The 54426-nt window shown below is 71.4% G+C and carries 58 protein-coding genes (2 of these 58 only partly in view); 25 read left to right on the forward strand and 33 right to left on the reverse strand.

All coding sequences use genetic code 11. The features are described 5' to 3' along the window. The 3 genes in view from ACIQU4_RS37810 to ACIQU4_RS37820 are tightly spaced (at most 39 nt apart) and all read left to right on the forward strand, a layout consistent with a single transcriptional unit that may run on beyond the window. Positions 1-1662, forward strand: partial view of a molybdopterin oxidoreductase family protein gene (locus tag ACIQU4_RS37810; protein WP_403740968.1) — the 3' portion only. Its footprint begins 594 nt before the window's first position; 1662 of the gene's 2256 nt are visible here — the last part of the coding sequence; its start codon lies beyond the left edge, outside the window; its stop codon occupies positions 1660-1662. Further along, entirely contained in the window at positions 1659-3107 is a 1449-nt protein-coding gene (locus tag ACIQU4_RS37815) for an FAD-dependent oxidoreductase (RefSeq protein WP_403740970.1), read from the forward strand. The genes ACIQU4_RS37810 and ACIQU4_RS37815 overlap by 4 nt, the downstream gene beginning before the upstream one ends. Before the next feature lie 39 nt (positions 3108-3146). Then, positions 3147-4358, forward strand: coding sequence for an NAD(P)/FAD-dependent oxidoreductase (locus ACIQU4_RS37820; RefSeq protein ID WP_403740973.1), 1212 nt, complete (start codon positions 3147-3149; stop codon positions 4356-4358). A gap of 159 nt (positions 4359-4517) precedes the next feature. Here the strand turns inward: ACIQU4_RS37820 and ACIQU4_RS37825 are convergent, their stop codons facing one another. The 10 genes from ACIQU4_RS37825 to ACIQU4_RS37870 form a co-directional block, all read right to left on the reverse strand. Then, positions 4518-5978 carry an MFS transporter gene (locus ACIQU4_RS37825; RefSeq protein WP_403740976.1) on the reverse strand — a complete coding sequence of 487 codons (1461 nt, stop codon included), beginning with the start codon at positions 5976-5978 and terminating at the stop codon, positions 4518-4520. A gap of 79 nt (positions 5979-6057) precedes the next feature. Beyond that, positions 6058-7638, reverse strand: a complete 1581-nt coding sequence (locus tag ACIQU4_RS37830) for an AMP-binding protein (protein WP_403740981.1) — start codon at positions 7636-7638, stop codon at positions 6058-6060. A gap of 193 nt (positions 7639-7831) precedes the next feature. Next, the gene (locus ACIQU4_RS37835; protein WP_385585667.1) at positions 7832-8476 is read right to left on the reverse strand and encodes an NAD(P)H-dependent oxidoreductase; all 645 of its coding nucleotides are present in this window, start codon (positions 8474-8476) and stop codon (positions 7832-7834) included. A gap of 31 nt (positions 8477-8507) precedes the next feature. Next, positions 8508-8903 (reverse strand): YybH family protein, encoded by a 396-nt coding sequence (locus ACIQU4_RS37840; RefSeq protein ID WP_399481987.1) that lies wholly within the window; start codon positions 8901-8903, stop codon positions 8508-8510. A 136-nt stretch (positions 8904-9039) separates the two neighbouring features. Then, positions 9040-9843, reverse strand: a complete 804-nt coding sequence (locus ACIQU4_RS37845) for an arylamine N-acetyltransferase (RefSeq protein ID WP_403740984.1) — start codon at positions 9841-9843, stop codon at positions 9040-9042. Continuing rightward, positions 9843-10454: an NAD(P)H-dependent oxidoreductase gene (locus ACIQU4_RS37850; RefSeq protein WP_403740986.1), complete on the reverse strand. Its 612-nt coding sequence runs from the start codon at positions 10452-10454 to the stop codon at positions 9843-9845. The genes ACIQU4_RS37845 and ACIQU4_RS37850 overlap by 1 nt, the downstream gene beginning before the upstream one ends. Before the next feature lie 179 nt (positions 10455-10633). Further along, positions 10634-11917, reverse strand: a complete 1284-nt coding sequence (locus ACIQU4_RS37855; RefSeq protein WP_403740988.1) for an MFS transporter — start codon at positions 11915-11917, stop codon at positions 10634-10636. Between the two features lie 67 nt (positions 11918-11984). Next, positions 11985-12566, reverse strand: coding sequence for an NADPH-dependent FMN reductase (locus tag ACIQU4_RS37860; RefSeq protein WP_053691892.1), 582 nt, complete (start codon positions 12564-12566; stop codon positions 11985-11987). Between the two features lie 87 nt (positions 12567-12653). Next, the gene (locus tag ACIQU4_RS37865; RefSeq protein WP_403740992.1) at positions 12654-13127 is read right to left on the reverse strand and encodes a deaminase; all 474 of its coding nucleotides are present in this window, start codon (positions 13125-13127) and stop codon (positions 12654-12656) included. After that, complete coding sequence (locus tag ACIQU4_RS37870; RefSeq protein WP_403740995.1) at positions 13124-13813, reverse strand: RibD family protein; 690 nt, start codon at positions 13811-13813, stop codon at positions 13124-13126. The genes ACIQU4_RS37865 and ACIQU4_RS37870 overlap by 4 nt, the downstream gene beginning before the upstream one ends. Positions 13814-14048: 235 nt before the next feature. Here ACIQU4_RS37870 and ACIQU4_RS37875 point away from each other — a divergent pair, with 235 nt between their 5' ends. Further along, positions 14049-15578 (forward strand): FAD-dependent oxidoreductase, encoded by a 1530-nt coding sequence (locus ACIQU4_RS37875; protein WP_403740998.1) that lies wholly within the window; start codon positions 14049-14051, stop codon positions 15576-15578. A gap of 173 nt (positions 15579-15751) precedes the next feature. On the opposite strand, the gene ACIQU4_RS37880 is transcribed toward ACIQU4_RS37875, so the two are convergent. Further along, complete coding sequence (locus tag ACIQU4_RS37880; protein ID WP_403741000.1) at positions 15752-16495, reverse strand: hypothetical protein; 744 nt, start codon at positions 16493-16495, stop codon at positions 15752-15754. Between the two features lie 86 nt (positions 16496-16581). Continuing rightward, positions 16582-16929: a hypothetical protein gene (locus ACIQU4_RS37885; RefSeq protein ID WP_403741003.1), complete on the reverse strand. Its 348-nt coding sequence runs from the start codon at positions 16927-16929 to the stop codon at positions 16582-16584. Between the two features lie 1254 nt (positions 16930-18183). Here ACIQU4_RS37885 and ACIQU4_RS37890 point away from each other — a divergent pair. Continuing rightward, positions 18184-18453, forward strand: coding sequence for a DUF1876 domain-containing protein (locus ACIQU4_RS37890; RefSeq protein ID WP_403741006.1), 270 nt, complete (start codon positions 18184-18186; stop codon positions 18451-18453). Here the strand turns inward: ACIQU4_RS37890 and ACIQU4_RS37895 are convergent. Continuing rightward, a complete protein-coding gene (locus tag ACIQU4_RS37895) occupies positions 18446-18685 on the reverse strand; it encodes a DUF397 domain-containing protein (RefSeq protein ID WP_403741009.1) in 240 nt (79 codons plus the stop codon). The two genes, ACIQU4_RS37890 and ACIQU4_RS37895, sit on opposite strands and share 8 nt — an antisense overlap. After that, entirely contained in the window at positions 18682-19467 is a 786-nt protein-coding gene (locus ACIQU4_RS37900; RefSeq protein ID WP_403741012.1) for a Scr1 family TA system antitoxin-like transcriptional regulator, read from the reverse strand. The genes ACIQU4_RS37895 and ACIQU4_RS37900 overlap by 4 nt, the downstream gene beginning before the upstream one ends. A 151-nt stretch (positions 19468-19618) precedes the next feature. Between ACIQU4_RS37900 and ACIQU4_RS37905 the strand changes: the two genes are divergently transcribed. From ACIQU4_RS37905 to ACIQU4_RS37915, 3 genes are read left to right on the forward strand one after another with little or no spacing between them, the layout of a single operon-like run. Next, positions 19619-20122, forward strand: coding sequence for an ATP-binding protein (locus tag ACIQU4_RS37905; protein ID WP_403741014.1), 504 nt, complete (start codon positions 19619-19621; stop codon positions 20120-20122). Next, a complete protein-coding gene (locus ACIQU4_RS37910) occupies positions 20061-21215 on the forward strand; it encodes a polymorphic toxin type 44 domain-containing protein (RefSeq protein WP_403741016.1) in 1155 nt (384 codons plus the stop codon). The genes ACIQU4_RS37905 and ACIQU4_RS37910 overlap by 62 nt, the downstream gene beginning before the upstream one ends. Continuing rightward, positions 21212-21523: a hypothetical protein gene (locus tag ACIQU4_RS37915; protein WP_403741019.1), complete on the forward strand. Its 312-nt coding sequence runs from the start codon at positions 21212-21214 to the stop codon at positions 21521-21523. Before ACIQU4_RS37910 ends, ACIQU4_RS37915 begins: the two co-directional genes overlap by 4 nt. On the opposite strand, the gene ACIQU4_RS37920 is transcribed toward ACIQU4_RS37915, so the two are convergent. The 5 genes from ACIQU4_RS37920 to argS form a co-directional block, all read right to left on the reverse strand. After that, positions 21520-23676 (reverse strand): DUF4157 domain-containing protein, encoded by a 2157-nt coding sequence (locus ACIQU4_RS37920; protein WP_403741022.1) that lies wholly within the window; start codon positions 23674-23676, stop codon positions 21520-21522. The genes ACIQU4_RS37915 and ACIQU4_RS37920 overlap by 4 nt on opposite strands. 174 nt (positions 23677-23850) lie before the next feature. Next, a complete protein-coding gene (locus ACIQU4_RS37925; RefSeq protein ID WP_403741025.1) occupies positions 23851-24318 on the reverse strand; it encodes a hypothetical protein in 468 nt (155 codons plus the stop codon). Continuing rightward, entirely contained in the window at positions 24315-24824 is a 510-nt protein-coding gene (locus tag ACIQU4_RS37930) for an RNA polymerase sigma factor (protein ID WP_403741028.1), read from the reverse strand. Before ACIQU4_RS37930 ends, ACIQU4_RS37925 begins: the two co-directional genes overlap by 4 nt. Beyond that, positions 24821-25249 (reverse strand): DUF3995 domain-containing protein, encoded by a 429-nt coding sequence (locus ACIQU4_RS37935; protein WP_403741031.1) that lies wholly within the window; start codon positions 25247-25249, stop codon positions 24821-24823. The genes ACIQU4_RS37930 and ACIQU4_RS37935 overlap by 4 nt, the downstream gene beginning before the upstream one ends. Before the next feature lie 148 nt (positions 25250-25397). Then, positions 25398-27176, reverse strand: a complete 1779-nt coding sequence (gene argS / locus ACIQU4_RS37940; protein ID WP_403741034.1) for an arginine--tRNA ligase — start codon at positions 27174-27176, stop codon at positions 25398-25400. 181 nt (positions 27177-27357) lie between these two features. Here argS and lysS point away from each other — a divergent pair, with 181 nt between their 5' ends. Next, on the forward strand, positions 27358-29094 hold the full coding sequence (gene lysS, locus ACIQU4_RS37945) for a lysine--tRNA ligase (RefSeq protein ID WP_403741036.1): 1737 nt from the start codon (positions 27358-27360) through the stop codon (positions 29092-29094). 77 nt (positions 29095-29171) lie between these two features. Here lysS and ACIQU4_RS37950 read toward each other — a convergent pair whose 3' ends face one another. The 3 genes from ACIQU4_RS37950 to ACIQU4_RS37960 form a co-directional block, all read right to left on the reverse strand. After that, the gene (locus tag ACIQU4_RS37950) at positions 29172-30827 is read right to left on the reverse strand and encodes a DUF2637 domain-containing protein (RefSeq protein WP_403741037.1); all 1656 of its coding nucleotides are present in this window, start codon (positions 30825-30827) and stop codon (positions 29172-29174) included. Between the two features lie 116 nt (positions 30828-30943). Then, complete coding sequence (locus ACIQU4_RS37955) at positions 30944-31735, reverse strand: DUF3558 family protein (protein WP_403741039.1); 792 nt, start codon at positions 31733-31735, stop codon at positions 30944-30946. 166 nt (positions 31736-31901) lie between these two features. Beyond that, on the reverse strand, positions 31902-32753 hold the full coding sequence (locus ACIQU4_RS37960; protein WP_403741041.1) for a DUF3558 domain-containing protein: 852 nt from the start codon (positions 32751-32753) through the stop codon (positions 31902-31904). 172 nt (positions 32754-32925) lie between these two features. Between ACIQU4_RS37960 and ACIQU4_RS37965 the strand changes: the two genes are divergently transcribed. Continuing rightward, the gene (locus tag ACIQU4_RS37965; RefSeq protein ID WP_403741043.1) at positions 32926-34119 is read left to right on the forward strand and encodes an RtcB family protein; all 1194 of its coding nucleotides are present in this window, start codon (positions 32926-32928) and stop codon (positions 34117-34119) included. 138 nt (positions 34120-34257) lie between these two features. Beyond that, positions 34258-34470: a hypothetical protein gene (locus ACIQU4_RS37970; RefSeq protein ID WP_403741046.1), complete on the forward strand. Its 213-nt coding sequence runs from the start codon at positions 34258-34260 to the stop codon at positions 34468-34470. Between the two features lie 27 nt (positions 34471-34497). On the opposite strand, the gene ACIQU4_RS37975 is transcribed toward ACIQU4_RS37970, so the two are convergent. Continuing rightward, the gene (locus tag ACIQU4_RS37975; RefSeq protein WP_403741049.1) at positions 34498-35262 is read right to left on the reverse strand and encodes an SDR family NAD(P)-dependent oxidoreductase; all 765 of its coding nucleotides are present in this window, start codon (positions 35260-35262) and stop codon (positions 34498-34500) included. A gap of 62 nt (positions 35263-35324) precedes the next feature. Beyond that, positions 35325-35660 carry a YnfA family protein gene (locus ACIQU4_RS37980; RefSeq protein ID WP_403741052.1) on the reverse strand — a complete coding sequence of 112 codons (336 nt, stop codon included), beginning with the start codon at positions 35658-35660 and terminating at the stop codon, positions 35325-35327. A gap of 122 nt (positions 35661-35782) precedes the next feature. Here ACIQU4_RS37980 and ACIQU4_RS37985 point away from each other — a divergent pair, with 122 nt between their 5' ends. Continuing rightward, positions 35783-36301 carry a hypothetical protein gene (locus ACIQU4_RS37985; RefSeq protein WP_403741055.1) on the forward strand — a complete coding sequence of 173 codons (519 nt, stop codon included), beginning with the start codon at positions 35783-35785 and terminating at the stop codon, positions 36299-36301. Between the two features lie 54 nt (positions 36302-36355). Here the strand turns inward: ACIQU4_RS37985 and ACIQU4_RS37990 are convergent, their stop codons facing one another. Together ACIQU4_RS37990 and ACIQU4_RS37995 are read right to left on the reverse strand one after the other, a co-directional pair. Then, positions 36356-37105, reverse strand: coding sequence for a Mut7-C RNAse domain-containing protein (locus ACIQU4_RS37990; RefSeq protein ID WP_403741059.1), 750 nt, complete (start codon positions 37103-37105; stop codon positions 36356-36358). A gap of 40 nt (positions 37106-37145) precedes the next feature. Beyond that, positions 37146-37565 (reverse strand): winged helix-turn-helix transcriptional regulator, encoded by a 420-nt coding sequence (locus ACIQU4_RS37995; RefSeq protein WP_403741062.1) that lies wholly within the window; start codon positions 37563-37565, stop codon positions 37146-37148. A gap of 184 nt (positions 37566-37749) precedes the next feature. Here ACIQU4_RS37995 and ACIQU4_RS38000 point away from each other — a divergent pair, with 184 nt between their 5' ends. Beyond that, a complete protein-coding gene (locus ACIQU4_RS38000) occupies positions 37750-38649 on the forward strand; it encodes an NADP-dependent oxidoreductase (protein ID WP_403741186.1) in 900 nt (299 codons plus the stop codon). A gap of 54 nt (positions 38650-38703) precedes the next feature. Here ACIQU4_RS38000 and ACIQU4_RS38005 read toward each other — a convergent pair whose 3' ends face one another. From ACIQU4_RS38005 to ACIQU4_RS38015, 3 genes are all read right to left on the reverse strand, one after another. Further along, a complete protein-coding gene (locus ACIQU4_RS38005) occupies positions 38704-39297 on the reverse strand; it encodes a disulfide bond formation protein B (protein WP_403741065.1) in 594 nt (197 codons plus the stop codon). 14 nt (positions 39298-39311) lie between these two features. Further along, complete coding sequence (locus ACIQU4_RS38010; RefSeq protein WP_234435518.1) at positions 39312-39473, reverse strand: hypothetical protein; 162 nt, start codon at positions 39471-39473, stop codon at positions 39312-39314. 105 nt (positions 39474-39578) lie between these two features. Further along, positions 39579-40733: a TDT family transporter gene (locus ACIQU4_RS38015; protein WP_403741068.1), complete on the reverse strand. Its 1155-nt coding sequence runs from the start codon at positions 40731-40733 to the stop codon at positions 39579-39581. A gap of 129 nt (positions 40734-40862) precedes the next feature. Here ACIQU4_RS38015 and ACIQU4_RS38020 point away from each other — a divergent pair, with 129 nt between their 5' ends. Both ACIQU4_RS38020 and ACIQU4_RS38025 read left to right on the forward strand, forming a co-directional pair. Then, positions 40863-42302 carry an FAD-binding oxidoreductase gene (locus ACIQU4_RS38020; RefSeq protein ID WP_403741071.1) on the forward strand — a complete coding sequence of 480 codons (1440 nt, stop codon included), beginning with the start codon at positions 40863-40865 and terminating at the stop codon, positions 42300-42302. A 151-nt stretch (positions 42303-42453) separates the two neighbouring features. Then, positions 42454-43515, forward strand: coding sequence for a serine hydrolase domain-containing protein (locus ACIQU4_RS38025; RefSeq protein WP_403741073.1), 1062 nt, complete (start codon positions 42454-42456; stop codon positions 43513-43515). A 13-nt stretch (positions 43516-43528) separates the two neighbouring features. On the opposite strand, the gene ACIQU4_RS38030 is transcribed toward ACIQU4_RS38025, so the two are convergent. Next, positions 43529-43966 carry a hypothetical protein gene (locus ACIQU4_RS38030; RefSeq protein WP_030161262.1) on the reverse strand — a complete coding sequence of 146 codons (438 nt, stop codon included), beginning with the start codon at positions 43964-43966 and terminating at the stop codon, positions 43529-43531. Between the two features lie 305 nt (positions 43967-44271). Here ACIQU4_RS38030 and hemL point away from each other — a divergent pair, with 305 nt between their 5' ends. The 8 genes from hemL to ACIQU4_RS38070 all read left to right on the forward strand — a co-directional run bounded on the left by hemL (position 44272) and on the right by ACIQU4_RS38070 (position 52426). Next, entirely contained in the window at positions 44272-45606 is a 1335-nt protein-coding gene (gene hemL, locus ACIQU4_RS38035) for a glutamate-1-semialdehyde 2,1-aminomutase (protein ID WP_403741076.1), read from the forward strand. Beyond that, positions 45603-46277: a histidine phosphatase family protein gene (locus ACIQU4_RS38040; protein WP_403741078.1), complete on the forward strand. Its 675-nt coding sequence runs from the start codon at positions 45603-45605 to the stop codon at positions 46275-46277. The genes hemL and ACIQU4_RS38040 overlap by 4 nt, the downstream gene beginning before the upstream one ends. A 75-nt stretch (positions 46278-46352) precedes the next feature. Next, positions 46353-47594, forward strand: coding sequence for a hypothetical protein (locus tag ACIQU4_RS38045; RefSeq protein ID WP_403741080.1), 1242 nt, complete (start codon positions 46353-46355; stop codon positions 47592-47594). A gap of 75 nt (positions 47595-47669) precedes the next feature. After that, positions 47670-48266, forward strand: a complete 597-nt coding sequence (locus tag ACIQU4_RS38050; protein WP_403741083.1) for a TlpA family protein disulfide reductase — start codon at positions 47670-47672, stop codon at positions 48264-48266. Positions 48267-48342: 76 nt separating this feature from the next. Next, on the forward strand, positions 48343-49050 hold the full coding sequence (locus tag ACIQU4_RS38055) for a cytochrome c biogenesis CcdA family protein (RefSeq protein WP_385580661.1): 708 nt from the start codon (positions 48343-48345) through the stop codon (positions 49048-49050). Between the two features lie 13 nt (positions 49051-49063). After that, complete coding sequence (locus ACIQU4_RS38060; RefSeq protein ID WP_403741085.1) at positions 49064-50770, forward strand: cytochrome c biogenesis protein ResB; 1707 nt, start codon at positions 49064-49066, stop codon at positions 50768-50770. After that, on the forward strand, positions 50767-51861 hold the full coding sequence (ccsB, locus tag ACIQU4_RS38065) for a c-type cytochrome biogenesis protein CcsB (RefSeq protein ID WP_403741088.1): 1095 nt from the start codon (positions 50767-50769) through the stop codon (positions 51859-51861). The genes ACIQU4_RS38060 and ccsB overlap by 4 nt, the downstream gene beginning before the upstream one ends. A 55-nt stretch (positions 51862-51916) precedes the next feature. Continuing rightward, positions 51917-52426: an SRPBCC domain-containing protein gene (locus ACIQU4_RS38070; RefSeq protein WP_403741091.1), complete on the forward strand. Its 510-nt coding sequence runs from the start codon at positions 51917-51919 to the stop codon at positions 52424-52426. Here ACIQU4_RS38070 and ACIQU4_RS38075 read toward each other — a convergent pair. Then, complete coding sequence (locus ACIQU4_RS38075; protein WP_403741094.1) at positions 52402-52872, reverse strand: hypothetical protein; 471 nt, start codon at positions 52870-52872, stop codon at positions 52402-52404. The two genes, ACIQU4_RS38070 and ACIQU4_RS38075, sit on opposite strands and share 25 nt — an antisense overlap. A gap of 31 nt (positions 52873-52903) precedes the next feature. After that, positions 52904-53371, reverse strand: a complete 468-nt coding sequence (locus tag ACIQU4_RS38080) for a MarR family winged helix-turn-helix transcriptional regulator (RefSeq protein ID WP_403741096.1) — start codon at positions 53369-53371, stop codon at positions 52904-52906. Positions 53372-53457: 86 nt separating this feature from the next. Here ACIQU4_RS38080 and ACIQU4_RS38085 point away from each other — a divergent pair, with 86 nt between their 5' ends. After that, complete coding sequence (locus tag ACIQU4_RS38085) at positions 53458-53829, forward strand: cupin domain-containing protein (protein WP_403741099.1); 372 nt, start codon at positions 53458-53460, stop codon at positions 53827-53829. 40 nt (positions 53830-53869) lie between these two features. Here the strand turns inward: ACIQU4_RS38085 and ACIQU4_RS38090 are convergent, their stop codons facing one another. Further along, on the reverse strand, positions 53870-54154 hold the full coding sequence (locus ACIQU4_RS38090; RefSeq protein WP_403741103.1) for a PLD nuclease N-terminal domain-containing protein: 285 nt from the start codon (positions 54152-54154) through the stop codon (positions 53870-53872). A 90-nt stretch (positions 54155-54244) separates the two neighbouring features. On the opposite strand from ACIQU4_RS38090, the gene ACIQU4_RS38095 reads away from it, so the two are divergent. Then, positions 54245-54426, forward strand: partial view of a menaquinone biosynthesis decarboxylase gene (locus ACIQU4_RS38095; RefSeq protein WP_403741106.1) — the start only. The gene runs 1276 nt beyond the window's last position; the window shows 182 of its 1458 coding nt (coding positions 1-182); it begins with the start codon at positions 54245-54247; its stop codon lies off the right edge, out of view.

Raw genomic sequence — 54426 nt, forward strand, 5'->3', positions numbered from 1 at the left:
ATGCGCCACCTCACCGCCGCCCGGCTGATCGTCATCGACCCCCGCCGCACCCCCACCGCCGCCCGCGCGGCCCTGCACCTCCAGCCGCGCCCCGGCACCGACCTGGCCCTCGCCCTCGGCCTGATGCACATCCTCGTCGTCGACGGCCGCACCGACCGGGCCTACGTCGACCACCGCACCACCGGCTTCGAAGCCGCGTGGAAGCGCGCCGCCTCGTGGTGGCCCGAGCGGGTGGAGAAGGTCACCGGCGTACCCGTCAGCGACCAGCGCGAGGCCGTGCGGATGCTCGCCGCCGCCGACCGCGCGTACGTCCTCACCGGACGCGGCGCCGAACAGCACAGCAAGGGCACCGACACCGTCGCCGCATTCATCAACATCGCGCTCGCCCTGGGCCTGCCCGGCCGCGAAGGCGGCGGCTACGGCTGCCTCACCGGCCAGGGCAACGGCCAGGGCGGCCGCGAGCACGGCCAGAAGGCCGACCAGCTGCCCGGCTACCGGATGATCACCGACCCGGCGGCCCGCGCGCACGTGGCGGAGGTCTGGGGCGTCGACCCCGAGGTCCTCCCGGGCCCGGGCCGCAGCGCCTACGAACTCCTCAGCGCCCTCGGCACCGACACCGGCCCGCGCGCCCTGCTCGTCTTCGGCGCCAACCCGGTGGTCTCCGCCCCGCGCGCCGACCGCGTCGCCGAGCGCCTGGCCTCCCTGGACCTGCTCGTCGTCGCCGACTTCGTACCCTCCGAGACCGCGCGCATGGCCGACGTGGTGCTGCCCGTCACCCAGTGGGCCGAGGAGGAAGGCACCCTGACCAACCTCGAAGGCCGCATCCTGCGCCGGCGCCGGCTGCTCGACCCGCCGCCCGGGGCCCGCTCCGACCTCGCGGTACTGCGCGCGCTCGCCACCCGGCTGGGCGACCTCCCCGAGCGCTACCCGGCCGAACCCCGGGCCGTCTTCGATGAGTTGGGGCGCGCCTCCCGGGGCGGGCCCGCCGACTACTCGGGAATCGACTACGAACGCCTCGACGCGGGCGAGACCCTGCACTGGCCCTGCCCGCGCACCGCCGACGGCGAAGCCGCCCACCCCGGCACCCCCCGGCTCTTCCTCGACCGGTTCGCCCACCCCGACGGCCGCGCCCGCTTCGCCGAGGTGGAACACCGCCCGCCCGCCGAGGAGGCGCACGCCGAGCACCCGCTGTACGCCACCACGGGCCGGGTCCTGGCCCAGTACCAGTCCGGTGCGCAGACCCGCCGGGTGCCGCAGCTGACCGCCGCCGCCCCCGAGGTGCACGTCGAGGTGCATCCCGACACGGCCGCCCGGGCCGGCCTGACCGAAGGCGGCCACGCCCGGGTCAGCTCCGCGCGCGGCACCACGCTCGCCCGGGTGCGCCTGGACCCCACCCTGCGCGCCGACACCGTCTTCCTGCCGTTCCACTTCCCGGGCGCCGGGCGGGCCAACCTGCTCACCAACGACGCCCTCGACCCGCGCAGCCGCATGCCCGAGTTCAAGGTGTGCGCGGTCCGGATCGAACCGGCGGACCTCGAATTCCCCGAGACGGACGCCGAGAGGGGCTTCGAGGACGACGGCATCGAGGACGACGGCGACGGCATCGTGCTCGCCCCCGCCCCCGGCCCCGGCACCGCACTCCTCCAGGACGCGCGCCCATGACCACGCACCCCACCGCGCCGCTCCTCGTCATCGGCAACGGCCCGGCCGCCCACCAGATCCTCGACCGGCTGCGCCACTTCGGCTGCGAGGACCCCGTCACCGTGCTCGGCGCCGAGGACACCCCGGCCTACCACCGGGCCCTGCTCACCTCCGCCCTCGACGGCAGCCTGCCGACCGAGGCGATGGAACTGCCCCCGCCGCCCGGCGACACCACGATCCGGACCGGCGTCTGCGCCGTCCGCATCGACCGGGTCCGCCGCCGCGTGCACACCGCGGCCGGGGACGTCTTCCCGTACGCCCGGCTGGTCCTGGCCACCGGCGCCTCCCCGCGCCTCCCCGACCTGCCCGGCCTGCGCACCCCCGACGGGAGCCCGGCCGCCGGGGTCGCCGTCCTGCGCACCCTCGCCGACTGCGCCCGGCTCACCGCCCCGGCCGTGGTGGCCGCCCGGGCCCCCGTGACCATCCTGGGCGCCGGATCCCTGGGCGTCGAAGCCGCGTTCGCGCTGGCCCTCAAGAACCGTCCCGTCACCCTCGTCCACCCCGGCCCCTGGCCGATGGACCACCTCCTGGACGCGGCCGCGGGTGCCCTCGTACGCGACCGGCTCACCGCCGCCGGCGTCGATCTCGTCGCGGGCAGCCCCGCCACCGCCTACACCCCCGTCACCGCCCACGCCCCCGGCTCCCTCACCCTCGCCGACGGCGCCGCCCTGCCCGCCGACACCCTGCTGCTGTGCACCGGCGTCCTGCCCGAGACCGGCCTGGCCCGCACCGCCGGACTGGCCGTCCGCACCGGAGTCCTCGTCGACGACTGCATGCGCACCGACGACCCGCTGATCCACGCCGTCGGCGACTGCGCCGAACACCGCGGCAGCCGCGGCGGATCCCTGGCCTCCGGCTGGGCCCAGGCCGAGGCCCTGGCCCGCCACCTCGCCGCCGGCGCCCGCGGTGTGGCCCCAGCCCGCCGCGTCCTGCGGCCCCGTATCGCAGGCCCCGGCCTCGTGGTCCTCGGCATCCCCGGCAGCGCCCCCTCCGACGAGACGATCACCCTCAACGACCCGGCGAACGGCCGCTACGCGCGCCTGGAGCTGACCGGCGAACGCATCACCGCCGGGGTCCTCCTCGGCTTCGACCGGGCCATCGCCACCACGACCGAGCTGTACGTCCACGACGCGCCCGTCCCGCGCGACCGGCTCAGCCTGCTCCTGGGCCGCGCACCCCGCCTGGCCAGGGCCGGCTCCGCCGAGATCACGCCCGAAACCGTCGTCTGCCTGTGCAACAACGTCACCCATCAGGACCTCACCCAGGCCTGGCACGCCGGAGCGCGCGAGCTCGCCGAGCTCGCGGACGCCACCCGCGCGACCACCGGCTGCGGCGGCTGCACCCGCCAGGTGGAGTCCATCTGCACCGCCCTGGCCTCCACCAGCGCTGCCGCGACCGGCAGTTGACCCGGCGCGGCGGCCCCCACCCCGCGAAGGACACCACGCATGACCACCCGCACCCTCGTCGTCATCGGACACGGAATGACCGGCCACCGCCTCGTCGAGGAGCTCCGCTCCCGCGACCGGCACGGAACCTGGCGGGTGGTGGTCCTCGGAGAGGACGGACACCCCGCCTACGACCGGGTCAGGCTCTCGTCCGCCCTCGACGACAAGACCCCGGCCGAGCTGAGCCTGGTGAAGCCGGCCCTGTTCGACGACGCCCTGGTGGAGTTCCACACCTCCACCAGGGCCGTCGGCATTGACCGTGAGCTGCGCACCGTCACCCTCGTAGGCGGCGGCCGCGTCCCCTACGACGCACTCGTCCTGGCCACCGGATCGGTGCCCTTCGTCCCGCCCGTCCCCGGCCGCGAACTGCCCGGCGTTTGCGTCTACCGCACCCTCGACGACCTCGACGCCATCCGTGAGGCCGCCGCCCGCACCACCACCGGCGTGGTGATCGGCGGCGGCCTCCTCGGCCTGGAGGCCGCCAACGGCCTGCGCCTGCTGGGACTCGCCCCGCACGTCGTGGAGATGGCGCCGCGGCTGATGCCCGTCCAGGTCGACGAGGGCGGCGGCCGTGTCCTGGACCGGCTCGTCACCGGGCTCGGCGTCACCACCCACCTGGGCGTGGCGACCAGCCGCATCGAGGCGGGCGCCGACGGACGGGTGGCCCGCCTGGTCTTCGCGGACGGTACGTCGATCGAGACCGGCCTCGTCGTCTTCTCCGCCGGGGTGCGGCCCCAGGACTCCCTGGCCGGCCCCGCGGACCTGCCGCGCGGCGAGCGCGGCGGCTTCCTCGTCGACGACCACTGCCGCACCCCGGACCCGTACGTCTGGGCCGTCGGCGAGTGCGCGGCCGTCGAGGGCCGCTGCTACGGCCTGGTGGCCCCGGGCTACCGGATGGCGGAGGCCGTCGCCGCGCAGCTGCTCGGCGAGGGCCCGGCCCGCTTCCCGGGCGCGGACATGTCCACCAAGCTCAAGCTGATGGGCGTGGACGTGGCCTCCTTCGGCGACGCCCACGCGCTGACCCCGGGCGCGCTGGAATTCGTACGGGAATCCGCGGGCGGCCAGGTGTACGCCAAGCTCGTCCTCGACTCGGCGGGGGAGAGCCTGCTCGGCGGGATCCTCGCCGGCGACGCGGCCGCCTACCCGCGGCTGCGGTCCCTGCTGGGCCGCGAACTCCCCGACTCCGCCGAGGCCTTGCTGGCCTCCGTATAGCCCCCGCCCCACCCCGTGCCGCTGGGGGGTGTCCCGGATCCGGGACACCCCCCAGCGGCCGTTTCCGCTGCCGGACCGGGCGCGGCGCAACGGCGCACGGCGAGAGCCCCCACCCGGCCGGGTAGGGGCTTTCGCCGTGCGGTGCGTCAGGCTGCCGGATCAGACACCGGCGGTCTGTGACTCGCGCTCGGCGGCGGGCGCGGTCTGCGCCTGCTGCTGGGGCTTCTTCAGGCCCAGGGCGATCAGACCGGTGATCACGATGCCGGCCGCGGCGATGAAGACCGCCTTCTGGATGCCGTCGGTGGTGGCGGCGCGGAGCGCCTCACCCGTCCGGTCCTCCAGGCCGGAGTTGGCGATGGCGACCAGGACGGCGAGGCCGACGGCGCCACCGATCTGCTGGGTGGTGGAGGCGACACCGGAGGCGATGCCCTGCTCCTCGGGGGCGACGCCGATCGCGGCGGCACCGAACATCAGGGTGTAGCCGGCGCCCTGGCCGAGGCCCATGACGATCAGGCCGGGGACGAGGGCCCAGTACGAGGCGTCGGTGGCCATGGTGATGCCGACGATCGCGGTGCCGATGACACCGATGACCATGGCGCCGACCATGATGGCGCGGATGCCGTGCTTGGTGGCGAGGCCACCGGCCGTCTGGGCGCCGATGGCGATGGCGACCATCGGGACGAGGAAGGCGACGCCGGTCTCCAGCGGGCTGTAGCCGTGGACGCCCTGGAAGTAGACGGTGAGGAAGTACAGCAGGGTGCCGAAGGTGGCCATGTAGAAGAAGGTCACGCCGACGGCGGTGGTGAGGTTGCGGTTCTTGAAGAGCGACAGCGGCAGCAGCGGGTCGGAGGACTTCTTCTCGATGACGAAGAAGGCGATGAGCAGGACCACGCCGACGGCGAGGGCGCTGAGGACGACCGAGGAGGCCCAGCCGGACTCGGGGCCCTGGACCAGGGCGAAGACGATCGCGGTGATGCCGACGGTGGAGGTCAGGGCGCCCAGCAGGTCGAAGCTGCGGCCGGTGTTGCGGGCGGCGTCCGGCTTGATCAGCGGGAAGGCGAGCAGCGCGGCGATGCCGGCCAGCGGCACGTTGACGTAGAAGACCGACTCCCAGCCGAGGGACTGGGTGAGCACGCCGCCGAGCAGCGAGCCGACGATCATGCCGCTGCCACCGGCGGTGCCCCAGACGGCGAAGGCGCGGTTGCGCTCCTTGCCCTCGGCGAAGCTGGTGGAGACCAGGGTCAGGGTCGCCGGGAAGAGGAAGGCGCCGCCGATGCCCTGGATCGCGCGGGCGGCGATCAGCACCTCGGGGCTGCCGGCGAGGCCGCCGAGCAGGGAGGAGCCGGCGTAGAGGGCGAGGCCGAGGACGAACATGCGGCGCGGGCCGAACAGGTCGCAGGCGCGGCCGCCGAGGAGCAGGAATCCGCCGAAGGCGACGGCGTAGGCGCTGACGACCCACTGGAGGGTCTGGGCGGAGAAGCCGAGTCCGCTGCCGATGTCGGGCAGGGCCACGTAAACGATGTTGTAGTCGATGGAGATGATCAGCTGGGCGAAGGCGAGCAGCGCCAGGGTGAGGCCGAGGTGCTTGCGCCGGCCTTCCTGGTTCTGGGTGGTTGACATGGTGAAACAGCTCCCGGGGTAGCGGGTCGGGGGTTGGTGGGCCGTGCTCGGTGTGCGGTGGTGTGCGGTGCGCGTCTGCTCAGGAGGCCAGGTCGTGGGTCACCTGGTCGGCGAGCCGACGGGCCAGTTCGAGGCGCTTGATCTTGGCGGTGGCCGTGCGCGGCAGCTCGCCGAGCTTCATCTGGATGGGGTCGGCCATCGTGGACTGGTCGGCGATGGCGCGCTTCCAGCGGGCCAGGTCCAGCGGGGCGTCGTCCTTGGTGCAGACGACCGGCACCGGCTCCTGCTCGGGGCCCGGCACGATGATGAGCTCGGTCAGCTCGGGCAGCCGGTGCAGGACGGTGTCCTCGACCTCCAGGGTCGAGTGGATCGTCGGGATCTGGTCGACCTCGCGGTCCAGCAGGTGCAGGCAGCCCCACTTGGTGCGGTAGCCGATGTCGCCGCCGCGCCACCACTCGCCGTCGAGCTGCTTCTCGAAGCGCTCGGCCTCGCCGTAGTAGGTCAGGGCGCGGCCGGCGGTCTGGACGTCGATGTAGCCGGGGTTGTCGTGGGTGACGGGCTTGCCGTTGCGGGACACCAGGCGGTACTTGGTGATGCCCGGCGTGGAGTAGCCCTGGCAGCGGCCGTCGGCCTGCATGACGGTCTTGCGGGTGTACGGGCGGGCGACCAGCGGGCCGCACTCGCTCTGGCCGTACACCTGGAGGAAGACGGGGCTCTTGCGCTCCGAGGCCCGCAGGAACTTGTCCATCGTGCCCGGGTGGATGGCGTCGAAGGTGGAGTTGTAGAAGCGGACCGTCTTGAACGGCTTGCGCGGGTCGTCGAGGATCGACTCGCACTCCAGGAAGGAGTTCGGGTGCGTCTCGAAGACGCCCGGACGGTACTTGACCATCGCGTCCGCGACCTTCGCCGGCTCGGCGTCGTCCAGGAAGACCATCGGCTTGTTGGCCAGCATCATGGCCGCGATGCCCGGGTACATCCGCGAGTGGACGTAGGAGACGTGCATCAGGATGGGCTCGCGCTGGCGCAGCAGGCTGACGGGGATGTTCTGCCAGCGGTAGCGGGCACCGATCGAACGGGCGGAGTGCACGACCAGCTTGGGGATGCCGGTGGTGCCCGAGGTGTGGGTCATGATCGCGTGCGAGTCGGGGTGGAGCGTCACCGGCGTGCGCTCGGGGGCGCCGGCCAGGTCGGAGAGCGAGATCGCGCCCTCGACCGGCTCGGTGACCGAGATGACCCGCGCGGTGAGCTCGGCGAGCGGCGAGGCGGCCAGCGAGCCCGTGAGCTTCGCGGCGTCCGTCAGCAGCGTCGGTGCGGGCAGCCGCTGCAGCAGCGCGTTGATGGTCTCTCCGTCGAGGTGCGCGGAGAGCATCACCGGGACGGCGCCGATACGGGCCGTGGCGCACGCGAAGAGGGTGATGTCGAAGTTGTTGGTCTTGTGGATGACGACGTGTTCGCTGGGCCGGATACCACTGGCCCACAGGCGGTTTGCCATCTCGGCGATCAGGTCGGCGAATTGGGCGACCGTCAGGACCTGGCCGACCTCGGGGAGGGCGTCCATGGTGCGGTCGAGCGTGATGGTGTTGGCGCCGAACTGGGCGGCAGCCTCCTCGGCCACCAGGCCGAGGTAGAGCGGCGTCTTGTTCTTGGGAATCCGGAGCATGTGTTCAAGTTCTCACCAAGAATGCCCGGGCCCAATGGCGGTTGTTTGACTGTGTCAGCTCGACGGAATCGAGCCATCGGAATGGCGGGAATCAACAGCGGTGTGCACGAGAAAAGGCCCGTAGCGGATGCTCCCGCTACGGGCCTTTCCGGTGCCGGTGCGTTGCTGTTCTTGCTGGTTGTCGGGGGTGTTACTACTTGAGCCCCTGCTTGAGCGCCTCGGCGACCTGGAGGGTGCGGACGGTCTGGTAGCCGACCGCCTTGAGGTTGTCCTCGGTCACGTTCTGGGCGAGCAGTCCCGGGACGGCCTGGAGCCCGGACGTGGCGCTCACGCCGTACGGGTTGCCGTTGCTCGGCGCCACCATGATCGGGTCGGTGACGCCCGGGGGCACGATGATCGCGCCCCAGTGGTAGAAGACGTTCGACAGGGACAGGACGGTCGACTCCTGGCCACCGTGCTGGGTGCCCGTGGACGTGAACGAGGACATGGCCTTGTTCTTCAGCCCGCCGCGGGCGTGCAGTTCGAAGGTCTGGTCGATGAAGTGCTTGAGCGGGCCGGCCATGGCGCCGTAGCGGCCCGGGGTGCCCCAGATGACCGCGTCGGCCCAGTCGAGGTCGTCCTGCGTGGCGATCTCGACCTCGCGGCTGCTGCCGCCGACGTGCTCCTGGAACGCCTCGGTCCACTCGGAGAAGTTGGGCGCGATGGTGGCTTCCTGGATCTCGGCGACGCGGCGCAGGCGCACCTGGGCGCCGGCCTTCTCCGCTGCCTCGGCGGCGGCCACCGCGAGCTTGTGGATGTTTCCGGTCGCCGAGTAGTAGACGATCGCGACGTTGGTCATCGGCTCTTCAATCTCTCTTGTCTTGTGGGATTCAGGGCTTCGCGCTTTCGCGGTCGGTTCCCGGCGGGTTGTCAATGGCATAACGCCAGGAGCCGTCCGCGCCGCGGCGCACCACATCCGTGGCCGTGCCTTCGTGGAGTACGGAAGTTCCGTCCGGCTTGACGCCCTTGATCAGATAGTCACACAGCAGCAGCGCCAGGTCGTCGTATTCGTAGCAGTGGCGCACCGTCAATTTCATCGGGATGCCCAGTGACATGAAGCTGCGGGTCGCGTCGCGCCGGCCCTCGCCCGTGACGACCTCGCCGGGGGTGAGCACGCGTACCGCCCCGGGCTCGAAGAGGCGGTCGATCGCCTCTATGTCGCGGGCGTTGAAAGCGCGCAGGAACGCATCGGGAAGTTCGGCCGGTGCCGTGACGAGTGTGGTCATGGTGACTCCTGGGAGGGGGGAAGGAGGTACCTGGCGGAGGCGAGGGAGGTGGAGGTGGAGGTGGAGCGCCCACCGTGGGGGGAGTGGGGGGATCCGGCGGTGGGGGGGGGTGGGGATACGGGTGGGGAGCCCGCGGCTACTCGACGGCGATGCCGGACGAGCCCTCGGGGCGCACCGGCTCGTCGGGCAGCCGGTCCAGCGCCATTCCGAAGTACTTGTGGTAGGCCTCGAACACTTCGGTGTCATCGGTGAGTTGCTCCACGGTGAACTCACCGTGGACCCGCTTCGTCAGCGTGTGGCCCTTCAGCGTGATCCGGCCCTCGACCGTCGGCAGCGAGCAGAACACGTCCTGCATGAACGGCGAGTCCGGGCAGGTGCGGAACCACCACAGCGAAGGCCGGAACTCGCCCAGCTCACGCGCCCGGCCGTCCACCCGGTACATCGGATCGCCGTCCATGAACAGGTCGAACTCGCCCTGCAGCTCCGGTCCGAAGGCGAACGCGCCCTGCGGGTCGTACTGCACCGCCTCGGTCCCCAGCAGCAGCGGCCGCCGCGCGTTGCGCCGGAAGCCCACGTCCACCAGGTACGCCGACCCGTCGACGGTCACGCGCAGCATCAGGTGGCCCAGCGGAGCGCCGAGCCCGCCCGGCCGGTGGACCCGCGCCGAAAGGATCTCCACCTGGAAGCCGAGCGCCTCCAGCAGCAGCCCGAAGGCCGGGTTCACCTCGTAGCAGGCACCGCCGCGGCCCTGGTGCACGATCTTGTCGACGGCCCGCTCGTCCAGGTGGATCTCCTGGCCGAGGTGGTAGTCGAGGTTCTCGAACGGCACGGTCAGCACGTGCCGTTCGGTCAGCTCGGCCAGCGCGGCCAGGTCCGCCTTCGCGGGGCGCGAAGCGCCGATCCGGGCCAGGTACGCCGTCGCGAGCCCGTTGTCGATCATCAGGCGTCCAGGGTCTTGATCACGGAGGCGACCTGGAGCGTACGGCGCGCCTGGAAGGCCGCGGCCTCCAGGTTCTCCTCCGGGACCTGGCCCGGGTTGCCGCCGACCACGGCGGAGGCGCCGTACGGGTTGCCGTTCTTCGGCTTGTACAGCACCGGGTCCGTGGAGCCGGTGGAGACGATGACCGAACCCCAGTGGGTGATCGCATTGTGCAGGGCGAGGATCGCCGAGACCTGCCCGCCGTGGGCCGCCGAGCCGGACGCGAAGGCGGACACCGCCTTGTTCAGCAGCTTGCCCTCGATCGACAGCTTCGACGTGGAGTTGATGAAGTGCATCAGCTGCGGGGCGGCGAGACCGAAGTGCACCGGGGTGCCGAGCAGGATGCCGTCCGCCCACTCCAGGTCCGCGAGGGTCACCACGGGGATGTCCTTGGTGGCGTCCTGGAAGTCGGAGGCGCCGTCGCGGCTCGCGGCCTCACCGTTCGGGGCGATCTCGGCGATGCGCAGCAGGCGGACCTCCGCGCCCTCCTTCTCGGCCGCGGTGGCGGCGGCCTCGGCGAGCTTGTGGGTGGAGCCGGTGGACGAGTAGTAGATGACAGCGATGTTCGTCATGACGCGAAGCACTCCCTTTCGACCGCCCCCGCTCGTATCCGGTTTTCGACTGCCGGGGCCTTGGGTTGATCCTGTTCCGTGCCCGGCGCCCCACCGAGGGCGCCGGCCCTAGTCCGTCACGTACGCGCGGCCGTGTGTCAGGTGCGCGCGTACGTGTGTCACCTGCGCGCGTATGCGTGTCAGGTACGGGCGGCCCGGCGCCGGCGGCGGCCGGTCACCACCAGCAGCACCACGCAGCAGCCCAGCAGCGCGGACATGAACAGCCCGACGCCCCTGACCTCGCCGAACGCGAGCGGGATCTGTGCGCCTATTCCGCCGCCGATGTTGAGCGTGAACCCGTACAGGGCCGTCGCCATGACCCCGTGGGCGGTGCCCGAGATCGCGCCGATCTCCTGCACCACGGCAGGGCCGATCGCCGCCAGGCCCAGCATGAACACGAACAGCGCCCCGGCCAGCCCGGCGGCCGTACCGCCGAACAGCCCGGCACCGCAGATCCCCGCCGCCGCCACGGCGAACGCCCCGGCTCCGCGCGGCCGGGCCGGGATCCGGCCCAGCAGCGGGGCCAGCAGGACGCCCAGCACCAGCGCGGGAATGGCCGTGGCCCGCAGCGTCAGCATCGCCTGGCCGTCACCGACCAGCGAGGCCGGACCGTAGAGCTGCACGCTCGTGTAGACGGCCGTCATGGTGCTGGAACAGGTGATCCCGACGACGTACAGGGGCAGCAGCCGCAACCACATCCGCCTGGTCTCGCCGCGATCCGCCCGCGAGGCGGGGTCCCCGGCAGAGCCGGCGCCCGCGCCGCCCTTGGCCCGCACCGGATCCACCGGCGCCAGCACCCGGCGCAGGATCTGCGCACCCACCAGTAGCAGCGGCGCGGTCACCCAGAACGTGCCCCGCCAGCCGACGACGGCGGCCAGCAGCTGCGATTCCACCTGCCCGGCGACGATGGTCCCCGCCATGCAGGCGGAGACGATCGTGAGCGCCGTCGGCAGCTTCGAAGCCGGCATGTGCGTGTTCAGGTAGGCGTACACCAGCGGGACGTACACGCCGGCGAACAGACCCTGCCCGGCCCGCAGCGCCAGCCCCGCACCGAAGGAGTCCGCCAGCGGCACGCAGGCGGTCACCACCGCCAGCGCGCTCACCCCGGCCACCAGCACCGCCCGGGTGCCGAACCGCCGGGCCAGCGCCCCGCTGAACAGCGAGATGATCGCGTACGTCACCGCGTACGCGGAGGTGGCCCAGGTGGCCGACGCCTGGTCCACCCCCCAGGCCCGCCCGATGTCGGGCAGCAGCGGGATCGCCACGTACAGCTGGCCCACCACCAGCATCCCCAGCAGGGAGATGGCCGCGACCACGCGCGCGAAGGACCGCCCCGCCTCGGGTGAGGCGGGGCGGTCCGCGCCGCCGCGCAAGACGGCCCGGTGCGGTGCGGTGGGCTGGGGAGAGGTCGTGCGCAGGCTCATCGTTCCTCCAGGGCTGCGGTGCACCCCGGGAGGGTGGGCCGGTCCGGGCGAGGTGGCGGGTCGGCGATCAGCCGCCGTACGGCTGCTGGGCCTTCTTGTCCTTCAGCGCGGTGCCCCACCACTCCAGCGCGTCGAGGAGGGTCTTGGCCGCGGCCTCCGCCTCGGTCGGGTCGATGAGGTTGCCCTGCTCGTCGAACTGGCCCCAGGGACCGTGGAATCCGACGGTGTCGCGGACCGTCACCGAGTGGGTCTCGGCGAAGATCTGGCGCAGGTGCTCGACGGCGCGCATACCGCCGGCGAGGCCGCCGTAGCCGACGAAGCCGACCGGCTTGGCGTGCCACTCGGTGGTGTGCCAGTCGATCAGCGACTTGAGCGAGGCGGGGTAGGAGTGGTTGTACTCGGGGGTGACGACGACGAACGCGTCGGCGGCGGCCAGCCGGGGCGAAACGCCCGAGAGCACGGCCTGGACCTCCAGGTCCGGCGACTGCGACAGCCGGTTCGGCAGGTCGTGCTCGATCAGGTCGATCACGTCGATCTCAAGGTTCTGCCGCTCACGGGCGACACCGGTGAACCAGTTCGCGATGACCGGGCCGAACCGGCCGTCACGGACACTTGCGACGATGACTGCGACGCGGAGCGGCTCAGACATTGAAAAATACCTCCGGATGAGTGCGAGCTAGCGGTGCCCACTTTTTGCGCCGCGAGCCGGGCGGACAACGCCGCAGGCACGAGTACGTCAACTTGCCGGCCCCGCCTCCCACAGGTGCGCGTTGACCTGCCGGGCCGCCCCGGCCAGCCCTGGCAGCTCCACGACCTCGATCCCGGCCGCACGCAGCTCGGCCACGCCCGTGCACGCCGCCACGAACAGCGCCGGCTCCCGCCACGCGATGACCACCCGGCGCACCCCGGCCGCGATCGCCAGCCGCGCACACGGAACCGGCCGGGACCGCCGCTGCGAACACGGCTCCAGCGTCGAGTAGAGCGTCGCCGTACGCAGCCGGGCATCGTCCGGCGCGAGCTTGGCCAGCGCCGACTCCTCCGCGTGCACCGTCGGATCGCCCTCGCGGCTGTACCCGTACGACAGCTCCGTCCCGCCGCCGTCCACGAGCACCGCACCCACCGAGTACGCGCCCGGGCTGGGCGGGCACCGCCGCGACAGGGCGATCGCCCGGCGCATCCACTCCTCGTCCGACAGGTACAGCGGTGTCACAGTGCACGCTCCTTCGGCGCGTAGCGCAGCACGACGGCATCGCCCGCCACCCGCGCGTCCAGCAGTCTCATCCGGGCGGCGGGCCCGCCCGGGAACTCCGCCCCGCCCACCAGCCGCGGCGCGCCCTCCTGCCCCACCAGCAGCGGAGCCACGGCCACCTGGAGCTCGTCGGCCAGGTCCAGGGCGAGCAGCTGCGTGTGCACGGACGTGCCGCCCTCCACCATCAGCCGCCCGACACCGCGCCGCCCGAGCACGTCGAGCACCCGCGCCCAGTCCAGCTCCGGCCCGGTGCTCACCACCTCGGCGAGGCCGCCGAGCGCCGCGCGCAGCGGCCCGGCGCTCCCGTCGACGGTGAACACCACCTTCTCGCCACCGCAGTGCCAGAACCGCAGCCCGGGATCGAGCCAGGGCGAGGCGGTGACGGTGACCTTGAGCGGATCCGCGGGCACGCCGCGGTCCACCCGGGCGGCCCGCCGCCGCGGATCGCCCACCAGCAGCCGCGGATTGTCCTTCCGTACGGTGCTCGCGCCCACCAGCAGCGCGTCACAGGACGCGCGTACGGCGTCCACCCGGTCGAAGTCCTCGGGCGAGGACAGCAACAGCCGGTCGGGGCTCGCGTCGTCGAGCCGCCCGTCCACGCTCATCGCGGCGGACAGCAGGACGTACGGCCTGCGCGCACTGCCCATGCGGACGTCACCCCTCCCTGTACCCCTGCTCGTCGGTCGGGGCGTCACCGTAGGCGGTGCCCCTCGGCCAACTTGCGGGCCGCGAGCCGAGTCCGTCAGCTCAGCGCCGGCCCACCGCCGGGTAGTGACGGATTCCGGATAGCCGTGGCGGGAACCCTGCGTTCCTGACCGAGGCTGCACGCACTCGACCGAAAGCTTTGTCCTGCGTGCCAGGACGGAACGGAGTGTGGTTCACGTGCTCACCAGACGCTCGCTCATACGCGCCGGCGCCAGCGTCGGGGCGGCCGCCGCACTGACAGCCGGAACCGGTGGCCTGATGCTGGCGCAGGCTGCCGGCGCCACCCCGTGGAAGACGCTGCAGGGCTGCCTGTCCGGCCGGCTCGTCCTGCCCGGCGACGCGACGTACGAGACGGCCAAGCAGCTGCAGCTGGCCCAGTTCGACGCGATCCACCCGCAGGCCATCGCGTACTGCACCAGCGAGGCCGATGTGGCCGCGTGCATACGCTTCGCCCAGGACTACGGCCTCGCCCCCGCGGTGCGCAGCGGCGGCCACAGCCAGGCCGGCTACTCGACCACCCCGGGCCTGGTCATCGACGTCTCGAAGCTCAACCACGTCCGCCCCGGCGACACCGTCCACCTGGGCCCGGGCAGCCAGGGAGTCGACGTCCTCAACTCCCTCGCCCCGTACAACATCCAGGTGGCGGCCGGTACGTGCCCCACCGTCGCGGTGGGCGGCTGGCTCCAGGGCGGCGGCCTCGGCTACGCCACCCGCAAGTTCGGCATGGGCGCCGACCGGCTGGTCTCGGCCCGGGTCGTCCTGGCCAACGGGCGGACCGTACGCGCCTCGGAGACCGAGAACCCCGACCTGTACTGGGGCCTGCGCGGCGGTGGCGGCGGCAACTTCGGGGTCGTGACCGACTTCGAGGTGCAGCCGGTCCAGATCCCCTCGCTCACCACGTACAACCTCAACTTCGCCTGGTCGGACGCCGTCCAGGTGATCCTCGCCTGGCAGGACTGGATCGTGACCGCGCCCCGGGAGCTCTCCTCGGAGCTGCTGTTCCTGCTCTCCACCGACGCCCCGGCGGGCACCGAGCCGTACGTCGTCCTCACCGGCGGCTACGCCGGCACGCAGGCCGACTGCGACCGGGCACTGGACCAGCTGGTCACCGCCGTCGGCCGGCCCACCACCTCGCGTACGGTCAGCGAACTGCCGTACCGGGACGCGATGATGAACGTCTTCGGCTGCGGGACGAAGACCGTGAACGAGTGCCACCGGATCGGCTACTCGCCCGAGGCGCAGCTGTCGCGCGACAACTACTCCCTGGGCCGGAACAACTTCTTCGCCCGCGGCTGGACCCGCGCCGACGCCGAGGCGGCCGTGGCGGCCTTCACGGCCGACTTCCGTCCGGGCCAGTTCCGCTTCCTGGGCCTGTTCGCCTACGCGGGCAAGGTCAACGACGTCGCCCCGACGGCCACGGCGTTCGTGCACCGCGACTCGCTCTTCAACGCCGGGTACTCGGTGGGCCTGACCAACCCGAACCTCACGCAGGAGGACAAGGACCGGGGCCAGGCCTGGGTGGACAACGGCTTCAACACCGTGGAGCCGTTCTCGGCGTCGCTGCACCAGTCGTACCAGAACTACATGGACCCGGCGCTGACGAACTGGCGCGAGGCCTACTACGGCCGGAACTACACCCGCCTCCGCTCGGTCAAGCGCACCTACGACCCGAACCGCTTCTTCCGCTTCGCGCAGGGCATCGACTGACGCAGGGGCGGGCCGGGGCGTCGCCCCGCACCCCGGCCGGGTCAGCGCAGCGGCCAGACGCGCGCGGACCCGGCGGGGGGCCCGGCCCGCCAGACCCTCCACCAACCCTGCCACCACCTCGGCACCCTGTTCCTGTCCATGCCGGGCAGCGTAGGCAGGGGCCGGGCGGGGGTTCACGGAGCGGGAGAGGAATCTGTCACTCCGCGGGGTGCGACCGATCGCAGCCGGTAGCGGTGGAGCCGGAAGGCGGCGTACGCCACGAACGGCACCGTGACACCGGGCACGACCCACCAGGGCAGGCCGATCGCGAAGGCGGGGACCGCCACGGCGAGGGTGGCGACCGCCGCGCCGATGAGCAGCGGGAACCCGAGCGAGCGCCAGGTCCAGGGCTCCCGCCCGCCGAACCCGGCGAGCCACGCGGTCGCGAAGCCGAGCCCGAGGGCCGCGAGCAGGCCCGCGAAGGTGCCGAGGCCGGCGGTCATCTGGGCATCGTCGCGGGGCTCGTCGGCGGAGCTCTGCCGTGCGTCTCCCTTGGCGAGGGCCATGACCGTGCCGCGCCACACGGTGGCGGTCACCTGGTCCCCGGGCTCCAGCCGCGCGAGCAGCGGCCCGGGGTCACCGAAGCGCACGACGGTCTTCCAGGAGGCGCCGGTGGTGGACGTGCCGGAAAGGGTCGCCTCGAAGCTGCCGCTCCGGCCCTTCTTGACCACCGTGCGGTCGACGGTGAGGGGGAGGGTGCGCAGGCAGTCGTCGGTGCTGTCGTCACACGGCTCGGCGGCGGCGTAGTCCCCGTAACGCCGGATGTCGTCCGGCAGCGATACGGCGAACAGGAATCCGCTGATCAGCGCGGGTATCAGCGACAGGACGACCAATAACGCCCCGGCCATCCGCCCCGGCCGATATCTGAGATCTGCCACCACTAGCCCCCTTGTGCGCACGCATGTTCGCTCCCCACAGCTTCCACGGCCGCAGGCGGGCAGGCAACCGGCTTGATCGGCGCGCCTCAGGGCCAGTCGACGATGGCGGCGAACACGACGTAGTCGAGGACGACGACGGCAGGAGCGAGCAAGGCGAACCCGACCCGCCGGGCGGCGTTCCGCCGCTGCCAGGGCAGCGCCCAGCAGACCACCAGCACGGCGAGGACGAGCAGCAGGCCGGTGGTGAAGACGGGGAAGGCGAGGCCGTACGAGGCGTCGAACCGATCGCTCGCGGCGTCCCCGCAGGAATCGCAGGCCATGGGAGACAGCCCGACGAAGAAGAACGCGACGAGCCCCATCGGCAGGGTCAGCAGGGTGGAGAGCAGCGGCGCGACGAAGGCGCGCGGGTCGCGCGAGGTGGTGTCCTGATCCATGCCACGAGTCAACTCCGCCGACGAAAGCGGCACATGAGCGCGGGTACTCAGGCCACTAGGTATCTCGGGGCGGGGCGGGGCGGGGGCGGGGTCCCGGTAACCGGTATCAGAGGGAGTCCGGGGGTTTCCCGACAGTCCACTGTCCTTCCGGTGCGGTCCGGCCCGTCAAGGGCGCTCACTTCGTTCGCGTCGCTTCGCGATGGCCTTCGGCCACCCTTGACTGCCCGGCCCGCCCCGGAATGCCATAAGACTGTCGGGAAGCCCCCGAAGGAACGGTCAGGGGGACAGGTCCACATTCAGCTCCCTCAGGGATGCTGATCTCCCGCCCCCGTTCAGCCGCACCCTGCCCCACCAGGACCGACCAGCGACCGGGGGCGCGTCAGATCGCTACGCGCTTCTCTCGGCTTGGCGTCCGACGACCGCCTGTGGCCGGACATAGACCGCCCACGACCGGCACAGAGGACCCTTGGCCTGCGACAGCAGGCGGTTTGTCCCTTTTGGCGGCCAATCGGGACCCACAAGCGGCCTTGCCGGAGCGGAAGGTCGAGAAATCCGGCATCAGACTCCCCCACACCCCCTCTCGCCGCCTTTTCGCCCCCTCTCGCCCTCTTTTCGGGCCCTCTCGCCCTCTTTTCGGCCCAAAGAGCGTCCAGACAGCCCGCAGACGCCCGAAAACCCGCCCACGGACGTCCCCTGGCGACCCCCCACGACGTGCAGACGCCGGAAAACCGCCCACCTGCGCCGCGTGGGCGGCCTATGTCCAGCCCCGGACGGTCGCCGGACGCTATACCGAGAGAAGCGCGTAGCGATCCGCCGCGAACTGGGGCCCCATCGTCATCTCATCACTGTCTGGTGCAGGTTGGCCCTCCCCGCGCCCCCGTCACCGGCTGGGCTTGGTGGTCCTGGCGGGCTGGGTGCGGATGGACAGGGAGGTCCTGGTCGGCATCTCCGACAGGGCCGCTCCTGGTCGGATAACCTCCCGGCCATTCCTTCGGGGGCTTCCCGGCAGTCTTATGGCATTCCGGGGCGGGGCGGTCGGTCAAGGGTGGCCGAAGGCCATCGCGAAGCGACGCGAACGAAGTGAGCGCCCTTGACGGACCGACCCGACACGGAAGGACAGTGGACTGACGGGACGCCCCCGGACCCTTCACCGACCCCGGCCGACCGGGACCCCGCCCCCCGAAGCCCCCGCTCGCGTTCCTGCCGCCCCAGGCGCACCCTGGAGGCAGGGTGACCCCCTGGAGGTGATGCACCATGCCCACACTCGTCGGGTGGCACGTGGAGCTCGAATTCACCGAGGAAGGCCACCGCACCAGCGCGGCGGCCATGGTCAGGCTCGGTGACGGCTCCGAGATGAGGGCGCACGGCTACGCCATGCGCCACCCCTCCGACCCGGAGCAGCTGCGGGTCGGGGAAGAGATCGCCGGCGCTCGCGCGCTGATGGATCTCGCGTCCCAGATGTTGCAGAAGGCCCACTCAGAGATCGATGCAGAGACGGGCCGACACTCTTACCCGATCAGCTAGTGACCCACTGAGCGAGGTGGGACCACGCGCTGGGAGTGAGAGTGAGCGAGGGGCCGTGAGGGACTTTCGAGTCCCTCACGTGCACCTGGTCGGCGCAGGTGGCGACCTCGACGCAGGCGCCGCCTTCGTCGTCGCTGTAGCTCGACTTGCGCCAGGCGACGGCGACCTCAAGGCAGTCGCCGCCGTCGCTGCCGCTGTAGCTGGACTTGAACCACGTGAGTGCCGTGCTCATGGGTCTCCTAGGAGCTGCTTCAACAGGGCCCTGGTTTCCTCTGGATTGAGGGCCTCCGTACGCAGCATGGCATACCGCTGAGCCACGATGCTGACCTCGTTCAGGTCGGATACGAGCTGGCTGCCGCGCTGACTTTCGATGTAGGCAACGTGCTGGAGCGGGTGGGGTTCGAGGAGGATGAACGGGCCGTCGAGGGCCGGGTGGCTGGTGCGGTCGAGGGGCAGGACCTGGATCATGACGCCGGGCAGAGAAGAGCAGTCCAGCAGGTGCTGGAGCTGTCCCCGGAGGACCTCCGGCCCGCCGAGCGGCATCCGGAGCACTGGCTCCCAGATGACGAAGCTGGCCACCATGGGCTTCTTGCGGCGCAGCGCTGTCTGGCGGACCATGCGGGTTGCCGTCTTCTCCTCGATCTCCTCCTCACAGAAGAAGGGCACGCGGCTCCGGAATACAGCCTCCGCATACGGCTCGGTCTGGAGCAGGCCCGGGACGGTTTGATTCTGGTACGACGACAAGGCCAGAGCCATGCGCTCCAGCTGGATCAGCGGTTCGGCCCAGTCGGGCAGCGAGTCCACGTCCGGCATGCGGTTCGCGGCGACGCTCAGGATCCCCGGCAGCGCCAGATGCTGGTCCATCTGCTCGGCGATGTCCGGCATCAGCATGCGCCTGCCCTGCTCGATCGAGGCGATGGTCTGTTCCTCCAGCCCCACCAACTCTCCAAGTTGCTTCTGGGTCAGGTTCTTCGCGACGCGGCTGACGGCGACCATCGCTCCGACCATCTTCATGGTCGTCGCGTTGGGCCGTGGGCGCTTCCTTGGTGGCATGACAGCGAACTCCCCGTCCGTGCACGGCCAATACCCGTGACAACCCGTACTCATCAATGAGTACGGGTTGGCGCTCAGCTAGACGCTAGTCACTCCGCGCGACGATCGCCCCGTGAATCTCGATATCCAACCGGCGCTCCTGCGGCGGCAGTTCTACCTCCGCTCACCCCGAACCGTCAGTGCCGCAAGGGGTTTCACACGTGACACCCTCCACGCCTGGGGCGTCACGTCGCGTGAGGACGACATGTTGCTCTGCGTGAGCGAGCTCGCCGCCAACGCCCTCCTCCACGGCGCCCCGCCCGGCCGCGGCTACCTGCTCCGCCTCCTCCGTACCGAGCACCTCGTACACGTAGAGGTCCACGACAGCGGCGGCGGGCAGCCCACCCTTCGACACCCGGACCGGGACGGCGGCCGGGGCCTTCTCCTCGTCGAAGTGGTTGCCGATCTCTGGGGCGTGAGTGAGCGGCGGCCTGGCAAGGTGGTGTGGTGCGAGTTCCGAACTAGCCTTGCTGACATGCACAGTTGGGGGAGACGTGCTCACGTACCAGGAAGTGATGACCACGAACTTCGGCCTGCTCGCGACCGCGGCGACCGCGTGGGACGCGATGGCCGGTGAACTGAAGAAGGTCGAGGACCGGTACGCCGGGAGCGTCCAGAAGGTCACCATGGGTCCGTCCTTCGGCCAGAACTGGCTCGGTCTCAGTGCCGGGGTGGCGCAGAACAACTTCGCCACCACCCGCCGCGAGTACGCCGCCGCCCAGACCGAGGCGAAGGCGGTCGCCGCGCTCCTGCGCGACGCCCACGCAGGGTTCGTGGATCTGAAGAAGAAGGTCGAGTCGGCCCGCAAGGACGCCGTCGACGCCGGCATGGCGGTGTCCACGGCCGGGCGGGCCACCTTCGACTTCACCCGGGTCGAGGACCCCGCCCAGGCTCGCATCCTGCGCCGCGACCCCGGGATGCGGGAGGCGGAGGACTCGTGGACCGCGCACATCGCGGAGGCGGTGCATGCGGTGGACGAGTTCGACAAGGCCATCAGGCAGGCGCTCCAGGCCGTGGTGGTCGACTCCAACCCCTTAGACGGGACGATGGGCGGCTTCAACGCCACCGCCAAGCCGGTGATCCCGCCGACCGGATCGGCGCGCAGCGAGCAGAAGTTCACCGAGGCCGAGAAGTGGATCTTCGACGAGATGAAGCGGAACGTGGACTCCGACACCGTCCACCAGCTGCAGGCCCTGCTGCGCGAGCCGCAGTGGTACGACTTCGGGCGCAACTACGGCAGCGACATCAACGCGGCGCTCGTGATGTGGGGCCTGAAGGTGGCCCCCGGCCAGGACTGGGACCACAAGCCCCAGCTCCAGGAGCACTTCGACCTCCAGACGAAGAACGACTACTTCTTCAAGCAGCCGGGCCAGAACCGGGAGGTGTTCTACGACATCTACTCCAACATCCACTACGGGTACATCGGCCGGGCCGCCGGATTCGACCCGGACACCCTGATCAAGGGCGCCTCGCTGGGGGAGACCCTGCTGACGGGTGACGACGACCAGGGCGACCAGATCACCATGAGGATCGGAATGGACCTGTACGACAAGTACGGCAAGAACATGACGGAAGACCAGCTCAAGCAGGGGATCGAGGACGCCATGGACCGGATGGAGCAGGCGAAGCGGGAGGGCAAGGACGTCCCGCAGATCAGGACCACCCCGTGACGCGCGGACAGCTGGGCTGCCTGATCGCCCCACTGGCCGGTCTGGGCACGGGCGTGCTCGGCGCGGTGCTGCTCAATGCCGCCTGGCGGGCCTGCGACGTCGGCGTGAACGGGGCCGCCAACGGCCTCGCGCTGCTCTTCTACGGGGCGCTGCTCGCGCTCCTCGCGACGGCCTGGTGGGGCGTGCTCGTCGCGTACGTCGGCCGCTGGAACCTGACCGCCGCCCTCCTCGGCGGCCTGGCCGGGGCGGCGGTCATGGTCTGGATCTTCGTGGCCATCCTCCAGGTCCCCGACGGGTACCGCTGCTAGTGCTGTGACACCGGGGCGGCTGCCGCGGCGGGCGGGGGCGCGGCAGCGAGTGCCGCGCAGGTGTGCTGGTACAGCTTGATGGCCTGCTGGCAGAGGAGCGCGTACTCGCGCAGCGCGGCCTGACGTTCCTCACGCCGGCCTGCCTGCTCGGCGCTCCGGACCTTGGCGGACGCCAGGTTGAGGGCTGCCACCTCCTGCCTGAGGTTCCAGAGGGAACCCGTGAGAATGCGGGTGCCCGCTGCGGAAGCACGTTTGTCGTGGTCCGCGATGGGCGCCTGGAGCCTGTTCAGCTCCCCGGCCAGATGGGTTTGCCAGGAGTCGAGGAATCGGAACAGGCTGCCCGGCGCGAAGTCCTGCAGCCCCTGCTCCCGGTCCAGCACGTTGTACGCGACCCCGAAGTTGTGTGCCATATCGAGCACTTCGTGCAGCGTGTGGTAACCCCATGTGACCGTGTGGTCGTAGTCGAGGCGCCAGAAGGCGAAGAGGGCCCACGCGGCGGCGCTGAGCTCGACAGGGTTGGCGCCGGCAGCCGAGCCGAAGTTCATGATGCGCGAGGTCGTCTCCGACTGGCCCACCCAGACGGGGACGTTGTTCGCCCGGGCCAGTGCCGTCGTGGGGTCCTTCTCGTCCCGGGTGATGAAACCGACGCCGCGGTCGACGTGCATTCCCTTGCTGAACACCGCCTCGGCCCGGCGGCCGTCCGGGGTGATCTTCGAGGTGCCCACCTTTCCTTCCTTGGCCGGGGCGGCGAGGATGTTGCTGCCCGCGGTCTGCGTACCGTGGCGGGCGGCCAGGAAGTACTCCATCACGTCGTGCAGGACCACGATCTTGTCGCGCATGTCGTGCTTTTCCGGGTGCTTCAGCACGGCGAGCATGTTGCCGTTGATCCCGGTCTTGGCCGCAGGGTTGACCGCGGCGGCGGTGATGTCGAAGTGGGTGCGGTAGGTGCCGTACTCCTTCTGGTTCACGAGACCGGTTTGAAGCTCCTCGATGATCTGCTGGTATCTGCCCGGCTGGAGCGGCTGGTTGGCGAGCCCGGTGATCCAGCTGAGGACCTTCGCCAGAAGAGCGTCGAGACCGACGCCGATCTCGTCGTTGCTCTTCACGTACTGGGCGAGTTCCTTCTCGCGGTGGCGCCCCGGCTTCTGGCGCACCCAGCCCAACAGGCTCGCGTAGAGCTGGCCGACCTCGGGAAAGCTGTGGTTGCGAATCTTGCGTCCGTACACCTGATGGTGCTTGCTCGGGCCGCCCACGGCGTTCTTCTCGCCCACCCCCTGATCGTCGACCCACTTCACCAGTTGCTGCTTCATCGCCGTCTGGTGCGTGTGAAACTCGGTCCGCCTCCAGGCCGGCTCGTTCTGGACGAACGTCTCGATCTCCTTCCACAACGGCGCAGGGTCCTTCTCGTGCGCCTGCTGGTGGGCGTTGGAGTACATCCGGCCCTTCACCACCACGGCACGCTGCACCGGGGCCGCCGCTTGCGGCGCTTCGGGGACGACGGAACGCCGGACATCGGAGGACGGCGAAGGCGGGGCCGGACGGCTCATCACGGCCCGGGCGTTGGACTCGGCCGCGCGCTCGAAGTGGTCCGAGGGGTCGCTGACGCGCAGGCCCGCACCGTTGTCGGCGCCGGAGACGGACCCCTGGCGCTGCTGGATGACGTGGGTGAGCTCGTGGGCGAGTGTGTGCTTGTCACCCCCGCCCTCTCCGATGACCACGTGGCTGCCCGACGTGTAGGCACGAGCGCCCAACTCGGCGGCGGACTGCTTCGCCGCGCCGTCCGTGTGGAGGCGAACGTCCGAGAAGTCGGCACCCAGACGAGATTCCATCTCGGACCGGGTGGCGTCGGCCAACGGGTGCCCGGGCCCTTTCAAGACGTCGTGGGTGACGGAACGTTGCACCACGGCGGCCTCCGCCTGGTGACCGCAGCCGTCGCTGTGCTGGTGCTGGTCTTGAGCCCACGCATGGCCGGCCCGGCGGAGCATCTGGATGACGGCGCCGTTGCCCGCCGTGCCCTGCAGCCCCAGCAACCCTTGATCGGTGGCGCTCACGGGAGCTGCGGGGAGGCGTTGGGGCATGGGGTCGCGCTTGACTATGGAGTTCTCTTCCCTGTCGGAGCCCATTGTTCCGTCGTCACCTCGCGCTACTCGCATGTCTGTGACGCTACGGAAATCCGCAGGTACTCAGCCGGTTCGGGGCACGGACGTAAGGGTTTCGTCACCAGTCTGGATATGGCGCCTCCTGCCTCCGCCGCGTTGAATGCGTGTGATGGCCCGCGAGGGAGGGGCATGACGGTGCGAAACGCGAGGCGGCGAGGCCGCCCCGTGCTATCCGGCCCCGGGGCCCGCCCGCCGCTCCACCCGGGCCTGGAGGCGGGTCATCGCGCGGGTCAGTTCCCCGGATGCCCCGAAGGGGACGATCGCCGCGTGCCCGGGAACCCGTACGCCGCCCGTCAGGGCCACGCGGGTGCCGCCGCCCGGCTCGGGGGCGGCCGCCATGCCGATGATCAGGAAGCGGCTCTGCAGCCAGCACCAGCCCGGGCGCAGGGCCCCCCGGAAGTGGGCGCGGAATCCGTACTTGCTGCGGGCCAGCGCCTCCACCCGGTCGCCGGCCACCCGCAGGACGCGGATCTCGCGCATGTCCGGCTGGAACCGGCCGAACTCGCCCTCCAGGTCGCCCATCACCGCCCAGACGGTGTCCAGGGGGGCGGGGAGGACCTGTTCGGCGATCCGGGCGCCCCGGACGCCCGCCGCCATGATCCGCAGGCGGTTCACCTCGTCGAGTGCGTACGTCATGCGGACCATGCCCTTCGGAAGCTCGTACGGGCCCGGTGCAGCCGGGACTTGGCGGTGCCCGGCGGGACGCCGAGGAGCGCGGCCGCGGACTCCTCGTCGAGGCCCTCCACGTCCCGCAGCACCAGGACCGCCCGGTGGTCGGGCGAGAGGCGGGCCAGGACGTCGTCGATGTCGGCGGCGAGCTCGGGGTCCCCGGGGCCGGGGAGGTCGGCGAGTTCGGCGGGGCGGGCGCGGGCCGCACGGCGGGCGACGCGGACCGCCTCGCGGACCGCGATGGCGCGGACCCATCCGTACAGGGTCTGCGGATCGCGCAGGCCCCGCAGAGCGCGGAAGACCGCCACCAGGGCTTCCTGGCAGGCGTCGGGGCCGTCCGCGAGGGCGATGGGGGTGCAGATGCGGGCGACGTACGGGGTGAGGTGGTCGAGCAGGTCGTGCATGGCGAGTGTGTCGCCGGCGCGGGCGGCCCGGGCGAGGGCGACGCCGCGGTCGTGTTCGGCGGGGGTCACCGGGCGCGGGCCAGCCGGGCGGCCGCCCAGCCGAAGCCGAGGCAGGCGGGCGTGTAGAGGACGAGGTTCAGCCGGTGGAAGGGGCCGGGCGGGCTGTCGAGGAGACCGGCCGCCCATCCCAGGCCCGCGAGGCCCCGTACGGCCAGACCGGCCGCGACGGCCGCGGTGACCGCCCGCGTGACGCGTCCGCCGCGCCCGTACGCGTGACCGAGGACGGCGGCGGCCCCGCCCAGGGTGAGCGCCGCCAGCGGGAGGACGACGGACGGCGCGAAGGAGACCTCCGTGCCGAGGACGGCGAGGGACAGGCCGCGCTCGCTCGCCGCGGGCCAGGTGCGGCCGGTGGCCCAGTACAGGTGCACCACCCCGTCCGCGGCCAGCAGCCCGGCCAGCGCGACTCCCGTACGGCGTCGCGATGTGTCCCTCATGAGTGCCCCCTCGGTGTCGAGAACCAACACCCCGAAGAGGAGGCGGACATGGAGAACGTTCCCTGTGCGCCGCGTCACATCCGTTTCAGAGCCTGATACCGCCGGTGCGCCGATGCCCGCGTACCGGCCGTGCGCCCCGCGAACAGGGTCAGAGGCGCTCGGGGGTGCGGATGCCCAGCAGGGACATGCCCTTCGTGAGCGTGCGGGCGGTCAGGTCGCACAGGAACAGGCGGTTCTCGCCGACGACGAGCTCCGGCTCCGGCTTCACGACCGGGCATTCGGTGTAGAACGTGGTGAACAGCGAGGACAGCTGGTACAGGTACGCGGCCACCTTGTGCGGGGCCTGCTCCGCGGCCGCCTCCGCGATCAGCTCGCCGAACTGGTCCAGGTGCAGGCCCAGCGCGCGCTCGGCCGGGGCCAGCTCCAGCTCCGGGTGCGCGACCGGGGAACGGTCGCCCGCGTTGCGCAGGATGGACCGGATCCGGGCGTACGCGTACTGGAGGTACACGGACGTGTCACCGGTCAGCGAGACCATCTGGTCCAGGTCGAACTTGTAGTCGCGCGCGGCGGAGGTGGAGAGGTCCGCGTACTTGACCGCGCCGATGCCGACCTGGAGGCCGTTCTCGACGATCTCCTGCTCGCTGAGGAAGCCACGGTCCTTGTCCTTCTCCCGGACCACGGAGGTCGCCCGCTCCACCGCCTCGTCCAGCAGGTCCACCAGCCGGACCGTCTCGCCCTCACGGGTCTTGAACGGCTTGCCGTCCTTGCCGAGGACCGTGCCGAAGGCCAGCTGCACGGCCTTGACCTCGTCGTTCAGCCAGCCCGCGCGGCGGGCCGTCTCGAAGACCATCTTGAAGTGGAGCGACTGGCGGGCGTCGACCACGTAGAGGAGGGTGTCCGCCTTCAGGTTGCCCACGCGGTCCCGGATCGCCGACAGGTCGGTCGCGGCGTAGCCGAAGCCGCCGTCCGACTTCTGGACGATCAGCGGGGTCGGGTTGCCGTCCGGGCCCTTGTACTCGTCGAAGAACACGCACAGTGCGCCGTTGGAGCGGACGGCGACGCCCGAGTCCTCCAGCAGCTTGCACGTCTCGACCAGCATGTCGTTGTAGCCGGACTCGCCGACGACGTCCGGGTCCTGGATGTCCATGTCCAGCTTGTCGAAGACGGAGTAGAAGTAGATCTTCGACTCGTCGACGAACCGCTGCCACATGGCGAGGGTCTGCTCGTCGCCCGCCTGGAGGTCGACCACCCGGGCCCGGGCGCGCGTCTTGAACTCCTCGTCGGAGTCGAAGAGCGCGCGCGAGGCCTTGTAGAGGCGGTTGAGGTTGGACATGGCCTCCGCGCCGGAGACCTCCGTGTCGCCCTCGGCCTTGTGGTCCAGCTCGTGCGGGTGCTCGATCAGGTACTGGATGAGCATGCCGAACTGGGTGCCCCAGTCGCCGATGTGATGGCGCCGGACCACCTTCTCGCCCGTGAACTCCAGGATCTCGACCATCGCGGCGCCGATCACGGCGGACCGCAGGTGACCGACGTGCATCTCCTTCGCGACGTTCGGCTGCGCGTAGTCGATGACCGTCGTGCCCGCGTTCGCGGCGTACGGGACACCGAGGCGGTCGTCGCCGGCGCGAGCGGCGAGGGTCTCGATGATCGCCCGGTCGGAGACGGTGATGTTGAGGAAGCCGGGGCCCGAGACCTCGATGTCCTTGATCAGGTCACCGGTCGGGATGGACCCGACCACCGTCGTCGCCAGCTCACGCGGATTGGCCTTGGCCTTCTTCGCGAGCGCCAGGATGCCGTTGGCCTGGAAGTCGGCCCGGTCGCTTCGTCGCAGCATGGCGTCGGCGCCACCGGCCTCCGGCAGGGCCGAGGCGATGGCGTCCGCGACGCGCTGATCGACGGAAGAAGCGAGGGAAGGGACCGAGGCCATGAGCTGCCGTTCCTGTGAGGTCGTGCCTGAAGGTGCACTTGGTTGTTCCGACAAGCCCCGAGTATCCCACGAGGGGCCGTCTCGTTTCCCGAGATAAAGGGGGCCCGCGGGCAACCCCGGAGTGTCCCGTTCCGTCTGGGAGAATGGCTGACAGCCAGCATTCGAGATAGAAGGACGTGTCGTGGCTCAGAGCGCCCAGAGCAGCACCGAGACCGACTGGGTCTCCCGTTTCGCGGACGAGGTCATCGCCGAGGCGGAGCGCCGAGCCCCGGGCAAAGCCGTCGTCGTCGCGTCCGGACTCTCCCCCTCCGGCCCGATCCACCTGGGCAACCTCCGCGAGGTCATGACCCCGCACCTGGTCGCCGACGAGATCCGCCGCCGCGGCATCGAGGTCCGCCACCTCATCTCCTGGGACGACTACGACCGCTACCGCAAGGTCCCGGCCGGCGTCCCCGGCATCGACGAGTCCTGGGCGCAGCACATCGGCAAGCCGCTGACCTCCGTGCCCGCCCCGGCCGGTTCCGCGTACCCGAACTGGGCCGAGCACTTCAAGGCCGCCTTCGTCGAGGCCCTGGCCGAGATGGGCGTCGAGTACGACGCGATCAGCCAGACCGAGCAGTACACGAGTGGTGCGTACCGCGAGCAGGTCCTGTTCGCGATGAAGCACCGCGGCGACATCGACGCGGTCCTCGCCCAGTACCGCACCAAGCAGAAGCCGGGCGGCAAGAAGCCCCAGCAGAAGCAGGTCGACGAGGCCGAGCTGGAGGCCGCCGAGGGCTCCGGCGCGGCCGCCGAGGACGACGGCAGCACCGGCGAGAGCGGGTACTTCCCGTACAAGCCGTACTGCGGCCAGTGCGGCAAGGACTTCACCAAGGTCACCTCGTACGACGACGAGACGACCGAGATGACCTACGTCTGCACCGAGGACGAGTACACCGAGACGGTCAAGCTCAGCGAGTTCAACCGCGGCAAGCTGGTCTGGAAGGTCGACTGGCCCATGCGCTGGGCCTTCGAGGGCGTGATCTTCGAGCCCTCGGGCGTCGACCACTCCTCGCCCGGCTCGTCCTTCCAGGTCGGCGGCCAGATCGTGCACATCTTCGGCGGCGAGCAGCCGATCGGACCGATGTACGCGTTCGTCGGCATCAGCGGCATGGCCAAGATGTCGTCCAGCAAGGGCGGGGTCCCGACCCCGGCCGACGCGCTGAAGATCATGGAGCCGCAGCTGCTGCGCTGGCTGTACGCGCGCCGCCGCCCCAACCAGTCCTTCAAGATCGCCTTCGACCAGGAGATCCAGCGGCTCTACGACGAGTGGGACAAGCTGGAGTCCAAGGTCGCCGACGGCTCCGTGCTGCCGGCCGATGCCGCCGCGCACACCCGTGCCGTACGGGTCGCCTCGCACGAGCTGCCGCGCACCCCGCGGCCGCTGCCGTACCGCACGCTCGCCTCGGTCGTGGACATCACCGCCGGGCACGACGAGCAGACCCTGCGGATCCTGGCCGACCTGGACCCGTCGCAGCCGCTGACCTCGCTGGACGAAGTACGGCCGCGGCTGGACCGCGCCGAGAACTGGATCACCACCCAGGTCCCGGCCGACCAGCGGACGCTGGTGCGCGAGGACGCCGACACCGAGCTGCTGGGGTCCCTGGACGCCGAGGGCCGCGAGTCGCTGCGGCTGCTGGTGGACGGGCTCGACTCGCACTGGTCGCTCGACGGGCTGACCACGCTCGTCTACGGCGTGCCGAAGGTGATGGCGGGGCTGGAACCGGACGCGAAGCCGACGCCGGAGCTGAAGGTCGCGCAGCGCACGTTCTTCGCGCTGCTGTACCGGCTGCTCGTGACCCGGGAGACCGGGCCGCGCCTGCCCACGCTGCTCCTCGCCGTGGGCGCGGACCGGGTGCGCAAGCTGCTGGCCGCCTGAGCCGTTCGCAGGTAAACGGAAGGGCCCGCACCCCGAGGGGGTGCGGGCCCTTCCGCATACGGACGTGCTGCCTCTGCCTAGGCGATGTGCTCGCTCTCCAGCTCGCGCTGGTAGCGGAGCTTCAGGCCCGGCATGAGCTTGCGGATCATCGAGGAGCTGCGCGGGTGGTCGATCCCGTGACGGTCCGAGAGGTGTATGTCCACCTGCTCCGGGGTCGGGAAGTCCGAGTGCTCGTCGAGGTACGAGCGGAACACCTCGTAAGCCGCCTCGTTGAACTTGGCCTGGTCGAAGCCGGCGGCAGCGTCGGCGGCGGCGTCGGCTTCGGCGTCATCGGCGGTGGCCGGCGGTACGGGGGGCTGCTCCTGCTGCGGAACGTCCTCGTCCGGGCCGGTCGGGGGCATGACCGGGGTCGGCTCCAGGCCCTCGACGTACTGGGGGTTGTACCCGCCCTCGTACGCGGCCTGCGGGGCCAGGGGAGCGGCGAACCAGGCGCTGTCGTGGGCGGCGGGCATGGCCGTCGGGTCGACCGCGAAGGGGAGCGGGGTGTGGCCCTGCGGGGCTGCTCCCGTACCCGCCCCTTCCCGAACCTGGGGCTCCGCCACGGACCCCGGGTACGCGGCGCCCGGCAGACCCGGCTGGCCCACGAGGCCCGCGGCCGCGCCGGACACGCCCGGCTGCCCCGGGATGCCTGCGGCTGCGCCGGCAAGACCTGCGTGGCCCTCGGCTCCGCCGGGCAGGCCGGGCTGACCCGCCATCGCCGGCTGACCCGCCTGGACCGGGCCCGCGGCTATGCCGGGCATGCCCGGCTGGCCCGGAATGCCTGCGGCCTGCCGGCCCCCGGCTGCGCCCGCCAGGCCCACCTGACCCGGGATGCCCGCGACCGCGCCGGGCAGGGCCGCGTGGACCGTGGCTTCGCCCGGCCGGCCGGCGGTCTGCGCGGCCAGGCCTGCTTCCAGGGCCGGAGCCGAGGGCGCCGCCACCGCCGCCACCGCCGCACCCGCCGCACCCGTAGCGATGGCCGCGGCCGCCGGGGGCAGCAGTACCGGGTCGATGCCCGCCGCCGCCAGGCCCTCAGGGGCCGTCTGGGAGAGGGGGACGCCGATGCGGGCCAGCCGGAGCGGCATCAGGGCTTCCACCGGGGCCTTGCGGCGCCATGCGCGCCCGTACCGGGCCTGGAGCCGCGCCTGGTAGATCAGCCGGTCCTGCTCCATGCCGACGGCCTGCTCGTACGACCGCAGCTCCCACAGCTTCATCCGGCGCCACAGCTTGAAGGTCGGCAGCGGCGACAGGAGCCAGCGCGTGATGCGGACGCCCTCCATGTGCCGGTCCGCGGTGATGTCCGCGATCCGGCCCACCGCGTGCCGGGCCGCCTCCACCGTGACCACGAACAGGATCGGGATCACTGCGTGCATGCCCACGCCCAGCGGGTCCGGCCAGGCCGCCGCGCCGTTGAACGCGATCGTCGCCGCGGTCAGCAGCCACGCCGTCTGGCGCAGCAGCGGGAACGGGATCCGGATCCACGTGAGCAGCAGGTCCAGTGCCAGCAGCACGCAGATGCCCATGTCGATGCCGATCGGGAACACCAGCGAGAAGTTCCCGAAACCCTTCTGCAGGGCGAGCGCGCGCACGGCGGCGTACGAACCGGCGAAACCGATCCCCGCGATGACCACGGCTCCTGCGACCACGACGCCGATGAGTATCCGGTGCGTACGAGTCAGCTGCATCGCGGCCACCCGCGATCCCCTCCCCTTGTCGAGCTACGGCAGGCACAGCGTACGGGTGACCGCACAGGTGACTGAATGTCAGCCTCCCGTTAAGCGCCCGCCACGCCGCCCGGACCCGCCGGCGCCTACTGCGCGGAGGGAGAAGCCTGCTGCTCAGGCTGCTGCGACGGCTGCTGCGACGGAGGCTGCTGCTGGTTGGCGGCGGCGACCGAGGCCACCGTCTCCTTCGCCGCGGCGATCGCGTTCTCCAGCAGCTTGGCCTGATCCGGAGCGCCGGCACCCTCGTACGCCGCACCGTTGTAGTCGAGCGTGATCACCACGTTCTGCGTGCGCGCCACGATCGTCGTGTTGAAGAAGTCCACGTCCTTCTTCACGCCGTACACGACCGACGACGCCTGGTCGCCGATCCCGCTCGCCTGCTCGACCTTCACGTTCTGCGCGCCCTCGGCCGCCTTCGCGGTCGCGACCTGCTTGTTGTACTGGTCCTCGGCGCGCTTGTTCGCACCGCCGAGCGAGGAGTGCGACTCGTAGCGGACCAGGGAGATCGACAGCCAGCGGTACTGCGAGCCCTTCAGTCCGTCCTCGTCCAGGCCGTTCCAGGAGCAGCTGGCACGGGAGGTCAGGTCGTTCGACTTGGTCGCGGTGCCGTTCTTGTCCTTCGCCTCCGGGACGAGGGTCTCAAGGGTCTTCGCCTGGATCGACTTGCACGGGTCGGGCAGCGTCGCGAACGCGGCCTTCTCCAGCGCGGCCGAGGCCTTGCCGCTCGGCTTGGCGGAGGAGGAGGACGCGCCGGGCTTCTTGTCGCCGCCCGAAGCGGAGTCCTTGCCCGAGTCGGACGAGCAGCCGGCGACGGTGAGGATCACCGGGACGGCTGCGCAGGCGAGAACGCGAGTGAGGCGCGAGGCAGATCGGTGCATGGTTCCTTCAGTCAGTACGTTGTGGGGCGCGTTCTGTGGACGCGGTGCGGGCTCGGTTCGGGTTCGGTTCGGGTTCGGCGGGCGGGCGCGGGACCCGAACAACGGTAGCCCGACCCGGCGCGCGCCTGCTGTGCGCGCCGTCACGCCGAGCCCCGCGCGCCCCCGCTCACTCGTTGAAACGCTCGACGAGGGCCTGCGTCAACTGCCGTGCCTTGTCCTGGGTTTCGGGGCTCGACGGCACCGTACCGGGCAGTGCGGGCTGCACGCTGTACTCCACCGTGACGATGACGTTCGAGGTACGGAACACAATCCGCACCGTCCGCGCCTGCGCCGCGCTCGCGCCGGCCGCGCTCAGCTTGTCCTCGATGTACGCCTCGGTCCCGAGCCCTTCGAGCACGCGGGACCCGAGCTCGGGCGGCGGCGCGGAAGGGCTCCCGGCGCCGGGGGAGGGCGACTGCCCGGCGGGCGGCGGGGGAGCGCTGGCGGCCGGAGGGGCGCTGGAGCTCGTACCCGTACTCGGCGTGGGGCTCGTGGTGGGGCCGGGGAACGGCAGGTGCGCGTCCGTCAGCCGGCGCACGTACACCTGGTGCGCCTTGTCGTCGTCGCTCATGAGCGTCCGGTCGTACGAGACCACGCGCTCGAAGCCCACCGACAGCAGCCGGGTCTCCTCGGGCGTCTGCGCCGTCCAGCGGCAGCCGACGTGCCGGTCGCCGTCGTACGAGGTGTCCGCGACCCCGGCGTACAGCTGGGCGCGCTGCTGGTCGGTGAGGCTGTCCCCGGTCGGGAGCATGGCCTTGAGGCGCTTGCCGTCGGCGGCCTTGCAGGGCGCGGGCAGGCTGCGGTATTTGCCGGCCGGCGCGGGCGCGGGGCTGCTGTCGCCCGCCTTGGAATCGGTGTCGGACCCGACGCCGCTGCCGCTGGTGCACCCGGTCAGGCCGGTCGCGCCGGCCATGAGTGCGGTGAGCATCGCGATGCCCGGCAGGACCCGCCGTCGTTGCCGTACCGCCTTGCGCTGCACGTCCACTGGCTCCCTTCGACCGGCCGGCGGCCCGGCGGTCAGGAAAATGCGTTGCCGCGCTTTGGACGCGGATGAACACAATGTCTATCGCACACGCTGGTACCGGCGCCGGTCCCCTGTCTGGTTTGGGACCAAGAGCGAGGTTTTTGCTTATTCAGGGGATTGAAGTCGTATGTCGTATGTAGAGGTACCGGGAGCGAAGGTCCCGATCCGGATGTGGACCGACCCCGCGTCGGTCGAGGCGAGCGCGATGCAGCAGCTGCACAACGTCGCCGGCCTTCCCTGGATCAAGGGCCTGGCGGTCATGCCGGACGTCCACTACGGCAAGGGCGCCACGGTCGGCTCGGTGATCGCGATGAAGGACGCGGTGTGCCCGGCGGCGGTGGGGGTGGACATCGGCTGCGGCATGTCGGCGGTGAAGACGTCCCTCACGGCGAACGACCTCCCGGGCGACCTCTCCCCCCTCCGCTCGAAGATCGAGCGCGCCATCCCGGTGGGCGCGGGCATGCACCGCGACCCGGTGGACCCGGACCGGCTGTACGGGTTCCCGGTGGAGGGGTACGGGGGTCTGTGGGAGCGGTTCGACTACCTGGCGGACGAGGTGAAGTTCCGGCGCGAGCGGGCCGCGAAGCAGATCGGAACGCTCGGATCGGGCAATCACCACCTAGAGGTCAATCTGGACAATCAGGGTGCTGTCTGGCTGACGCTGCACTCCGGTTCGCGAGGCATCGGCAACCAGCTCGCGGAGCACCACATCGGTGTGGCGCGAAGCCTGTCGCACAACCAAGGGCTGGTGGACCGGGACTTGGCGGTCTTCCTGGCGAGCACGCCGGAGATGGCCGCGTACCGGAATGACCTGCACTGGGCGCAGGAGTACGCAATGTACAACCGCGCGATCATGATGGCGCTCGCGAAGGAAGTGCTCCGGCGTGAATTCCGCAAGGCGAAGGTGACCTTCGATACGGAGATCAGCTGCCACCACAACTACGTGGCGGAGGAGCGGTACGAGGGCATGGACATGCTGGTCACGCGTAAGGGCGCGATCCGCGCCGGTACGGGGGAGCTCGGGATCATCCCCGGCTCGATGGCGACCGGCACGTACATCGTGAAGGGCCTCGGCAACACGGCGGCCTTCAACTCGGCCTCACACGGCGCCGGCCGCCGGATGAGCCGGACGGCCGCGAAGAAGCGCTTCTCGACGCGAGACCTGGCGGAGCAGACCAAGGGTGTCGAGTGCCGCAAGGACGCGGGCGTCGTGGACGAGATTCCGGCGGCCTACAAGCCGATCGAGCAGGTCATGGAGCGGCAGCGCGACCTGGTCGAGGTCGTGGCAAAGCTCAAACAGATCATCTGCATCAAGGGCTGAGCCCTGGGTGCAGTTGTCGGGGGAATGGAAGGGCCCGGACCGAACTCGGTCCGGGCCCTTCCGCGTGGTCCCCGTGGCCGGCCGGAGGGGCTTCGCGGGGAGAGTGGGGACGGTGCGGCGTACGCTCGGCGGCAGGGGGTGGGGGCCGGCGGGAGGGGGCAGGTCCGGCCGGGCGAGTTCGCCGCCCGGTACGCGGAGGCCTTCGCCGGACTGGGCGGCGGCGGGGCCGACCCGAACGCGATGTTCGCCGCCATGATGGCGGTCAACCAGCTCCGCGAGCTCGGACTGCGGCCGGAGTCCGCCGATGCCGGCGCCCCCTGGTCCCGCCCCGCTCTCCGACTGGGCGATTGACCAGGGAAGTCGGGGCGGGGCGGGCGGTCACAGGTCGCGGTGGACCTTGGTGTTCGAGGCCTGGGCGCGGGGGCGGACCACCAGGAGGTCGATGTTGACGTGGCTGGGGCGGGTCACGGCCCAGGTGATGGTGTCGGCCACGTCGTCGGCGGTCAGGGGGGCCGCGACGCCCGCGTAGACCTTCTCGGCCTTCTCGGCGTCGCCGCGGAAGCGGGTCTTCGCGAACTCCTCGGTCTTCACCATGCCCGGGGCGATCTCGATGACGCGGACCGGCTGGCCGACGATCTCCAGGCGGAGGGTCTCGGCCAGGACGCGGGCGCCGTTCTTGGCGGCGACGTAGCCGGCGCCGCCCTCGTACGTGGAGTGGCCCGCGGTGGAGGACAGGACCACGACCGTGCCGTCGCCGGAGGCGATGAGGGCGGGGAGGAGGGCCTGGGTGAGGTTGAGGGTGCCGATGACGTTGACCTCGTACATCGTGCGCCAGTCGGCGGGGTCGCCGGTGGCGACGGGCTCGGCCCCGATGGCGCCGCCGGCGTTGTTGACCAGTACGTCGCAGCGGTCGAGGGAGGCCGCGAAGGCGTCGACGGCGGGGCGGTCGGTGACGTCGAGGGCGTGGGCGGCGGCGGAGTGGCCGACCGCCGTCAGCTCGGCGGCGAGGGCCTCGATGCGGTCCTTGCGGCGGGCGGTGAGGACGACGTGGTAGCCGGCGTCGGCGAGCTGGCGGGCGGTGGCCGCGCCGATGCCGCTGCTCGCGCCGGTGACTACGGCGGTACGGGTGGCGGCCGTGCTCATGTGCGGGCTCCTCGGTCGTTCGGTCGTTCGTACGGGTGAATACCCGCCAGCATAGGCGGGGCTCAGCGGCCGCGCGGGGCGTACATGATCACCGCCATGCCGGCGAGGCAGACGAGGGCCCCGGTGACGTCCCAGCGGTCGGGGCGGTAGCCGTCGGCGACCATGCCCCACACGAGGGAGCCGGCGACGAAGACCCCGCCGTACGCGGCGAGGACGCGGGCGAAGTCGCCCTGGGGCTGGAGGGTGGCGACGAAGCCGTAGAGGCCGAGGGCGATGACCCCGGCGCCGATCCAGGCCCAGCCCTTGTGCTCGCGTACGCCCTGCCAGACGAGCCAGGCGCCGCCGATCTCCAGGACCGCGGCGAGGGCGAACAGGGCGACGGAGCGGGCGATCAGCATGGCTCGAAGCGTACGCAGACGGGCCGCGGGCCCGGATTGCCGCCTGCCGGTTGGCCGAGGGGCTCGCCCTCGTTCGTGTGATGGTCCGACCGGGCGGGGGCGGTGCTGGCTAGCCTCCGCGCGTGGAGGTGGTGGCGGTGCGCCGTTGTGCCGTACGGAGTGTGGTGGTGGCGGGCTTGCTGGTGCTCGGGGTCTCCGGGGTGTCCGGAGTGTCCGGGGAGGCGGGGGCGGCCGCCCGGAGTGCTCCTGGTCCGGGTCCCGAGGCCGACGTGGCGTACCACGGGCGGGTGTCCCTGTCGCAGGGGCGGCTGCGGGTGTGGGTGGTGCCGCAGAACGAGGGGCCGGCCGCGCTGCCCAACGCGACGCTGCGGGTGCGGCTGTCGGCGGAGCTCGCGGACCGGCAGGAGCTGGCGCAGGGCTGTGCGCGGGCCGGGCTGCGCGAGGTGGTGTGCGAGACGGGCGCGCTGCCGCTGCACGGCCGGGGCCGGCACATCGGGCTGCTGCTGGAGCTGAAGGAGCCAGTGCCGGAGGTGGTGGTCCGGATCGACACGTGGTGGAACGGTGGGGCGTCCGACCGCGACCTGTCCAACAACCAGCACGCGGTGCTGGCGCTGGACACGGGCGACTCCTACGCCTTCTGACGGGCCCGTAGCCCTACGGGCTTGTAGTCCTACGGGCCTACGGCGTGGCCATGCCTACGGGGTGGCCACGCCGCCGAATTCCTCGACCGCCTCGCTGACGATCCGCTCCAGCCGGGCGTGGTGGGCGCCGCGCCAGTAGACGCGCTCGCACGCCGTGCACTGCGCGAAGACGTCGTACGAGCGCTGCGTCCCGCTTTCGAGGCGGTCCCCGACGCTGTCCTTGTCGGCCTCGCGGAGGGACCCGTTGCACGCGGTGCAGCGGGTCCACGGGGCGAGGGCGGGCGCGAACCGGCCGAGGACGTCCCGGAGTTGCTCGTCGGGGTTGTCGCTGTAGACGTACGCGCCCGCGAACAGCTCGCGGCGGCGCAGCAGTCCGCGGTCGCGGGAGAGCAGGACGCGCTGCTCGGCGGCGGAGCGGGTGGCGAGGGCGGGGTCGCCGATGTCCTCGTTCTCGTACGAGGTGTCCACGCCGAGCAGGCGCAGGCGGCGGGCGAGCGTGCCGAGGTGGACATCGAGCAGGAAGCGCAGTGGCGGGGCGTCGGGGCCGCCCGGGAGGCGCTGGGGGCGCTCGACGCCGAAGACCTCGACGGACTGGCCGGCCCGGGGCACGTACGAGACGGGCACCTCGTGGCCGTCGACGAGCAGCCGGCCGACCTCGGTGAGCGGGACGCCGGCCGATTCGACGACGTGGCCGATGCTGGAGGCGCCGTCGGTGGCGGTCGGTACGCGGTCGGCGCGCCGGCTGGGCGACGCGAACAGGCGTAGTTCGGGGGCGAGGGTGAGCTGAATGCCGGGTCCGTTCACGCTGTCAGCATGCCATCGGGGGGCGGGCGGTGCGGCGGAATTACGAGGTCGCGGCGGTGGCGCCGTCGTAGGCGGTGCGGTGGGCGTCGACCTCGTCGAAGTGGTTCTCGGCCCACTGCTTCACGGAGGTGAGGAGGCAGGCCAGGCTGCTGCCGAGTCCGGTGAGGCGGTAGTCGACGCGGACGGGGACGGTGGGGGTGACGGCGCGGGTGACGAGGCCGTCGCGTTCGAGGGAGCGCAGGGTCTGGGTGAGCATCTTCTGGCTGACGCCGGGGATCTTGCGGCCGAGGTCGCTGTAGCGCATGGAGTTGTCCTCGGCCTGGGCGAGCGCGGCGACGATGAGGCCGACCCACTTGTCGCTGATCCGGGCCAGGAGCTGGCTGGTGGGGCACTCCTTGAGGAAGGCGTCGTAGGCGTGGCGGGCCTCTTCGCGGCGGGTCGCGGCGGTACGGGTGGCCATCGGGTGTCCCACTTCCGGGTCGGGTACGCACCTCCGAGTACGTACTTACGAAAGGAGAGTACCTCTCCCTAGGTTAGTGCTCAGCGGAACGCGGGAACCGAGCGAACCGAACCGAACCGAGCGCAACCGAACCGAACACAACCGGGGAGACACCATGAGCGAGAACGTGCAGACCGTACGGACCATGCGGGCGGCCGTCGTGAACGGCTTCGGCGGGCCGGAGCAGGTGGAGATCGTGCGGGTGCCGATCCCGCGGCCGGCCGCCGGCCAGGTCCGGATCCGGGTCGCGGCAGCCGGGGTGAACCCGGTGGACGGCGCGGTCCGCGTCGGCGTCTTCGGTGGCACCGGGACGCGGCTCGGGCTCGGCTGGGACGTGGCGGGCGAGATCGACGAGGTCGGCCCCGGGGTCACCGGCTGGTCGGCGGGGCAGCGGGTGGTCGGACTGCACTACGGGCCGGTCAAGCCGCTGGGCACGCACGCGGAGTACGCGGTGCTCGACGCCTCGGCGGTGGCGGCCGCTCCGGTCACCGTGGACGCCGTGGCCGCGGCCGCGCTCCCGCTCAGCGGGCTGACGGCCGCGCGGGCGGTGGGGTTGCTGGGGCTGGCTCCGGGGTCCTCGGTGCTGGTGACGGGGGCCGCGGGTGTGGTCGGCGGGCTCGCGGTGCAGCTCGCGGTACGGGCGGGGCTGGTGGTGACGGCCCTGGCGGGGGAGCCGGACGAGGAGCTCGTACGGTCGCTGGGCGCGACGGAGTTCGTCCCGCGCGGCTCGGCTCCGGCCGGGCCGGTGGACGGGGTCGTGGACGCGGCCGTACTGGGGGAGCCGGCGCTGGGCTTCGTCCGCGACGGCGGGGTCTACGTGGGCCTGCGCCCGCACGCCGGCCCGGCCGCGGAGCGGGGGATCCGGGTGGTGGAGCAGGAGGTCGCGGCGGACGGCGCGCACCTGGCGGAGCTGGTGGGCCTGGTGGACGCGGGCGCCCTGACCCTGCGGGTCTCGCAGACCGTCCCGCTGGCGGACGCGGTGAAGGCCCACGCCCGCCTGGCGGAGCCGGGCACCCGCGGCCGCCTGGTCCTGACGACCGCCTGACGCCCGCCTGACGGCGCCCGGCCCCGGGGCCCCCACCCGCCCCCGGCCCCGGGCTCAGCCGAACAGGGCGTATCCGGTGGGGTCGCCCGGCATCTGCCAGGCGAAGCCCTGGAGGAAGAAGCAGGCGACCAGGTTGCTCGCGGCGAAGACGAGCAGCACGCCCGAGGTGACGGTCCCGGCCCGGCGCAGGGCGGGGGAGGTGAGGCCCGCGTCGAGGGGTTCGGAGTGGGGGGTCAGGAACAGCGCGGCTCCGGCGGCGATGGCGGAGGCCAGGAAGGTGATCAGGGCCCAGGTGTAGAGGTGCAGGCCGAACAGGGCGCCGGCGTAGCCCGGGTCCGGGGGCACGATGTGCATCAGGACCTGGGTGGCGGAGACGACGCTGCCGGCGAGCGCGGCGACGATGGCCCAGCCCCAGCCGGCGGCCCATTCCCCGGCGGTGACCGCGCCCTTGCGGGAGCGGACGGTGATCCAGGCCGGGCCCACCGCGCTGAGCAGGAAGAACATCCGCTGCAACAGGCACATGGGGCAGGGGTACTCCCACAGTCCGAACTGGAAGAAGTACGCGCCGGCCAGGGTGCCGCACAGGCCGATGACGTAGGCGTGGGCGAACCAGAGGCCCAGCCGGTTCGAGGTGGATGCGGTGTTCACGGGGGCTCTTCTCCTCAGAGGGCGATGTGGAAGGTGTGGTCGAGCACGTGGGGGAGGAACGCGATCACGCAGGCGATCAGCGTTCCCGTCCACAACGGCACCCGGACCCTGGCCGGCCAGGGCCGCAGCACCGCCACGACGCACAGGAAGATGAGGAGGAAGAGGAGGGTGTACATGGTGTCCCAGCTTCATCGGGGGGAACTCTTGCCTTTCGGTTCCACCCTCCGCCCGGGGGTTACGCACCGGTAGCGGGATTGCGTCTATGCACCCATAACCGCGCTTTATGGGCGCTCGGCAGCAGCCTCTGCGACCGGGGCGGCGGCCGGGGCGGCGGCCGCCCCGGCGAACGCGCCCGTCGCCAGGCCCCGTACGGTCAGGGAGGCCGCGGCGGCCCAGGCCGCCAGGAGGCAGGCGTACAGGAAGACGGCGAGCCAGCGGTACACGTCGAGGCCGGTGTGCTGGGCCAGCCCCTCCGCCCCGGTCACACAGGTGCCCACCGGGAAGGTCAGCGCCCACCAGGTCAGCGAGAACCGCATGCCGAGCCGCCGCGCCCGTACGAGCATCGCGCAGGCGAAGGCGAACCAGAGCAGCGCGAACCCCATCACCGGGACCCCGTAGATCACGGCGAACATCCGGAAGCCCTCGGCGTACGGGGACTGCACCACCCCCGGGGCGGCGTCGGCGAACTTGTTGGCGGCGGTGACCGACTGCCCCAGCGGTCCGAGGACCAGGAAGAGCGTCGGCGTCAGCGCGAGGGGCAGTCGCGGGCCGGTCACCATCCGCCCGAAGACGATGGGCAGCAGCACCAGCGTGGCCAGCATGCTCAGCCCGAACATCGTGTAGCAGCCGAGCAGCAGCGCGCGCTGCCACTGGCCGGGCGGCAGGTGCGGGATCAGCAGCGGGCCGAGCGCGGCGGAGACCATCGGGGCGACGACGGGGAGCAGCCAGACGGGTGAGGCGCTGCCGGGCCGGATCCGGTGGCTCTCGACCATCAGGTACGGGATGGCGACGGCGGCGAGCAGCCCGATGGCCGTTCCGGCGGTGAAGAGGACGGAGTCGGCGACCACGGCGGCATGGAGGCCGATGACGTCCTTGCCGATCAGCAGCGTGCCGCCGCCGACGGCGAGCAGGGCCATGGCGAGGCAGCCGTAGAAGGGGGCGACGGCCGGGTCGAGCAGATGGGCCCGCGCCTGGTCGCGGTGGCGGGCCCAGTGCAGGGCGCGGGCGGTGAGCAGGACGGCCAGCATGGCGGCGGACAGGGCCCAGAAGGCCAGGCTGAAGGTGTGCAGTCCGCGGACGCGCACGGGCAGGGCGACGCCCGCGTTGGCGACGATGGCGGTCCCCATCACGCTGGCGTACCAGTTGGGGCCGAGGTGCCGGATCAGGCTGGGGCTGACGGGGGGTCCTGGTGGGGGCGGTGGCGGGGGCGCGGCCATGTGCTCACCGTGACCCGGGCCGATGGCCTGTGCAACCGGGTGGATCAGTGCTGACCAGTGCAAACAACGCCGGCTGGCCCGCGTATCCGCGCGGTGGAACACTCGGGGGAGAGCGGTGAGGAGCAACCCATGGGTGCCTCGACTGCGCCGGCGTCGGTACCGGCACCGGTACCGGTCCGGCTGGACGATTCCGCGTACCACGAGCTGGCGCGGTCCTTCCGGGGGAACCTGGTGCGGGCCGGGGACGCCCCGTACGAGGAGCGCCGGCGGATCTGGAACGGCGCCATCGACCGGCATCCCGCCCTGATCGCGCCGTGCACCGGTTCGGCCGATGTGGTGGCGGCGCTGAAGTGGGCCGGTCGGACGGGTGCGCCGGTCGCGGTGCGCAGCGGCGGGCACAGCTTCCCCGGGCATTCGGTCTGCGACGGCGGTGTGGTGATCGACCTGTCGCCGATGAAGGAGATCCGGGTGGACCCCGAGGCCCGTACGGTCCGGGTCCGGGCAGGGGCGCTGCTCGGCGAGCTGGACGCGGCGACGCAGCCGTTCGGGCTGGCGGTGCCGTCGGGGATCGTCACGCACACGGGCGTCGCGGGGCTCACGCTCGGCGGCGGGATCGGCTGGCTGAGCCGCAAGTACGGGCTGAGCGTGGACCAGCTGCTGTCGGTGGACCTGGTCACTGCGGGCGGGGAGCGGGTCACGGCCGGTGCGGCGCACGAGCCGGAGCTGTTCTGGGGGATGTGCGGGGCGGGCGGGAACTTCGGCGTCGTCACGGAGTTCACGTTCCGGCTGAACCCGGTCGGTCCGACCGTGCTCGCCGGTCCGGTGTTGTGGCCGGTGGAGGAGTCGCCGCGGGTGATGCGGTTCTACCGGGACTGGATCGCGGGGGTGCCGGACGAGCTGACGACGATCGTGGTCCACCGCAAGGCTCCGCCGTCGCCGGCGATCCCGCCGCAGCTGCACGGCCGGCCGGTGGTGATGGTGATCGCCTGCTGGGTGGGCGAGATGGCCGCCGGGGAGGAAGTGACGAGGCCGATGCGGGAGTTCGGGCGGCCGCTGCTCGACCTGTGCCGGCCGAAGCCGTACCTGGCGCACCAGGCGATGTTCGACGCCTCGTTCCCGCACGGCTGGTGGTACTACTTCCGGGGCTGCGGCCTCGACCGGCTCGCCGACGGCGCCCTGGACGCGATGGCGGAGTACGCGGGGCGGATCGCCTCGCCGCAGAGCGGTTTCCCGCTGTTCCAGCTGGGCGGTGCGGTCGCCCGGGTCGGTGAGGAGGACACGGCGGCCGCGGGCCGCTCCCTGGGCCACATGCTGAACATCAACGGGATCCGGGAGACGGCCGAGGGCTTCGCCGAGGAGTGCCGGTGGGTCCGGGAGTTCTGGGGCGAGATGGAGCCGTACCAGGCGGGCGTGTACGTGAACTTCCTGATGGACGAGGGCGAGCAGCGCATCCGCCAGGCCTACGGCTCGCGGGAGCGCAAGCTGGAGCGGCTGCGCGCCCTGAAGGCGCAGTGGGATCCGGGGAACGTGTTCCGCCTGAACCAGAACATCCCACCGGCGGGCACATAGCCGCGATCACCGGCTCACGGTCACCCGGCTCGCGATCGCCCAGCCCGCGATCACCCGGCTTGTGATCATCTCCGGCGCGGCTACGGGCACTCGCCGGGCGCCATGGTCACGCTGGGTGGCGGGATCACCATCCACCGAGCCGGAGGCGTAGATGAACCCGATGAACCAGCCCGTACCGACGTTCACGACCGCCGAGACCAGCGCACTGCACGACGTGCTGTGCGAGATCGTCGCCGACGGCGCCACCCCGGGAGGCGTGGTCGTCTGCGGTACGAGCCACGCCGGCGCCACGGCGGCCGGCGACCGCACCGTCCTTGCGGCCGGGGTCGTCTCCCCGTTCACCGGCCCCGGCACCCCCGACGAGCGCACCGTCTACGACCTCGCGTCCCTGACGAAGGTCACCGCCACCTGGCCGCTCGTCGGCCGCGCCCTCGACGCGGGCCTGCTCGACCTCGACACGCCCGTACGGGAGTTCCTGCCGCCGATGGACGGCGCGATGCCCAGCGGGGAGGCGACCGTACGGCAGCTGCTCTCGCACACCTCCGGCCTGCGGGCCGCCACCCGCTTCGACCTCTACGACCTGACCGGGCGCCCGCTGCACGAGCTGATCTGCCACGAGCTCATGGAGAACCTCCCCGGCACCCACCGCTACATCAACCGCGGCTACATCCTGCTCGGCCTGGCCCTCGCCCATGTGCACGGCCGGCCGCTGGACGAGCTCGCCCGCGACCTGTGGGCGGAGCTGGGCATGGACGACACCGCGTACGGCCCGGTCAAGCAGGAGGCCCGCGTCGCGCCGACCGAGCGGCAGGAAGGCCACGACCGGCTCTGGGGCGCCGTCCACGACGACAACGCGGCGATCATGGGCGGCGTCGCCGGGCATGCCGGGGTCTTCGCACCGGCGGCCGACCTCGCCACCTACGCCGAGCACCTGCTCGCCGGGCGCGAGAGCCCGCTCGGCCAGTGGTTCCGGATGAGCCTCGTCCCCCAGGCGGAGATCGAGCCGGGGCTGCGGCGCGGCCTGGGCTGGCTCCTCGGTGCGGGCGGGACGGTGGCCTACCACCACGGATTCACCGGTACGAGTCTCTACCTCGCCCCCACCACCGGCCGGTACGTGGTCATCGTCACCAACGCCGTCCACAACGGCGCCGCCGCCCGCATCCGGATCACGCCCCTGCGGGAGCGCGCCCACAAGATCCTCGCGGCCGGCTGACCCGCCGGAACGGTCAGGGCCAGACCAGGCAGTACGGCTGGTGCCCCGCCTCGTGCAGTCGGTGGCTGAAGTCCTGCCACTCGTGCAGCAGCTGGTAGACGTTGAACGCGTCGCGCGGCCCGCCCCGGTCGGGGACCGTGGACCAGATGAACGCCGCCGCGCCGACCGACTCCTCGCCGATGCCGCGCAGCGGGTCGACCACCGTCATCGGGAGCTTGACCACGGCGTAGTCGGGGTGGAGCACGACCAGCTCCAGCGGGGGCACCTTGTGCAGGGGTATGCCCTCGATGCCGGTCAGGACCATCGCGGCCACCGTCTCCGGCTTGATCTTGGTGAAGAGGCCGCCCATGCCGAGCTCGTCACCGCCGAGCTCCTCCGGCCGCATCGTGACCGGGACGCGGGCGGCCGTCGCGCCGTCGGGCGCGCCGAAGTACTTGTATGTCACGCCCATGCCGCGGCCCTTGGGCAGGCCGTCGGGGGACTCCAGCGGTCCCGGTACCGGATCGGCCGCGTCCGCTGCCCGGCGCCGGTGCTTGCCTCGGCGGCGGGCTTCGCGGGCCTCGCGGGCGCGCTGCGGGTCGAGGCCGTCCGTACCCTCGCCCGGTCCACCACCGCGTTGCATATCTCCACCCGACTGGTCTTGCCTGCCCCGGCCCCGTGGCCCCCGCCACGCAGCCTGATCATCATGGCAGTGACCTCCCCCGGGGCGGCGCGGTGAAACGCCCGTCCGCAAGTCAGTCGCGGCCTGATGAGACCATGGCTGGTGTGAGCTACCCGTACCCGTATGAAGCCAAAGTCTCGCAGACTCTCTTTGACCGCGCGTCCCTCGTGACGCCTGGCGGCGTGAACTCTCCGGTGCGTGCCTTTCGCGCCGTGGGCGGAACGCCCAGGTTCATGGTGTCCGGTACCGGTCCGTACCTGACCGATGCCGACGGGCGCGAGTACGTCGACCTGGTCTGCTCGTGGGGACCGATGATTCTCGGCCACGCCCACCCGGCCGTGGTGGAGGCCATTCAGGCCGCCGTCGCCCGCGGCACCTCCTTCGGCACGCCCGGCGAGGGCGAGGTCGCCCTCGCCGAGGAGATCGTCGACCGTATCGAGCCCGTCGAGCAGGTCCGCCTGGTGTCCTCGGGCACCGAGGCGACCATGTCGGCGATCCGGCTGGCGCGCGGCTTCACGGGCCGGGCCAAGGTCGTGAAGTTCGCCGGCTGCTACCACGGTCACGTGGACGCGCTGCTGGCCGCCGCCGGTTCCGGGCTCGCGACCTTCGCGCTGCCGGACACCCCCGGCGTGACGGGCGCGCAGGCCGGCGACACGATCGTGCTGCCGTACAACGACCTCGAACCGGTACGGGCGGCGTTCGCCGCGCACCCCGGCGAGATCGCCTGCGTGATCACCGAGGCCGCGCCCGGCAACATGGGCGTCGTGACCCCGGCGGCCGGCTTCAACCAGGGCCTCGCGGACCTGTGCCGCGAGAACGGCGCGCTGTACATCTCCGACGAGGTCATGACGGGTTTCCGCACCTCCCGCGCCGGCTGGTACGGCGTCGACGGGGTCAAGCCCGACCTGATGACCTTCGGCAAGGTCATGGGCGGCGGCTTCCCGGCCGCGGCCTTCGGCGGCCGCGCAGACGTGATGGGCCACTTGGCCCCGGTCGGCCCGGTCTACCAGGCGGGCACGCTCTCCGGTAACCCGATCGCCACCGCCGCCGGCCTCGCGCAGCTGCGCCTGCTCGACGCGGCCGCGTACGAGAAGGTCGACGCGGTCTCCGCGCAGATCCAGGGCCTGGTCACGGACGCGCTCGCCAAGGAGGGCGTGGCGCACCGGCTGCAGACCGCGTCCAACATGTTCTCCGTCTTCTTCACCGAGGACGAGGTCAAGAACTACGACGACGCCAAGAAGCAGGAGTCCTTCCGCTTCAACGGCTTCTTCCACTCGATGCTGTCGCAGGGCGTCTACCTGCCGCCTTCGGCCTTCGAGTCGTGGTTCGTCTCCACCGCCCACGACGAGCAGGCGGTCGAGCGGATCGCGGCCGCGCTGCCCGCCGCCGCCCGCGCCGCCGCGCAGGCCACCCCGGAGGCCACCGCATGAGCGAGATCACCGTCGTCCACCTGATGCGCCACGGAGAGGTGCACAACCCGGACGGGGTCCTGTACGGGCGCCGTGCCGGCTACCACCTCTCCGAGCTGGGCCGGGAGATGGCCGAGCGCGTCGCGGACCACCTGCAGAACCGTGACATCACGTACGTGGTCTCCTCCCCGCTGGAGCGGGCGCAGGAGACGGCGGCGCCGGTCGCCAAGAGCCACGGCCTGGTGCTGGCGAGCGACGCGCGGCTGCTGGAGGCGGAGAACGTCTTCGAGGGCAAGACCTTCGGCGTCGGGGACGGCGCGCTGCGCAAGCCCGCCAACTGGAAGCACCTGACGAACCCGTTCAAGCCGTCCTGGGGCGAGCCGTACGTGGAGCAGGTCGTCCGGATGACGAGCGCCATCGAGGCGGCGCGCGACGCGGCGCGCGGCCACGAGGCGGTGGCGGTCAGCCACCAGCTGCCGATCTGGATCGTGCGCAGCTTCGCGGAGAAGCGCCGGCTGTGGCACGACCCGCGGCGCCGACAGTGCACGCTGGCCTCGCTCACCTCGTTCACGTACGAGGACGACCGGCTGGTGTCGGTGGGCTACAGCGAGCCGGCCCGGGACCTGGTCCCGGCGCACCTGCTCGCGGGGGCGAAGCCGGTGAAGGGCAAGTCCAAGGCGTTCGGCGCCTAAAAACTCGTACAAGTCGTACGGGAATCGCCGCGCCGAGCCTCGACTTCGCTGAAAAGTCCGTTTATGTGACTATTCATGAGCGAAACGAAGCGCGACTTCACCCGAAGGGGGCTGCTCGGGCTCGGCGTGGCCGCGGTGGCGGCCGGTGTCGTCGGCTGCGGCGCCGGCGACCGCCCGGGCCGCCCCGGCCCCGGCGGTCCCGGCGGCGGCCCCGGTGCCTCCCCGTCCGCAGCCGCGGTCCGGCCGATCGGCGACGGCTCCACCGCCGACACCGGTCCGCAGCCCCACCAGCCGGCCAGGCCCGTACCGCTCCAGCCGGGCGAGACCCCGCCGCAGTTCGTGGTGTTCAGCTGGGACGGCGCGGGGGAGATCGGCAACGGCCTCTTCCCGCGCTTCCTCAAGCTCGCCAAGGACCACGGCGCGGCCATGACCTTCTTCCTCTCCGGCCTCTACCTCCTGCCCGAGTCGAAGAAGGACCTCTACAAGCCGCCGAACAACCCGGTCGGGGCCTCCGACATCGGCTACCTCAAGGACGAGAACGTCCGCAACACCCTGAACTGCGTGCGTCAGGCGTGGCTCGACGGCCACGAGGTGGGGACCCACTTCAACGGGCACTTCTGCGACGGCTCCGGCTCCGTGGCCCACTGGACCCCGGACGACTGGCAGAGCGAGATCGACCAGGCCGTGTCCTTCGTCACCGGCTGGCGGACCAACACCGGCTTCACCGACCTCGAACCGCTGCCCTTCGACTACCGCAAGGAGCTGGTAGGCGGCCGCACCCCGTGCCTGCTCGGCCAGGACAACCTGCTGCCCGTCGCGCAGAAGCTGGGCTGGCGCTACGACGCCTCCTCGCCCGGCGGCGTCCAGGTGTGGCCGGTGAAGAGGTCGGGCGTCTGGGACCTGCCGCTGCAGTCCATGCCGTTCCCCGGGCACTCCTTCGAGGTGCTGTCCATGGACTACAACATCCTCGCGAACCAGTCGAAGAACACCACCCGGGGCATGCCCTCCAACTACCCGGCCTGGCGCACCCAGGCCACCAGCTCCTACCTCGGCGGCTTCCGGCGCGCGTACGAGACGAACCGCGCGCCGATGTTCATCGGCAACCACTTCGAGGAGTGGAACGGCGGCATCTACATGGATGCCGTCGAGGAGGCCTTCAAGAGCATCTCGGACAAAAAGGACGTACGGCTCGTCTCCTTCCGGCAGTTCACCGACTGGATCGACGTACAGGACCCCAGGCTGCTCGCCCGGCTCCAGGAGCTGGCCCCGGGTCAGTCGCCGGCCGGCGGCTGGAACACCTACCTCTCCGCCGCCTGAGCAGCTGACCAGCGGCTCAGCACACCCCTCGGGGGGCGGGAAAGATCCGCAAATCGCTCATGCGAAACTTTTCACATGAGAATTGGCCGTGCGCTCCTGCTCACCGCGGTGACCCTCGCGAGCGCTCTGACCCTGTCGGCGTGCAGCGACGGCGGCGGCAAGCCGAACGGTTCCGCCGGCGGAAACTACGTGACCGGCGCCCGCGGCATCTCCACCGTCGCCAAGGACGTGCGCACCGACGCCCCCAAGCTGGACGGCGAGACCGTCGACGGCAAGACCCTCGACACCACCGAGCTCAAGGGCAAGGTCGTCGTCCTCAACGTGTGGGGCTCCTGGTGCCCGCCGTGCCGCGCCGAGGCCCCGAACTTCGCAAGGGTGTCGAAGGAGCTGGCCGACGCCGGCAAGGACGTCGCCTTCGTCGGCATCAACACCCGCGACACCAGCAAGCAGAACGCGACCTCGTTCGAGGAGAACTTCGGGATCACCTACCCGAGCCTGTACGACCCGGACGGGAAGCTGCTGCTCCGCTTCCCCGCCGGCACGCTCAACCCACAGGCCATCCCCTCCACGATCGTCCTCGACAAGCAGGGAAAGATCGCCGCCCGCACGCTCGTCGCGGTCAACGAGCAGCAGCTGCGCTCCATGATCGACCCCGTACTCGCGGAGCAGTGACCGCGTGGTCCCCGAGCTCCTCACCCTGGCCGCCGAGCCCACCGGCGTGAACACGACGGTCCTCGACGGGGCCCTGATGCTGGCACTGCCCATCTCGGTCCTCGCCGGACTCGTCTCGTTCTTCTCGCCCTGCGTGCTCCCGCTGGTCCCCGGCTACCTCTCGTACGTCACCGGCATCAGCGGGGCCGACCTCGCCGAGGCCCGGCGCGGCCGGATGCTGGCCGGCGCGAGCCTGTTCATCGTCGGCTTCACGGCCGTGTTCGTCTCCACCGGCGCGCTCTTCGGGTACTTCGGCGGCACGCTCCAGGCGAACCGGGAGATCATCTCCCGGATCCTGGGCGGTCTGGTGATCGTCCTCGGCCTCTTCTTCATGGGTCTGATCCCGGGTCTGACGATGCGGGAGTTCCGCTTCCACAAGAAGCCGACCGCGGGCCTGATCGGCGCGCCGTTGCTCGGCGTGCTGTTCGGCGTCGGCTGGACCCCCTGCATGGGCCCGACCCTCGCCGCGGTCAGCACGCTCTCGATCGACCAGGCCAGCGCCGGCCGCGGCGCACTGCTGACCGTCGCCTACTGTCTGGGCCTGGGCCTGCCCTTCATCCTCGCCGCGATCGCCTTCCGCAAGGCGCTCGGCGCATTCGGCTGGGTGAAGCAGCACTATGCGTGGGTGATGCGGATCGGCGGCGGCATGCTGGTCCTGACCGGTCTGCTGCTCGTCACAGGATTGTGGGCGAGCATCGTCGACGACATGCGCATCTGGACCCAAGGCTTCACGGTGGGGATCTGAGGACTACACGGACATGAGTACGACAGACAAGGCGTCCACCGAGGCGCCGAACCCGTCCGAGGACGCCGCGGACGCAAGCGAAGCGGCCGCCGGCGCGCAACTCTCCACCGCCCCCGCGGAGGACGCCGGCGGTCCCGTCGGCATCGGCGTGATCGGCTGGATCCGCTGGTTCTGGCGGCAGCTCACCTCCATGCGAGTCGCGCTGATCCTCCTCTTCCTGCTCTCCCTGGGCTCCATCCCCGGCTCGCTCGTCCCGCAGAACCAGGTCGACGCGATGAAGGTGGCCCAGTGGAAGAAGGACCACTCCTTCTGGGTCCCGGCCGCCGAGAAGCTCCAGCTCTTCGACGTCTACAGCTCGGTGTGGTTCTCCGCGATCTACCTGCTGCTGTTCATCTCGCTGATCGGCTGCATCGTCCCGCGCACCTGGCAGTTCGTCGGCCAGCTCACCGGCCGCCCGCCCGGCGCCCCCAAGCGCCTGGACCGGCTGCCCGCGTACGCGACGTGGCGTACGGAGAAGTCCCCCGACGAGGTCCTCGCGCAGGCGAAGACGATCCTCGGCGGGCGCCGGTTCCGTACCGAGGCCGGCGCGTCCGCGATCGCCGCCGAGAAGGGCTACCTGCGCGAGGCGGGGAACCTGCTCTTCCACGTCGCCCTGATCGTGATGCTGATCGCGTTCGCCTGGGGCCAGCTGTTCAAGTCCGAGGGCGGCAAGCTCGTCCTGCGCGGCAAGGGCTTCGCGAACACGCTGACCCAGTACGACGACTTCAAGTACGGCAGCTGGTTCGACCCCGACGACCTGTCGCCCTTCTCCTTCACGCTCGACAAGTTCGACGCCACGTACGAGGAGAGCGGCCCGCAGAAGGGCACCGCGCGCGACTTCAAGGCGTACGTGACCTTCAGCGACGGCGCGGACGGCGCCCCGCAGAAGCGCGAGATCCAGGTCAACAAGCCGATGGAGGTCGACGGGTCCAAGGTCTACCTGCTCGGCCACGGCTACGCGCCGGTCATCTCGGTGACCGACCCGACCGGCAAGGTGGTCTACAAGGACGCCGTGCCGATGCTGCCCTTCGACGCGAACCTGAGCTCCTCGGGCGCGGTCAAGGTGGCGGACGGCTACCGCGACAAGGACGGCAAGAAGGAGCAGCTCGGCTTCAACGCCATGTTCGTGCCGACCTTCGCCGGCGAGGGCAAGGGCACGATGCTCTCCCAGTTCCCCGACCTGAAGTTCCCGGTCCTCGCCCTCAGCGCCTACCACGGCAGCCTGGGCGTCGACTCGGGCCTGCCGCAGAACGTGTACCAGCTGAACACCTCCAAGATGCAGGAGTTCAAGGACCCCGACGGGCAGCTGTTCAAGAAGCGGCTGCTGCCCGGCGAGACCATGGAGCTCCCGAACGGCGCGGGCACCGTGAAGTTCGAGGGCGTCGAGCGCTGGGCCACCTTCTCGATCACCCGGCAGCCCGGCAGCGGCCTCGCCCTCTCGGGCGCGATCGCCGCGATCGGCGGCCTGGCGGCGTCGCTGTTCATCCGGCGGCGCCGGGTCTGGGTGCGCGCGGTGGCCGGCAAGGACGGCGTGACCGTCGTCGAGATGGCCGGCCTCGGCCGCAGCGAGTCGGCCAAGCTCCCGGAGGAGCTGGGGCAGCTCGCCGCCGCCCTCCACCAGCAGGCGCCCACGGCGCCCGACCAACCTGTCAAGGCAACTGTCGAAGGGGAGCGCGGATGACGCCGCTCGCAGCCGAAGTCAACGAGAATTTGGCGCAGATCAGCAACTACCTGGTCTATTCGTCGATGGCGGTCTACATGCTCGCCTTCTTCGCCCACATCGCCGAGTGGACGTTCGGCAGTCGCAGCAAGGTGGGCCGTACGGCCGCGGCGCTGACCGGCGCCAAGGCCGCGGCGGCCGCGGCGGCCGCCGCGCCCGCCGTCCAGGTGCGCGGCAAGGGCGGGACCGCGGTCCTCGACAAGCCGAAGGTCGTCACCCGCTCCGCCGCCGGCACCCGTGACGTCCCGGACGGCCCCGGCGCGGCCGGTGGCACCGTGAACGGCGACCTGTACGGCCGGATCGCGGTCTCGCTGACCACGCTGGCCTTCGTCATCGAGGCGGGCGGCGTCGTGGCCCGCGCGATGTCCGTGCAGCGGGCCCCCTGGGGCAACATGTACGAGTTCTCGGTGACCTTCTCCACGGTCGCCGTCGGTGCCTACCTGATGCTCCTGGTGCTGAAGAAGAACGTGCGCTGGCTCGGTCTGATCCTGGTCACCACGGTCCTGCTGGACCTCGGCATCGCCACCACCTGGCTCTACACCGACAGCGACCAGCTGGTCCCGGCCCTGCACTCGTACTGGCTGTGGATCCACGTCTCCACCGCGATCTTCTGCGGCGCCGTCTTCTACATCGGCGCGGCCGGCGCGGTGCTCTACCTCTTCCGCGACTCGTACGAGGCCAAGCTCGCCGGCGGCGGGCAGCCGGGCCGCTTCGCCACCTCGGTGCTGGAGCGGCTGCCCTCGGCGGCCTCGCTCGACAAGTTCTCGTACCGGATCAACGCGGCCGTGTTCCCGCTGTGGACGTTCACCATCGTGGCGGGCGCGATCTGGGCGGGTGACGCCTGGGGCCGCTACTGGGGCTGGGACCCCAAGGAGGTCTGGTCCTTCGTGACCTGGGTGGCGTACGCCTGCTACCTGCACGCCCGCGCCACCGCCGGCTGGAAGGGCCGCAAGGCCGCGTACCTCGCGCTCTTCGCCTTCGCCTGCTGGATCTGGAACTACTACGGCGTGAACATCCTGCTCAGCGGCAAGCACTCGTACGCGGGCGTCTGACGCGCAGGCGTCCGACCCGCGGGCGTACCGCCCGCGGGAGTGGGACGCTGGTGGCATGACGCTGACACCGGTGAGTCATGCCACCAGTGAGAGCCGCGGCGAGGGCCGCTGGCTGCTGCGCTTCGAGGTGCACGTGCCGAGTGGGTACGAGGCCGTGTGGCCCGCCCTGACCACGGCGGACGGGCTGCGCGGCTGGCTGGCAGCGGCGGACGTGCTGGAGCGCAGGCTCGGCGGGGCCGTCACCCTGCGCTGGCTGAACACCGGGACGACGGTCTCCGGCCACGTCACGGCGTGGGACGTCGAGCGGGTCGTCGAGTACACGGTCAGTGAGCACAGGCGGATCCGCTTCCACCTGGAGGCGGTCGGCACGGACTCCACCGTGATCCGCTTCCTGAACGAGCGGGCCGGCTCGGCCAAGGACCGCCTCGACTGCCTGGCCGGCTGGCACCACCACTTCGAGCTGCTGGAATCCGCCCTGCAGGGCCATCCGACGGACTGGTCCCGGTGGACCGACGCCCGCTGGGCGGAGCTGCGCGCGTCCTACGGGTCCTTCTCCAGGACGTAGGCGCTGCGCGCGTCCGGATCGCCGTAGAAGAAGTACAGCTCCAGCGTCTGCCGGTGGTCGCGGCGCATTTCGAAGGTCCACCTGTAGAGGTCGGGCAGGCGCAGGCGCACGTGCTGGCCGTAGTTCCAGCCGGCGGGCTCCCGGCTGATGAGCTTCCAGGTTCCGGTTCCGGAGAGCCGCCAGCCGTGGTCGTAGTCCCGCTCCTGCCCGTTGAGCAGGGTGACGGTGGCCGTTCCGTCGGCCCGGAAGACGACCTCGGTGCCCTCGACGCAGCGCCAGGTGCCGACGATCTCGTTGGCGCGGGCGTCGTAGACGGCCGGGGTGGAGCGGTGGGTGTGCGGATTTCCGCCGGCCATGGCGAGCAGGGCGGCGACGGCGACCCCGTACGCGAGCAGATTGCGCAGGATCGTGTCGACGACCCGCGGTCCCCCGCTGTTCCTCGGCATCCGCCCATTCTTGCAGCCGCCTTGAACGCGTTCAATGCCAGACGGGCCGCAGTGGCGGGAGGTCCCCGTCCCCGTTGAGCGCGCGCAGCAGACCGGTGAGCTCCCCGCGCAGGGTGGTGAGGTCGACGCGGGCGCCGAGCTCCGCCTCCAGCTCGTGCAGGATCCCTCCCGCGACGGCCAGGTGCTCGTTCGCGGCCCGGGTCAGGACCACCAGCTTGCGCCGGCCGCCCTCGGGGTGGGGCTCGCGCCGTACGTAGCCCCGCTTCTCCAGGTCGTCCACGAGCTGCCCGGCGGCCTGCTTGGTCACCCCGAGCCGTTCGGCGAGCTCGGTGGCGGTGGCCCCGGGGCCCTTGAGCGCCTGAAAGGCCATGCCGTGCGCGGGCCGCAGGTCCCCGTACCCGGCCTCGTCGAGGCGCCGGGTGAACTCGCCGATCAGCAGCTGGAACCCGAGCCCGAGCAGGAAGCCGAGCTCGATGCCGGTGTCTTCGTTTCTCGTCACGGAAAACATGGTGACACGACCGAGTCAAGCTGCTTTACTCGTGAGTGCAAGTAAAGCAGCTTGACTCAGGAGCGAGGGATCTCGACATGCACGTCATCACCACCTCACCCGACCACGTCACCACGACCCCCAATGCCGTCATGACCGGCCTGGCCGCCCCCAGCCGGGGCAGCTCCGAACTCAGCACCTGGCACGTGGCCATGACCGCCGGCGCCACCGGCCCCGAGCACTCCATCGACCGCGAACAGGTCTGGACGGTCGTCGCGGGCACCTTCGAGGTCACCTCGGCCGGCCGTACGGACAAGGTCGAGGCGGGCCAGACCCTGCTGCTCCCGCCGGACGTGCAGCGCCGTATCCACGCGCCGGAGGCGGCCGAGGCGTACGTCGCGATGCGCGCGGACGCCCTGGTCTCGGTTCCGGGAGAACCGGAACCCCGCGTCCTCCCGTGGGCCCGCTAAGGGCAGTTCCAGCCCCCAGCTCCTAGCCCCTTGACTCTTCTCAGTCCTTGTCCCTGTCGCGGTCCTCGCTGAGGGAGCGGAGGAACTCCGGGTTGTCGTCCGGCGCGACCCACTGCGTCCGGCGCGCCCGGCCACCGCCGACCGCGGAGCGCTGCCGGCCCGCGAACAGCCACACCACCGGCCCGACGATCGAGAACAGCAGGATGATGATCACCCAGACCACCTTGGGGAGGTGCCTGACCTCTTCCTCCGGCGTGTTCAGGCAGTCGATGAAGGCGTAGATGGTCAGCGCGATGATCAGCAGGAACGGCAGATAGCGCAGCACGGTGTGGGACCGACTCCCCAGCAGTGACGGGGGACCCGCCTCGGGCCCCGGTGACACTCCCAGGCTAGCCGGTGACGGATACTGGCCCCTATGGCTTACGACGATCTCCGCTCGCTGCTCCGGGCTCTGGAGCGGGATGGCGACCTCAAGCGCATCAAGGCCGAAGTCGACCCGTACCTGGAGGTCGGGGAGATCGTCGACAGAGTGAACAAGGCGGGAGGTCCCGCCCTCCTCTTCGAGAACGTCAAGGGCTCGGCGATGCCGCTGGCCAT

Source organism: Streptomyces sp. NPDC090741, from assembly GCF_044769045.1.
In the GTDB taxonomy this organism is placed as follows: Bacteria; Actinomycetota; Actinomycetes; order Streptomycetales; family Streptomycetaceae; genus Streptomyces.

Excerpts from the sequence above, each read along its gene's own strand:
- ACIQU4_RS37860 (WP_053691892.1), bottom strand. The coding sequence starts at position 12,566 with ATGTCTGAGCCGCTCCGCGTCGCAGTCATCGTCGCAAGTGTCCGTGAC.
- ACIQU4_RS37870 (WP_403740995.1), bottom strand. The coding sequence starts at position 13,813 with ATGGGCAGTGCGCGCAGGCCGTACGTCCTGCTGTCCGCCGCGATGAGC.
- ACIQU4_RS37815 (WP_403740970.1), top strand. The coding sequence starts at position 1,659 with ATGACCACGCACCCCACCGCGCCGCTCCTCGTCATCGGCAACGGCCCG.
- argS (WP_403741034.1), bottom strand. The coding sequence starts at position 27,176 with ATGGCCTCGGTCCCTTCCCTCGCTTCTTCCGTCGATCAGCGCGTCGCG.
- ACIQU4_RS38025 (WP_403741073.1), top strand. The coding sequence starts at position 42,454 with ATGAACCCGATGAACCAGCCCGTACCGACGTTCACGACCGCCGAGACC.
- ACIQU4_RS38085 (WP_403741099.1), top strand. The coding sequence starts at position 53,458 with ATGCACGTCATCACCACCTCACCCGACCACGTCACCACGACCCCCAAT.
- ACIQU4_RS38045 (WP_403741080.1), top strand. The coding sequence starts at position 46,353 with ATGAGCGAAACGAAGCGCGACTTCACCCGAAGGGGGCTGCTCGGGCTC.
- ACIQU4_RS38030 (WP_030161262.1), bottom strand. The coding sequence starts at position 43,966 with ATGGGCGTGACATACAAGTACTTCGGCGCGCCCGACGGCGCGACGGCC.
- ACIQU4_RS37820 (WP_403740973.1), top strand. The coding sequence starts at position 3,147 with ATGACCACCCGCACCCTCGTCGTCATCGGACACGGAATGACCGGCCAC.
- ACIQU4_RS37920 (WP_403741022.1), bottom strand. The coding sequence starts at position 23,676 with ATGCGAGTAGCGCGAGGTGACGACGGAACAATGGGCTCCGACAGGGAA.
- ACIQU4_RS37995 (WP_403741062.1), bottom strand. The coding sequence starts at position 37,565 with ATGGCCACCCGTACCGCCGCGACCCGCCGCGAAGAGGCCCGCCACGCC.
- ACIQU4_RS38075 (WP_403741094.1), bottom strand. The coding sequence starts at position 52,872 with ATGCCGAGGAACAGCGGGGGACCGCGGGTCGTCGACACGATCCTGCGC.
- ACIQU4_RS37955 (WP_403741039.1), bottom strand. The coding sequence starts at position 31,735 with ATGCACCGATCTGCCTCGCGCCTCACTCGCGTTCTCGCCTGCGCAGCC.
- ACIQU4_RS38070 (WP_403741091.1), top strand. The coding sequence starts at position 51,917 with ATGACGCTGACACCGGTGAGTCATGCCACCAGTGAGAGCCGCGGCGAG.
- ACIQU4_RS37835 (WP_385585667.1), bottom strand. The coding sequence starts at position 8,476 with ATGACCAACGTCGCGATCGTCTACTACTCGGCGACCGGAAACATCCAC.
- ACIQU4_RS37840 (WP_399481987.1), bottom strand. The coding sequence starts at position 8,903 with ATGACCACACTCGTCACGGCACCGGCCGAACTTCCCGATGCGTTCCTG.
- ACIQU4_RS37925 (WP_403741025.1), bottom strand. The coding sequence starts at position 24,318 with ATGACGTACGCACTCGACGAGGTGAACCGCCTGCGGATCATGGCGGCG.
- ACIQU4_RS37965 (WP_403741043.1), top strand. The coding sequence starts at position 32,926 with ATGTCGTATGTAGAGGTACCGGGAGCGAAGGTCCCGATCCGGATGTGG.
- ACIQU4_RS37910 (WP_403741016.1), top strand. The coding sequence starts at position 20,061 with ATGACCACGAACTTCGGCCTGCTCGCGACCGCGGCGACCGCGTGGGAC.
- ACIQU4_RS37830 (WP_403740981.1), bottom strand. The coding sequence starts at position 7,638 with ATGCTCCGGATTCCCAAGAACAAGACGCCGCTCTACCTCGGCCTGGTG.
- ACIQU4_RS37890 (WP_403741006.1), top strand. The coding sequence starts at position 18,184 with ATGCCCACACTCGTCGGGTGGCACGTGGAGCTCGAATTCACCGAGGAA.
- ACIQU4_RS37855 (WP_403740988.1), bottom strand. The coding sequence starts at position 11,917 with ATGAGCCTGCGCACGACCTCTCCCCAGCCCACCGCACCGCACCGGGCC.
- ACIQU4_RS37980 (WP_403741052.1), bottom strand. The coding sequence starts at position 35,660 with ATGCTGATCGCCCGCTCCGTCGCCCTGTTCGCCCTCGCCGCGGTCCTG.
- ACIQU4_RS37845 (WP_403740984.1), bottom strand. The coding sequence starts at position 9,843 with ATGATCGACAACGGGCTCGCGACGGCGTACCTGGCCCGGATCGGCGCT.
- ACIQU4_RS38020 (WP_403741071.1), top strand. The coding sequence starts at position 40,863 with ATGGGTGCCTCGACTGCGCCGGCGTCGGTACCGGCACCGGTACCGGTC.
- ACIQU4_RS38015 (WP_403741068.1), bottom strand. The coding sequence starts at position 40,733 with ATGGCCGCGCCCCCGCCACCGCCCCCACCAGGACCCCCCGTCAGCCCC.
- hemL (WP_403741076.1), top strand. The coding sequence starts at position 44,272 with ATGGCTGGTGTGAGCTACCCGTACCCGTATGAAGCCAAAGTCTCGCAG.
- ACIQU4_RS38000 (WP_403741186.1), top strand. The coding sequence starts at position 37,750 with ATGCGGGCGGCCGTCGTGAACGGCTTCGGCGGGCCGGAGCAGGTGGAG.
- ACIQU4_RS37900 (WP_403741012.1), bottom strand. The coding sequence starts at position 19,467 with ATGAAGATGGTCGGAGCGATGGTCGCCGTCAGCCGCGTCGCGAAGAAC.
- ACIQU4_RS38010 (WP_234435518.1), bottom strand. The coding sequence starts at position 39,473 with ATGTACACCCTCCTCTTCCTCCTCATCTTCCTGTGCGTCGTGGCGGTG.
- ACIQU4_RS37885 (WP_403741003.1), bottom strand. The coding sequence starts at position 16,929 with ATGGATCAGGACACCACCTCGCGCGACCCGCGCGCCTTCGTCGCGCCG.
- ACIQU4_RS38060 (WP_403741085.1), top strand. The coding sequence starts at position 49,064 with ATGAGTACGACAGACAAGGCGTCCACCGAGGCGCCGAACCCGTCCGAG.
- ACIQU4_RS37825 (WP_403740976.1), bottom strand. The coding sequence starts at position 5,978 with ATGTCAACCACCCAGAACCAGGAAGGCCGGCGCAAGCACCTCGGCCTC.
- ACIQU4_RS38050 (WP_403741083.1), top strand. The coding sequence starts at position 47,670 with ATGAGAATTGGCCGTGCGCTCCTGCTCACCGCGGTGACCCTCGCGAGC.
- ACIQU4_RS37935 (WP_403741031.1), bottom strand. The coding sequence starts at position 25,249 with ATGAGGGACACATCGCGACGCCGTACGGGAGTCGCGCTGGCCGGGCTG.
- ACIQU4_RS38040 (WP_403741078.1), top strand. The coding sequence starts at position 45,603 with ATGAGCGAGATCACCGTCGTCCACCTGATGCGCCACGGAGAGGTGCAC.
- ACIQU4_RS37850 (WP_403740986.1), bottom strand. The coding sequence starts at position 10,454 with ATGACGAACATCGCTGTCATCTACTACTCGTCCACCGGCTCCACCCAC.
- ACIQU4_RS38055 (WP_385580661.1), top strand. The coding sequence starts at position 48,343 with ATGCTGGCACTGCCCATCTCGGTCCTCGCCGGACTCGTCTCGTTCTTC.
- ACIQU4_RS37895 (WP_403741009.1), bottom strand. The coding sequence starts at position 18,685 with ATGAGCACGGCACTCACGTGGTTCAAGTCCAGCTACAGCGGCAGCGAC.
- ccsB (WP_403741088.1), top strand. The coding sequence starts at position 50,767 with ATGACGCCGCTCGCAGCCGAAGTCAACGAGAATTTGGCGCAGATCAGC.
- ACIQU4_RS37975 (WP_403741049.1), bottom strand. The coding sequence starts at position 35,262 with ATGAGCACGGCCGCCACCCGTACCGCCGTAGTCACCGGCGCGAGCAGC.